Below are 56263 nucleotides of genomic sequence, written 5' to 3'. Positions count from 1 at the left end.
AGCGCTCGGGCGGCGGGGTCTGGCGCAGCATCGGGACCTTCTCGCTCAAGGCGGGGGCGTACGACGTCGTGGGCGTCAGCCGGCAGACCTCCGGCACCGGCTACGTCATCGCCGACGCCGTCCGCATCAGCCGCGGCTGACACCCGTACGGCCCGCGCCCGCCCTGAAGGAGGGGCGCGGGCCTCGACGGAGACCCGATGGCGGTCACGGCCCGGTCTTCGCACGGTGGACGACGACGTCGTCCCCGCGCCCCGGATAGACCATGATCAGCAGCCGTTGCGTGCCGTACTTCTCCCCTTTCCAGGGGAACCAGGCGTGGTGGACCCGGATCCGGTAGTCGCCCGCGCCCCGAAAGGCGAGGTCGGGCAGCACCGTGCCGCTCATCGGGTCGCGGATCACGATCTCGCCGGTCGGGCTGCGGTAGCCGACCTCGACCACGTGGTGCCACCCCTCCGTCTCCACGGGCGGGCGGCGCGCGTAGGTCTCCAGCGTGACGCAGATCCTGAACTCGGAGTCGGTGGAGATCACCATGTGTCCGGGGAGCGCGGCCACCAGGCCGTTCTCGGCCACCAGGTCGTACAGGCCGTTGTCGAAGGCGTCGGAGCCGGTCGGGGTGTCCTCGTACGCCTCCAGACCTGTCTCCGGCCAGATGGGCTTACGGATCACCGACACCGACTCCGGCGTGATCAGGGGGCGATGCCGGGGCACCGCGTTGCACTTGCGCTGCTCCTCCACCTGCATCGCCAGGACCTGGCCCTCCTCCTCCGCGATCCCCACCATGGCGTCCGCGGCGGCACGCAGGCAGATCTCGTCGAGGGTGGAGGCCGGGATGTACTCCCCGGTCGCCGACTGGGCGCGCGGGCAGTCGTCCCGGGAGGTGAACGGGCCGCGTGCGTGGTCGGCCGCCGGGAGCGCCAGAAGCGGCACGACCGTCGCGGTGACCGTCAGCAGCCACCGCCCGGACGGGAGCCTGAATCGGACCGGCCTCGGCTCGCGCCGCGGTACGGCCCGAGCGGGCGAGCTCGCGAGATCGTGGGCCGAGCGGGCCAGCCACACCAGTTGTAGGGCCTCCGATATCGCGGTGAGCGGCATGAGAACGTAGCCGTGGAAATAGGCAATGTCGGAGACGGAGACGGAGACGACGCCGGACCGCAGCAGAACGACGACGAACGGCGCCGCCACTGAAGCCGCTCCCGACCACACGGCGATCCTGCCCCACCGGCCGTCCCGAGCCTGGGCGAAGAGGATCAGCGTCAGCCAGAGCAGCCAGGGCCACCCCTGGAGTTCGACGGCATCGAAGAACCGCGCAGCGAACCGGGCGTCGAGCGCCTCGGACACCTCCTCGCCGAGCGAGCCCGCCGCGCCGACCGTCCCGGACACGAGCAGGACGATCCGCAACGTACGGGAGGCGCCGCCCAGTACCCCGTGGAACAGCACCACGAGAGCGAGCCACCCGAGAGCCCAGGCGACGTCCACCCACCAGGGCGACGGGAGACGGAGCAGGCCGATCGTCTGGAGGAGCCCGTTGGCGTAGAGCGCCGTCCGCAGCCGACGCACCCGCCCGTCCGGTTCCCCGGACCGTCCGGAACGGTGTCGGCGGATGAAGCGCAGGAGACGCACGTGGACTTTCCCGGGGGCGTGAGGGGCTTGCCGAACGAATCGCCCAACCCTAGCGAGGCGCTCCCCCGAGATCGATCATCTCCCCTGCCGTCTGCACCCGGCGGTTCTCCTCTGCGACAATTCGCCCGTGGAGATCAAGGAGCACCTGTCCGCGCTTCAGGACGCGGGAGTACGGCTGGCCGCGGCGGCGGAGCGGGCCGGGGTGGACGCCCCGGTGCCGACCTGCCCCGGCTGGCGGGTACGGGACCTGCTGGAGCACCTCGGCGGCGTGCACCGCTGGGCCGCGGCGTACGTCGCCACCGGCAGGACGGAGCCGTTCACCGACGAGGAGGCGGCGGTGTTCTTCACCGCCCCGGACGACGCCGGGCTGGTCGGCTGGTACCGCGAGGGCCACACCGCACTGGTGCGGACCCTGCGGGAGGCCGACCCCGGGACGACGTGCTGGGCCTTCCTGCGCGCGCCCTCCCCGCTGGCGTTCTGGGCGCGCCGCCAGGCCCACGAGACCGCGATCCACATGATCGACGCCGAGGCAGCCGCGGCAGCCGCGTCGCCCGGGGACGCCGGCGGGATCGCACCGTCCACAGCCGCGTCGCCCGGAGACGCGGACGGGATCGCGTCGCCCCGGGACGCCGCCCCGGGCACCGGCGGCTCCGCCTCCACGGCGCGGGCGATCGCCTCGTTCACCCCCGCCTTCGCCGCCGACGGCGTCGACGAGCTCTTCGACGGCTTCCTGCCCCGGCGGCGCGGGCGGCTGGTCGCCGACCCGCCGGTCAGCCTGGCCGTACGCGCCACCGACCACCCGACCGCCTGGACCGTCCGGGTGGAGCCGGGCGGCCGGGCCGTCACCCCGGGGGCGGACGCCGCCGACTGCGTCGTCTCCGGGCCCGCCCGCGAGCTGTACCTCATGCTGTGGAACCGCGGGGGCGCCGAGGCCCTCGACGTGCGGGGCGACCGGAGCGTGCTGGAGCTGTGGCGGGAGAAGTCCGTGATCGTCTGGAGCTGACGCCCCGTCCGCGGGTCCGCGCCCCGGTCAGCGGTGGCGGCGGAAGAACGCCCGGATGTCCCCGGTGAGCAGGCCGGGGGTCTCCATGGCGGGGAAGTGGCCGCCGCGGTCGTACTCCGACCAGTGCTCGATCCGGCCCTGCGGGTCCATCAGGCTCCGGATGCCGGTGTCCCCGGCGAAGACCGCCACGCCCGTCGGCGGCCCCTGCCGCTCGCCGCCGGGCGGCTCCTCCCCGTGCCGGGCGGCCATCTCCCGCCAGGCCTGCATGCCCTCGTAGGTCGCGTGGGCCGAGGAGGCGCCCGAGCCGGTGAACCAGAAGACGCTGACGGCGGTGAGCAGGTGGTCGAGGTCGACCGCCTCCTCCGGCAGCTTCGCCGCCGGGTCGGTCCACTCCTGGAACTTCTCGACGATCCAGGCCAGCTGGCCGACCGGCGAGTCGTTCAGCGCGTAGGCCAGCGTCTGCGGGCGGGTGGCCTGCACGTGCAGGTAGCCCGCGCCCTCGGCCCGGAACGCGTTGAAGCGCTCGCCCCGCTCCCGGTCGGTCCCGGACAGCGCGTCCAGCTCCACCGGGGGTCCGAACGGCATCGCCGCCGTCGTGCCGGTCACGTGCACGCCGGCCACGCGTTCCGCGTCGATCATGGAGAGCATCATCGCCACGCCGGAGCCGACGTCGGTGCCCTGGACGGCGTACCGGCCGTAGTCCAGCCTGCGCATCAGCTCCGCCCAGGCGCCGGCGACGCGGAACAGGTTGCCCCATCCCGCCTGCCGTACCGGCGTGGAGAACCCGTAGCCCGGCAGGGACGGGACGACCAGGTGGAAGGCGTCCGCCGGGTCGCCGCCGTGCGCGCGGGGGTCGGACAGCGGGCCGAGCACCTTCAGGAACTCCACCGGCGAACTCGGCCACCCGTGGGTGAGCAGCAGCGGCAGCGCGTCCGGTTCGGGCGAGCGCACGTGCAGGAAGTGGATGTCCTGGCCGTCGACGGCGGTGACGAACTGGGGGATCGCGTTCAGCTCGGCCTCCCGCTCCCGCCAGTCGAACCCGTGGGCCCAGCGCTCGGCCAGGCCCTTGAGGTAGTCCGGCGGTACGCCCCGGCTCCAGCCGGTCCCGGCCGGCCCCTGCGGCCAGCGGGTGCGGGCGAGCCGGTCCTTCAGGTCGTCGAGGTCGGCCTGGGGGATCGCGACGCGGAACGGGCGGATCTCGGTGTCATCGCTCATACCGGGAACGCTAGAAGCCAACGAGGAAAGGATGCTTCCTAGTTGGCCTGCGATCACCGGCGACCGCCGTGGAGCCCGTACGGCCCGCCGGGGCGGCCGGTCTCACCGTAGCTGCGGCAGGACCTTCGCGCCGAAGGCGTCGAGGAACGCGCCCTGCTCCTGGCCGACGTGGTGCAGGTAGATCTCCTCGAAGCCCAGCTCCGCGTACTCGTTCAGCCGGGCGGCGTGCCACCCCAGGTCCGAGGAGATGTTGACCGCCTCGGCGACCGCGGAGGGCCGCACGTCCTCGGAGACCACGTCGAACAGCTCGGCCGTGTCCAGGTCCCAGCAGACCGGCGGGCGGAAGACGTTGCTGCGCCACTGGTCGTGGGCGATCGCCGTCGCCGTGTCGTCGTCCTCGGCCCAGCTCAGGTGGACCTGCAGCGCCAGCCGTCCCCGGCCGCCCGCGTCCCGGTAGGCGGAGACCATCTCGCGCAGCGTCCCGATCGGCGCGTTCACCGTGATCAGGCCGTCGGCCCACTCCGCGCACCACCGCGCCGTCTCGACGCTGACCGCCGCCCCGATCAGCTTGGGCGGGGTCTGCGGCCGGGTCCACAGCCGGGCCCGGTCCACGGTCACCAGGCCGTCGTGGCTGACCTCCTCCCCGGCCAGCAGCGCCCGGATGACGTCGACGCACTCGCGCAGCCGCGCCGTACGCACGGCCTTGCGCGGCCAGCGGTCCCCGGTGATGTGCTCGTTGCTCGCCTCCCCGGTGCCCAGGGCGGCCCAGAACCGGTCGGGGAACATCGCGCCGAGGGTGCCGATCGCCTGGGCGATGATCGCCGGGTGATAGCGCTGGCCCGGGGCGTTGACCACGCCGAACGGCAGGTTCGTGGCCTGCATCGCCGCCCCCAGCCAGGACCAGGCGAAGGCCGACTGGCCCTGCCGCGCGCTCCACGGGGAGAAGTGGTCCGATGACATCGCCGCCGTGAAGCCCGCCTGCTCGGCCTGGACAACCGCCTTCAGCAGCTCGGCCGGGTGGATCTGCTCGTGTGAGGAATGGAAGCCGTAGGTCGCCATGCCTTCCGGCTACCCGTCAGACGGCCTCCCAGACGCGGAGGCCGTACCGGACCGTCCTCGGGGACGCGGCCGCCGAGGGACCATCCGTGGTCGACCGCGACCGTGCCGCCTCGCACCGGCAGCATCCGGCCGGTGAGCGCGCTCGGCCCGGGCGGGCCGCGAGAGCCGGAGGCGCGGTCAGGCGGCCCGTTCGTCCTCGATCCGGGCGGCGTCGACATGCGATCCGACCACGGCCACCGGGCAGTGGGCGTGGTGCAGGACCCCGTGGCTCACCGAGCCCAGGACGAACCCGGCGAGCGCGCCCCTGCCCCGTGACCCGACGACGACCAGGTCGGCCGCCTCCGAGGCGTCGATGAGCGCCTGCACCGGATGGCCGGCCACCACCTGGTGGACGACCTCCAGCTCCGGGCGGCTCAGCGCGACGGTGCCCACCGCCTCGTCGAGGACGCGGGTCCAGGCCTCCTCGATCGCACCCATCTCGGTGAACAGCGCGGGCATCGTCTCGGCGGCCGGGGTGGCCAGGTTCCACGCCAGGATCACCCGCAGCCGCGCCTCGCGCAGCGACGCCTCCGCGGCGGCGAACCTGAGCGCCCCGGTGCTCTCCGGCGAGCCGTCCACGCCGACGACCACCTCGTCGAACGTCTTGTGCGGCTCCACCGGACCGCGTACCACCACCACCGGGCAGGAGGAGCGCGAGACGACCTTCAGGGCCACCGACCCCAGCAGCAGGCCGGAGATCCGGCCGGTGCCCCGCGAGGCGACCACGAGCAGCTCCGCCGCCTCCGCCTCGGCGATCAGCACCGCGGCGGGATCGCCGGTCATGACGGCGTCCACGACCTCCACGTACGGCGCGCACTCCCGCGCGTGCGCCACGGAGCGGGCGGTGAGCTCGCGCCCGCCCTCCAGCAGCCACTGCCGCACCTCCTCGACCCCCGCCTCCGCCGGGGAGTGCAGCCATGCGTACACGGCGTGCACCACACGCAGGGGAAGGCCCCGGCGCGAGGCCTCGCGCGCCGCCCACTCCACGGCCCGCAGCCCGTCCGCGGACCCGTCCACTCCCACCACCACATGCGTCATGTGATGGCCCATACCCAGCCGGATACCGGCCATCCCAGGTCGTCCCCGGCCGCGGGCGCGCGCCGTCCCGCCCCCGGAGCACCCGCAATCGGGATGCAACCGGTGTGAAAGCGATCTCCGGTTCTCTTACGCCGTCACGATGACACGACGTACACATGGGACTGGAGAACCTCGATGAGGCCGATGAAGAGGATTGGTCTGGGCATCTCGGCGGGCGGTGCCGCCCTGCTCGTCGCGGGGATCACCGGGATGACCATGTGGCCCATGCCCGGCTGGGCGGTGCCGGCCTTCGTCTCGGGGATGATCCTGCTGATGTCGGGGTCCTTCGCGGCGGCGTGGTCCTTCCACACCGCGGCCTTCGGCCAGGCGATGTCCATGTTCGAGGCGCAGGCGGGCCCCGGGCTCAAGGGGATCTTCACCATGGCGCAGGACATGGCGCGGGGGAACGACGACCTGCTCGCCTCCGGCACGTCCGCGACCGCCGTGGTGATCTCGATGACGGACACCGGGGTGACCGTGAACGACCTGCCCCTGGTCGCCTTCGAGCTGGAGGTGCACCGCGACGGCGCGGCGCCCTACCGGCTCCCGCACCGCGAGACCCTCCCCCGGCTGCTGGTGGGGGCCGTGCTGCCCGGCGCCCTGCTGTCGGTGCGGGTCGACCCGGCCGCCCCGCACCGGCTGGCGATCGACTGGAGCCGCGCGCCGGGTCACGGCGTCCCGGAGACCGGTGAGCACCTGTCCGCGGCCGAGCTGATCGCCCGGGGCCTGCCGGGCGCCGCCACGGTGCTGGGCACCTTCTCCATGGACGGCATGACCGCCGACAACGGCGACCCGATCGTGGGGTTCGTGCTGCGGGTGACCCCGGACGGGGGGCGCGCGCCGTACGAGGTGCGGATCGGCCACCGCGTGCCCGCGGCCCACCTGCACCGGACCCTGCCGGGCACCCGCCTGCCCGTGCGGATCGCCGCGGAGGACCCGCAGAAGCTGGCCGTCGACTGGGACGCGTGAGACCGCGACGGGTGACCCGGCCACCGATCCGGCCCGGCCACCCGCCCGGCGGGATCACTCGTCGGGCAGACGCCACACCCCCGCGCGGATCAGGTGGTGCAGCAGGATCAGCTGGGTGATCCGCAGGGGCTCGTTGCGCGAGCCGTCCTCCATGAGACCGAGGCAGACCGGCAGCGGCTCGGGCACGCCCAGGTCGTGCCAGATCGCCTTGGCCACGACGTCGGCCTCCAGCGGGTCGGCGTACCCGTGGATGTGCAGGGCGTCCACCGGCCCGCCGTCGGAGTCGCGGGTGAGCTTGAGATGGACCGCCGAGGTGGTCGCCCTGGACAGGATCTGGGCGAAATTCGGGTGCCGGATCGTGGGCCGGAGCAGCAGCGTCGCCGACAGCGACCGGTCCTCGCGGCCCTCGATCGGCTCGAAGCGGACCACGATGTCCGCCTCCCGCCGCTGGGGGCGGACGAAGGCCGCCGAGTCCGCCTCGCGCCCGGCCAGCTCGGCCAGCACCTGCTCCCGCGTGTAGCCGCGCCGGTGGACATCCCTGGTGATCTTCCACTCGCGCCTGATCGGCTCCGGCGGATCGAGATAGACCGTCACGTCGAAACAGGCCCTGGCCAGCTTGGTGTGGAGCGGGAGCAGCCCCTCCACGATCACCAGGTCGCGCGGTTCGACCAGGCGGGGCCGTACCAGGGAGCCGTCGCGGTGGTCGTAGACGGGTTTGAGGATCGGCTGGCCCATCGCCAGCAGTTGCAGGTGCTGCTCCATGATCTGCACGTGGTTGCAGGCGGGGTGGAGCGGGGTGAGCGGCAGCCCGTTGCGCTCCGCCCGGTCGTAGCGGTGATAGTCGTCCACGCAGACCGCGGTGCTGCGGTCCGCTCCCAGCGCCTCGGTCAGGCCGCGGGTGATGGTCGTCTTCCCCGCCGCGCTGTCACCGGCGATCGCGAGCATGGCGGGCCGCAACGACTCTGCCCGGCGCATCCGCATCAGCTTGTGAGGCATCGGCTGTCTCACTTCCGCAAGGTGGGGGGCGTCACCCGGACGGTATGTCGCGATCCGGTAACCGCCCTCCCCCAACCGGGTGAGGTACCGGGGGATCCTTAAACGCCATCATTTTTCGTACCTTTGGCGCATGAGGAGTCCGCCCCTCCGGCTGGTGACCGTCGACGACCACGAGATGGTCCACGACGGCCTGCGGGCCATGCTGGGGTCCTACCGGGACCAGGTGCAGATCGTCGCGGAGGCCCGCGACTCCGACGGGGCCGTCAAGGCGGTCCTGTCCCACGAGCCCGATCTGGTCCTGCTCGACGTACGGCTGCGCGGCGAGAGCGGCCTGGACGCGTGCGCGCGGATCCTGCGCGCCCGCCCCGGCTGCCTGGTCGTCTTCATGACCGTCTACGACGACGAGCAGTACGTCTACCAGGCCCTGCGGCTCGGCGCCTCCGGGTTCCTGCTCAAGGACGTGACCGGCGCGGAGCTGGTCGGCGCCCTGACCAGGATCGCCGCCGGCGAGGTGCTGATCGCGCCGATGCTGGCCGGCCGCATCGCCCTGTCGGCGGCCCGGCTGCACGCCGGGGAGTTCTGGCCGGGCGCCCACCTGGGCCTCACCCAGCGCGAGAGCGAGGTGCTGGCCCTGATGGTGTCCGGGCTGACCAACAAGGGGATCGCGGCCCGCCTGACGGTCAGCGAGGAGACCGTCAAGAGCCACACCCGCGGCATCTACCGCAAGCTCGGCGTCAACGACCGGGTCACGGCGGTGGCCACCGCCCTGCGCGAGGGGGTGTTCCGGTGAGCCGCCTCGGGCTGACCGATCCCGAGCGGGAGGCCAGGCTGCTCTCCCGGATCATCGAGACGATCTCCACGGGGCTCGACCTCGGGGAGATCGTCCAGGGCGTGGCCGCGCTGGTCACCGAGACGACGGAGACCGACATCTGCTTCGTCCACCTCCTCGACGACACCGGCCGGCGGCTCGTCCTGCGCGGCGCCACCCCGCCCTTCGACGAGCTGGCCGGGCGGATCGAGCTGGACCTCGGCGAGGGCGTGGCCGGATGGGTGGCGGCCTACGGCAGGCCGGTGGTCATCGACGACGACAAGCTCTCCGACCCCCGCTACAAGTACATCCCCGAGCTGCGGGGCGAGGACTTCACCTCGATGTGCTCGGTCCCGATCGCCACCCGGCCCGGCCACCTGGTCGGCGTGCTCAACGTCCACACCCGGGCCCGCCGGGTGTTCAGCTACGCCGACGTCGAGCTCCTGCACTCCGTGGGCGGCCTGATCGCCGGGACCATCGAGAACGCCCGCCTGCACCGGCGCCTGGCCGAGCGCGAGGAGGCCATGGAGCGCTTCGCCGAGCGCGTCGTCCTCGCCCAGGAGGCCGAACGGCGCCGCCTCGCCGGGGAGATCCACGACGGGATCAGCCAGCGCATCGTCAGTCTCTCCTATCACCTGTCCGCCGCCCTCGACGCGCTCACACCGCGGCCCGCGCGGGAGGCGGACCCGCCCGCGGGCGACCCCGGCGCGGCGGCGGAGCAGATCAGGCGGGCGCGGGCGCTGGCCGAGGACGCGCTGGCCGAGACCAGGTCCGCCATCGAGGGCCTGCGCCCCCCGGTGCTCGACGACCTCGGCCTGCCCGCCAGCCTGGCCAGCCTCGCCCGCTCCTTCCCGCAGCTGACGGTCGAGGTGGACCTGACCCCCGTCCGCCTGCCCGAGCATGTCGAGACCGCGATCTACCGGGTCGCCCAGGAGGCCCTGTCCAACGTGGCCAGGCATTCCGGCGCCCGGTCCGCCGTGATCAGCCTGGCCGTGCGGAACGGCGAGGTCGAGCTGGAGATCGAGGACGACGGCGTCGGCTTCGACCCCTCCCGCCTGGCCGGGCCTCCCGCCTCCACCGGCTACGGCCTGGGCGGCATGCGCGAGCGCGCCGAACTGCTCGGCGGGCACCTGGAGGTGCACAGCCGCCGGGGCGCGGGCACCCTGCTCCGGGTCGTCATCCCGGGGAAGGTCGCTCTCTGAGCGTCACTCCGGGAGCATCACTCCTGCGGGCGCGCCCGCCGTCCGGGCCGGGGCCGCAGGCCGTACGGCCCGGGACCGTCGAGGCTCCCAGGACCGGCGAGGCGCCCGGGTCAGTCGACGACCGCGGTGGCCTCGACCTCGACCAGCAGATCGGGCTCGCCCAGTGCCGCGACGCCCAGCAGGGTGATCGGCTTGACCGGGTCGACGCCCAGCTTCGCGGCCGCCCGTGCGACGCCCTCCCCCAGCAGCGGCATCTTGTCGGGCGTCCAGTCGACGACGTAGACGGTCAGCTTGGCCACGTCGTCGAAGGACGCGCCGATCCCGGCCAGGGCGGTGCCGATGTTGAGGTAGGCCTGCTCGACCTGGGCGGCCAGGTCTCCCTCGCCGACCGGCCGTCCCTCGGCGTCGCGGGCCACCTGGCCCGCCAGGAACACCAGCTTGGACCCGGTGGCGATGGACAGCTGTCGGTAGACCTCGGGCTTCGGCAGTCCGTCGGGGTTGACCAGCGTCACGGTCATGTCCGCTCCTCGGTTCGGCGCAGGCGGTTCGGCACTCCTCAGAACATAGCAACGTTATGTATTGTGGCGCCATGGTGAGGGTTAAGGATCCGGCGGTCCGCTCCCTGCTGATCGACCGGGCCGCGCAGATGCTCGCCGCCCGGGAGCCGGTCACGCTCCGCTCGCTGGTGGCCGGGACCGGCGTCTCGACCATGGCCGTCTACACCTACTTCGACGGCATGGACGGTCTGTGGAGGGCCGTGCGCCAGGAGGGGTTCACCCGCCTGGCGGCCCGGCTCGCCGCGGTCCCGCCGTCGGCGGACCCGGTGCGCGACCTGGCCGCCCTCGGCGCCGCGTACCTGGCCAACGCCCTGGACGGCCCCGATCTCTACCGGGTCATGTTCGACGCCGCGTTCGGGCTCGAGGACGCCGCGGCCGCGGACGACACGTTGCACCGCCTGGTCCGCGGCGTCGAACGGGCCACGGCCGCCGGTCGCCTCCGCGACGACGTCGACCCGCTGGAGCTGGCCGCGCAGAGCTGGACCATCGGCCACGGACTGGCCTCACTGGTCGCGACCGGCCCGCTGCCCCGCCGGGCGCTCGCCCACGGCGTGCCGCTGCTGACCGCCCTGTTCGCCGGCGCGGGCGACGACCCCGTACGGTGCCGCCGGTCGGTCGAACGCGGCTGGCGCCCCCTGCTGCCCGGTTCCCGCTCCGGGTCCGCCGACTCCGGGTTCTCCGACGCCGGGCCCGCCGGCACGGCGCCGGAGGACGTCACCTGATCCTGACGCGGCCTCGGCTACCAGCGGTTGCGGGCCTCCTCGGCCCAGCCGGTCAGGCCGTCGAGGTCGATCCACTCGCCGTCGTCGGTCCGCGCCCGGCCGGTGAAGCAGCCGAAGCACTGGTGCGTCTCGTTGGCCACCACGCCCAGGTCGGTACGGGCCCTCTTCTCGTGGAACGGGTGGAACTCGGCCTCGACCCGCGAGCCGGTGATCCGCCACGGGCGCAGCCAGTCCGCCCGGTCGTAGCTCCACTCCAGCTCGTCACCGATCTTGTGCAGCCGCCCGGCCGCGAACAGCGCGTTCTCCGTCATGCCGGTGCCGGCGGTCCACTTCCCGCCGAGCTGGATCGCCCGGCCGGGGCCGCTGCCCGCGGCCCAGTTCCAGGTGATCGCGTACGGCCACTTGCCGCGGCCGTGGTCGAGCACCGCGAAGGAGTCCTCCTCGCTCACCTCGTGCTCCCCGGACTCCAGTTTCAGCCGCCCGCGCACCGGGCGCCCGACATCCTTGACCGTGTACTGGAAGCGGTTGTCCCCCCAGGGGATCACCACGCCCAGCGACTCGTGCCCCTCGGGCAGCGGCATCTCCAGCTCCAGCTCGACGCCGGGCGCGACCGCGCGCAGCGCGGTGCCCTCCGGGCGCTGGCCGATCTCGATCGTCACGCCGCCGCCCCGGACGGAGGCCGTGCCCTCGCCGCTGCGCTCCGGCAGTACGGCCCCGCGCGCCAGCGGCACCACGACGTCCTCGGAGATCTCCGTCCCGGTGGCGCGGTCGAGCACGTAGACGCCGTGCAGGCCCGCGTAGTCCAGCGACGAGGCCACGATCCCGACGATGTGCGAGGGGGTGACGATCCCCCAGTACTCCCAGCGCTTGGCCCGGCCCCAGCCGCGCAGGTTCGCGCGGTGCAGCGGGCGCCGGGTCCACCCGACCGCCTCGGGGTTGAGACGCCCGTCCGGCAGGCACAGGTCGACGGGGACGGTGATCTCGCGCTCGTGGGTCCGCATGACCGGATCGTAGTGCCGCGGACATCGCCGGAAGTTATGAGGATCTATCACATTTCATAGCGATTCATCGCGTCATGGTGTGACCGGGGCGGCCCGCCAGCCGCTGTTCCGGACGTGCTCCACCAGGAGCCGGGTGGTGGCCGGGAGCGGCCCCCGGTGGGCGATCAGGTGCCAGTCGCGCCGGATGGGCGTCAGCGGGGTGGGGACCTCCACGATGCCTCCGGTCGCGGCGTCCCCGGTCCCGGCCTCCCCGGTCACGGCGTCGCGGGACAGGAGGCTGACGCCGAGACCGGCCCGGACGGACGCGCGGACGGCGGCGTTGGAGCCGATGGTCAGGGTCCTGGGGGTGATGCCGAGCCCTTCCAGGAGCGCCTCGGCGGTGGCCCGGGTGCCGGAGCCGGGCTCGCGGAGCAGCCAGGTCCGGCGGCCCAGCCACCGCACGGGGTCCGCGCCCCCGGGACCGCCCGCCGTGCTCCCGGATTCCGGGCCCTCCGCCGCACCGCTCCCCGCCGCCGCGTTCTCCGGCACCGCGTTCTCCGGCACCGTGCTCTGCGACGTGACCACCGTCAGCTCGTTGCGCCGTACGGCGAGCACGGTGAGCCCCTCGGACCCGCCGGACGCCCCCGGCGCCGGGGGACGGCCGCCGAAGACCAGGTCCACCTCGTGCGCGGCCAGCAGGGCGTGCACCCGCTCCCGGTTGCCCACCTCCAGGGTGATCCCCACCCCCGGATGGCGGGCCCGGAACCCCGCCAGCAGCGACGGCAGCAGTTCCTCCCCCGCCGTGGTCACCGCCGCCACCCTGACCCGGCCCCGCTCGGGGTCGGCCTCGCCCGCGGCGGCCGTACGGGCCTCCTCCAGCAGACCGAGCACGCGCCGCACGTATCCGGCGTACACCTCGCCCGCCTCGGTGAGCCGCAGCCCGCGCCCCGCCGGCCGTACCAGCCGCAGCCCCAGGGATTTCTGCAGGGCGACGAGCGCGGCCGAGACCGCCGACTGGGTGACGTACAGCCGTTCGGCGGCGGCGCGCACGGAGCCGGTCTCGGCCACCGCGAGGAAGGTGCGCAGCTGGGTGAGCGTCAAGGTTTTCCTTGATGGTCCTCGGCGGATTCTCCATAGACGGTTTCACGGAACGCGCCGACCGTGAAGGCATGGCACACAACCGTTTGAGCACCGGAGTCGTCCCCTACGCCGAGCTGGGCTACTACGACCCGGACTACGTCCCGAAGGACACCGACGTCCTGGCCGCCTTCCGCATCACCCCGCAGCCGGGCGTGACGCCCGAGGAGGCCGCCGCCGCGGTCGCGGGCGAGTCGTCCACCGCCACGTGGACGGTGGTGTGGACCGACCGGCTGACCGACTACCGGCACTACCAGGCCAAGGCCTACCGGGTCGACCGGGTGCGCGACGACGGAGCCGGGGAGCCCGGCGGGTACATGGCCTACGTCGCCTACGACATCGACCTGTTCGAGGAGGGCTCGATCCCCAACCTCACCTCCTCGATCATCGGCAACGTCTTCGGGTTCAAGGCGGTCAGGGCGCTGCGCCTGGAGGACATGCGGATCCCGGCGGCCTACGTCAGGACCTTCCAGGGCCCGCCGCACGGGATCGTGATGGAGCGGGAACTGCTCGGCAAGTACGGCAGGCCGCTGCTCGGCGCGACCGTCAAGCCGAAGCTGGGGTTGTCGGCGCGCAACTACGGCAGGGTCGTCTACGAGGCGCTGCGCGGCGGGCTCGACTTCACCAAGGACGACGAGAACATCAACTCCCAGCCGTTCATGCGCTGGCGTGACCGCTTCCTGTTCGTCGGCGAGGCCGTACGCAAGGCCGAGGAGCGCACCGGAGAGATCAAGGGCCACTACCTGAACTGCACCGCGGCCACGATGGAGCAGATGTACGAGCGGGCCGAGACGGCCAAGGAGCTCGGCAGCCCGATCATCATGATCGACCTGACCGTGGGGTTCACCGCGATGGGCTCCATGGCGAAGTGGGCCCGCGACAACGGCGTGCTGCTGCACCTGCACCGGGCCGGGCACTCGACCTACACCCGGCAGAAGAACCACGGCGTGAGCTTCCGGGTGGTCGCCAAGTGGTGCCGCCTGCTCGGCGTCGACCACATCCACGCCGGGACCGTGGTGGGCAAGCTCGAAGGCGACGTCTCGGCCACCCGCGGCTACTACACCACCTGCCGGGCCGCCGCCCACGGCATCGGCGACGGCCTGCTGTTCGACCAGGACTACGGCTCGATGCCCGGGGTGATGCCGGTCGCCTCCGGCGGCATCCACGCCGGCCAGATGCACCGGCTCGTCCACCACCTGGGCGAGGACGTGGTCCTGCAGTTCGGCGGCGGCACCATCGGCCACCCCATGGGGATCGCCGCCGGGGCGACCGGCAACCGCGTCGCGCTGGAGGCGGTGATCAAGGCCCGCAACGAGGGCCGCGACCTCGCCGCCGAGGGACCGGACATCCTGCGGTCCGCCGCCAAGCACTCCCCCGAACTGGCCGCCGCCCTCGACACCTGGGGAGCGGTCGAGTTCGACTACGCCTCCACCGACGTCCCCGATTCCGCCACCCCCGGTGAGGAGCCCGCCCGATGACCGCCCCCACGCCTCCCTCCCCGGCGGCACTCCCACCGCGGATCACCCAGGGAGCCTTCTCCTACCTCCCCGACCTCACCGACGAGGAGATCACCGCCCAGCTGGCCTACGCGACGGACCGGGGCTACGCGGTCGCGGTCGAGCACACCGGCGACCCGCGCCCGCGCAACACCTTCTGGGAGATGTACGGCATGCCGATGTTCGACCTCGACGACCCGGCCCCGGCCCTGAAGGCGGTCCTGGCCTGCCGCGCGGAGCACCCCGCCGACCACGTCCGGGTCACGGCCTACGACTCCCGCCTGGGCCGCCAGAGCACCGCCCTGAGCTTCATCGTCCACCGCGGCACGTACCCGGCCGGGTGAGCGGGGTTCCACGGCCCGTGCGGGTCCTTCCCCGAAGGATCGGGCTCGGCGGAATCCGCCGTGGAAGCCCGAGGCCGATGCCCCTCGGTTGTGCGTCTTTTTGCGGTGACCCGGGAACGAGTCCTCGTCACTGTGGTGCCGGAACCCAAACCGACACCACAGGGGGACACCAACAATGTTCAGCACGAACCCGGGTCGCCGCATGCTCAGCCGCATGCTCAAGAGAACCGGCGTGGCCCTCGGACTCGCCACCGTCCTGTTCACCGGCGTCACGACGCTGGCCGGACCGGCATCGGCGGCCGCCACTGTCACCGCGCAGCTCGACAGCGGCAGAATCCTCGTCAACGGCAGCACGGTGGCCGACGGTATCGACATCAACATCAACGCGGCGGGCACCGTCGTGACCATCAGCAACACGCTGGGCTCGGTCGCGGCCGGCCCGGGATGCACGCAGGTGGGAACCGCGACCAGGTGCCCGGCCGGCGGGATCGACCGTGTCGACGTGTTCGCGAACTCCGGGAACGACGCGATCCGCAACAACACGAAGCTGCCCAGCACCCTTGCCGGGAACAACGGCATCGACACCCTCAACGGCGGTAGCAACAACGACTTCCTGGCCGGTGGCTTCGGTGACGACACGCTCAACGGCAACGGCGGCAACGACACGCTCAGCGGCAACCTCGACTTCGACCGGCTCAACGGCGGTATCGGCACCGACCGCTGCACCGGCGAAGTCGAGACCAACTGCGAGCTGGATTGACGGCGGCCGGATCAACGGCGAGCTGTAGGCGTCCACGCGACCATCCACGCCGAGCGGATCGGCACGGCGCTCCGCCGTCCATCCGTCCGGCTGAACACGGGGGGGTGGGAGACGCCACGGGGGTGCGCCTCGCTTGACGAGGCGCACCCCCGCAATCACTTCCCGATCGGCTCCACAGGGATCCAGATCTCGGCCTCCGCCTCCTTGCCGTCCGGCGAGAGCCGCGTGCGCGAGATCTCGGGGCCGGGCCTGCTCCGGTACGGGTTGGAGGGGAACCACTGCGTGAACACGTCCCGCCAGAGGTACTGGAGCGCCTGCGGGAACGGCCCCGAACTCTCGAAGACCGCCCACGTCCCCGCCGGGACGGTGAGGCTCTCCATGTCCTCGGGCGCGTCGGCGCCGGTCACCACGGCGTGGTAGTAGTCCAGCTCCGTACCCTCCGCACGGCTGTCGGCGAGGTTGTCGCTCGCGTTGACGATCCCGCGGGGCTCCTGGTCGGAGAGGCTCTCCAATCGTCGCAGGGTCTCCTGATCGATACTCCGGACGAAAGCGACGATCGCCGGGTTCATCCCCTCGTGGACGAGGGGGACGCGGGCCTTCCTGCCCACCAGGTGGAACCGTTCCTTCTCCACGATCCGATATCGCATACCGCTGCTCCCTTCGACGATGAGGCGGAAGGACATCCGTGGCTGGGAGTACAGCGCCGCGCCGGACCGCCGGGCCTCGCCGGGGCCGACTCCGTGCACGGCGCGGAAGGCGCGGGCGAACGCCTCACCTGAGCCGTAGCCGTACCGCGTCGCGATGTCGAGCAGCGTCTCCTCGCCCGCGAGAACCTGCGCCCCGGCCACGGTGAGCCGCCTGCGGCGGATGTACTCCGAGAGCGGGATCCCGGCCAGCGCGGAGAACAGCCGCCGGAAGTGGTACTCCGAGGTGACGGCGATCCGCGCGAGCTCGGCCGTCTCGATCTGCCGATCGAGATGCTGCTCGATGTACTCCATGGCCCCGTTCAGCCGTTCCAGCACTCAGTCCTCCCGTGCGCCCACGCTAGGCGAGCCGCATCCCGCCGGACCCGACATTCTGTGCCCGGAACGGTCGGGTACGGCGATCCGCCGGCGGAAGAGGATGGCTGTCGTGATCGACATGGCAGAAACACCAGCAGATACGCGTGTTGGAGGTCTCCGTACCCGGCAGCACCGCAGGCGGGACGAATCGCTTCCCCGCCTCCTGAATGGAGACATGCCGGGCGGAGACCTTCTTGCTAGCCTTCCTCCCCATCGGCCGCGAGAAGCGCTTCGAAGAACTCAGCGATCTCGTTGTCGTCCAGTTGCTCATTGGTACGGTCGAGCGGTCCCACACCGGCACGCTCGCGGGCGGCCGTCCACGGCCGTTCCCGATGAGTCATCTGAGAGAGGGTATGAGCGGTATGACCGCCGAGCCCTTCAAGGACGAGATCGACCGATTCACGCTCGCCCGGATCCAACGCTTGAGGGTTGCCCACGATGTCGCCCTTGCCGAGCTGGAACCGGCCGCGATGCCTGGCATACAGCGCGGGGACCACGGGACCGTTGGCCCATGCCTCGAAGCGCTCGGGGAACAGTTGGCGGCCTTCCCAGGCGAGGTGGTAGCCGTAGGCGTAATAGCAGAGTTTCTGGAGCTTCATGGCCGTCATCGGGCCGACCCTGCCAAGGATGTAGGCCGCGACGTCCTGCACATGCGCCATGGCGCCGCCTCCTTCTCCGCTTACGCCTACCGTAACCGTTCCCGCTCTCCATCTCGTGAGCATGGGGGTCTGCTCCATTATCGCTGGTCGACGACTACCCGAGGAGAGTCGGATCGATAATATTTTCGAACATCAGGCCAAGGATCCTTCGCCCTGTCGCGTCACGATCTGTCATCGATCAACAACTCTAGGCAAGTGGAGATTCCTGTCGATTCCTAATTGCAAGGACGGTAGGTAGTTCTTCCCCGGATGCCCGATTTGCATGACAACGTCAGGTATCGCCCAAGGCGACAAGGATGGCGGCGGCGATCATCTCCAGCCAGGTGATGGTGTCGGTAACCTCGGCCGCCGTGATGGCCCGTCGGCCGGTGGGGGTGGACGGGTCACGGTCCGACTCGTGGGCGATCTTGTTCCGGCGGGCAGCGATGGCCTTCAGCTTCTGGACCACCGTCTCACCGGTGATCTGCTGGCCGTCGGCCCGCTGCTCGGTAAGGATCTTCGCCACCTTCTGCCAGAGCTTGACATTGCCGACATGCGAAAATCCCTGCTGGATCTTGTCTGGGTTCTGGTAGGAGACGTAGCCGAGCGTCGCTTCCAGATGCTCCCGGAACGCCTCTCCCAGTGACGCCTGGTGATGATGGATCCGCTCGAACAGCTCCATCGGGATCTGGAGCCTGTTGAACCGGTCCGGCCGCTCGACCCCCGGCTGCTGTGCCAGCTGTACGGCACGACTGTAGATCTCCTGATGCACCCAATGGTCGAGCGCCGCCACCGCCTGCACCCAGGCGGCTCGATAGATGTCACCGACATCGAAGGCTCCCACCTTGAGCTGCTCCAGCCGGCGACCGCCGGGCGATGTGCTGGACGAAGTTGAGCTGCTTGTCGGTGGTGGTCTCCCAGAAGTCCTGCCGGTCATAGGCGATGTCGTCGCGGGTCGCCTTGCCGTGCCGTCCACCAGCTCGACGCCGCGGAACGCCTCCCCGTGCGTCAGGCGCCGCCGCTGACCCGGCGTCAGGCTCTTGTGGTGCTCGCGGACGTAGTCGTTGGCGGCGAGGAGGAAGCCGCCGGTCCCGCAGGCCGGGTCGATGACCGTGTCCTCGGGGGTCGGCCGCATGCAGTCGACCATGGCGGTGATGAGCGCCCGGGGCGTGAAGTACTGTCCCGCGCCGGACTTGATGTCGGTCGTACTCCGGGCGAGGAGCTGCTCGTAGGCGTCGCCCTTGATGTCGGTGCCCTGCCGTCCCCAGGTCCCGTTGTCCATGAGGTCGACGATCAGCTTCTTGAGCAGCGACGGATCCTGCACCTTGTTCTGCGCCTTGCGGAAGACCACCCCGAGGGTGCCCTCCTCCTCGGCCGGCTCGGCGAGGAAGTGCCGGTAGGTGTTCTCCAGCCTGTCTCCGCTCAGCCGCTTCAGGGCGTCCCAGCTGATTCCCTCCGGGAGGATCCGCTCCCCGCCGAGGGCTGCGGGGAGTTTGGCCCGCTCGTCGGCCATCTTGAGGAAGAGCAGGTAGGTGAGTTGCTCGACGTAGTCGATCGCGGAGACACCGGCATCGCGGAGCACGTCGCAGTAGCTCCACATCTTGTCCGCGAGCCGCCGCGCCTCCGCCTGCCGCCCCGCCTCGGCCGCCCGCGCCGCCTCGTCGCTTCCGGGAGCCCTTTTCAACCTGACGGCGCCGGTCAGTGTGGGCGCAGGGCAGCTGGGTCGAGGTGAGATGAGGCTCCCGGTAAGACAGCAGTCGACCAAGATCCGATGCCCCAACCGCAAGCCTCGTTGCTGTCTTACCGTGCCGCGATTCCGCTGCCGGCCGCACCCTTGTCCGCCTGGTCGAGCTGATCCGCGCCCACCGCCCGCATCCGGGCGATCGGCGAACGCGCCGCCGCGACCCTGAAGGCGTGGAAGGTGCTGGTCCGCTCCGCTGCTGCCCACGCCGCGCCACCGCGATCGTCCAGGCCATCCTCATCCTGCGACTCATCGAAGAGGGCCGCTGCTCAGGATGAAAACGCTCCGGGACGGGGGACGGGGGGCGGTGCCGGCGGGGGCGGCGGCTGCGGGAGGGTGGTCGGGGCATCGTGAAAGCGATCCGGCGGATCGGGTGATAAGAGACGACCGCCGTTGGCTTTCGAGAGGGTGTCCATGACGGGGAGACCATCGTGACCGCGCTGCCCCGGGCCGGGCAGGGCGTGCAGGACCGGCAGGACACGGGGGCCGGGGAGTTCGGGGAGTTCGGGGAGGATGTCATGGCCGGGTTCGGCTCGCTCGACGATCCCGAGCGGTTCGGCGCGGTCTTCGACGGTCACTTCGGGGAGATCCACCGCTATGTCGCCCAGCGGCTCGGGCCCGACCACGCGGAGGACATCGTCGCCGAGACCTTCCTGACCGCCTTCCGCAAGCGGGCGTCCTACGATCCGGCCCGCGCGAGCGTGCGGGCGTGGCTGTACGGCATCGCCACCAACCTCGTCGGCAGGCACCGCCGCGTCGAGGTGCGCACCCTCCGGGCGCTCGGGCGCCACGGCCCGGACGCCGACGCCCCCGGGCACGAGGAGCGCGTCGCCGCGCGGGTCAGCGCGGAGAGCCTGCGGCCGAGCCTGGCGGCGGCCGTGGCGGGGCTCGACCGGCGAGAGCGCGACGTGGTGCTGCTGGTCGCCCTGGCGGGGCTGAGCCACGAGGAGATCGCCACGGCCCTGGACATCCCGTACGGCACCGTCGGCTCCCGGCTGAGCCGGGCCAGGAAGAAGCTGCGTGCCGCGCTGGGCGGCAGCAACCCGATGCTCGACCCGCAGGAGGCCGCCCGTGGATGAGGTCGAAGCCCTCCGTGAGCTGTACGGCGAGCCGCAGGCCGACCCGTTCCTCAAGGCCAGGGTGCGCGCCCGGGTGGAGGCCGAGGCCCGGCGGCGGCGCCGTCCGTGGTTGCCGTGGGCACCGGCCGTGGCCGGGCTCGCCGCGGCGGTGACGGTGGCGGTCGTGGTCGTGATCCCGGGAACGGCCGGTACGCCGGGGACCGGGCCCGCGGAATCGCACGCCTCGGGATCACAGAGGCCGGGGTCCCAGAGGCCGGGGTCCCAGGAAGCAGGGTCCCAGGCGCCGGGGTCCCGGGCGCCGGTCACGACGGTCTCCGGGCGGTCGGTCCTGCTCGCGGCGGCGACCACGGCCGCGTCCGAACCGGCGGTGGGCGGAGCGTACTGGCGGGTCAGGAAGCTGTACCGGGAGACGCACCCGGAGCGGCTCGGGCGGGGCGCCAACCGCTACTGGCTGGTGGAGTCGCGCCTCACCGAGCAGTGGGTGGCCGGGGACGGCCGGGTCTGGTCGGGCTCCCGGGCGCTGGGGGCGCAGCCGCGGAGCGCGGCCGACGAGGCGGCCTGGCGGCGCGACGGTTCCCCCGCCGCCTGGTCGAGCCGGGGATCCGTGCTGTCGGCGGCCCCGCAGAAGGGACGGCTCCAGGCGGCGACCGGCAAGGTTCCGTTCAGCATGGCCGGCCGCGAGCTGACCTTCGAGCAGATCCAGCGGCTCCCGTCCGACGCCGCGGCGCTGAAGGACTGGGTGAGCGCGGTGGTACGGCAGGAGGCCACGACGGCCGGGACCGCGGACGACGGTCCTGGAAAGCCGGAGGACACGGCCGGTCCGGGGAAGCCGGAGGACACGGCCGGTCCGGGGAAGCCGGAGGACACGGCCGGTCCGGGGAACCCGGAGGCCGGGGCGCTCGACGGGATGGTCGCCGACGCGCTCAGCGGCCTGCTGTGGAGCAAGCCGTCGCCGCCGGCCGTGCGGGCGGCGGCCTATCGGGCCCTGGCCGACCTGCCGAACGTCCGCTATCTGGGCGAGGCCTCCGACGAGCGGGGCCGCCGGGGTGCGGCGTTCTCCTTCGGCCTGCGCGCCGACGGGGCCGTACGCAGGACGCTGATCATCGATCCCCGCGACTCCCAGGTGCTGTCCTCCACCCTCACCGGCCTGCCGGGAAGCACGGGCGAGCGGGTCGAGGTGGTCCTGTCGGCGGGCTGGACGGACGACGAACCGGCCCCTCCCGCTCTCCCGTAACCCCTCTCCGCGCGGACCCCCACGGGCCCTCCACCGCCCCGCGCACGCCGTTGCCGCGGTGACCCATGCCCGCGTCCGGTGGGCGCCCGAGCCTTCCACGCCGTTGATTGGAGCAAGTGCTTGTTCAGGCGCATCGCCACACTGCTCGCCTCCGCCGCCGGGCGGCCCGCCCTACCCCCGCCCCCGGCCCTCCCGTCCCCGGCCTTCCCGTCCCCGACCGGCGACGGGCCCGCGATCTGCGTGGCCGGGGGCTTCCCCGCGGTCGAGGCGGCCGAGATCATGCGGGGCCGGGTCGCGTTCGCCGGCCTCCCGCCCGTGGAGCTGGGCACCGGGGACGTCGACTGGCGGGCCGATCCGCACCTGAGCCGCTCCTGGGCGCTCAACCTGCACGCGTTGCGCTGGATGGCGGGCCTGGTGGCGGAGTACGAGCGCTCGGGGAGACGGGAGTTCCTCGACCGGGCCACCGCGGTCGCCGCGGACTGGGTGCGGAGCAACCCCCTCGGCGGGAAGGGCGTGAGTCCCTGGGCCTGGGCCGAGCACCCCGTCGCGCTGCGGGCCCCGGCGCTGGTGTGCCTCAGCGCGCACGTCCGGGCCGCCTGGCTGCGCGACAGCCTCCTGCGGCACGGCGGGATCCTGGCCGATCCCGCACGGTACAGGGAGGGGCACAACCACGGCCTCGACCAGGACATCGCGCTGCTGACCGTCGGCTGCCGCCTCGGTCACGAACCCTGGCGGGACCTGGCGATCCGGCGGATGACCAGGTCGGCGGAGATCTCCATCGACGCGCAGGGCGTGCTGCACGAGCAGGCGCCGCGCTACGGCCTCTACGTCCACCGGCGGCTCGGCGTGGCGCTGGAGACGATCGAGCGGTGCGGGGCCGCGGTCCCGCCCGGTCTCGCCGCCCGGCGCCGGTCGCTGGAGACCTACATCGGTCACGCCACCCAGCCCGACGGCCGCATGGTCCCGATCGGCGACAGCCCGGCCGGCACCCGCCCGCCGGGCCTCCCGCGCCCGGAGGACACGGTGAAGGTCTTCGACGCCGGCTACGTCTTCGGCAGGACCGCCTGGGACGACCCGGGCTCGGCGTACTACTCGATCAGGTTCGGGCCGGGGCGGAGGCTCCACGGCCACGAGGACCACCTGGGCGTCACCTACCGGGCCCAGGGCCGGGACGTCCTGGTGGAGGCGGGCTTCCACTCCTACGAGCGCACGCCGTACCGGAAGTGGACGATCTCCCCGCAGGCGCACAACGTCCCCGTCGTGGTGGGCGCGGACTTCCGGGAGGGTACGGCGACGCGCCTGGTGAGCTCGTCCGTCGCTGCGGACCGGCAGTGCTACCGGCTCACCGACGAGGCCTACGGCGTCGGCCGCACCCGCACCGTCCTGGTCGGCCACGGCGCCGACCTGATGGCCGTGCTGGACGCGGTCCCGGCCGGATCGGCGCTGCGCAGCCTGTGGCACTTCGCCCCGTCGCTCACCGTGGTCGCCGAGGGCGGCGGCCGGGTGGTGCTGGCCGACGGGGACTGGCGGGTGACCCTGGCCCAGCTCGCGTTCCCCTCGGGCCTGCCGGTCGGCGGCCAGACGGTGGAGCATCGGGAGATCGCGACCGGGCACCTCAGGACGGCGCGGGTGGCGACGGTGCTGTCCCCTCCGGCGCGGGCCGTGCTGACCCTGATCGTCCCCGGCGCGGGCGAGCCGGAGATCACCTGCTCCGGCGGTACGGTGACCGTCCGAACCTCCGGCGGCCCGGTCTCCTTCCCCATCTCGCTCGACGGGGCGTGACGGCGCTGATCGTGATGGCCATATCGCCACGTTTCACCACTCACAGGGGCCCGATCGGTAACATTTTCGAATGTCCGGCCGGCGGGCGGAGAAGGGGTGTGGCGTGGACGCGACCGTGCACAGGACCGACCCGCTCGCGCCCCGCCAGGTCAGAGCCCTGCTGTCGAAGGCCGACGCGCTGCTCGCCGCGGCCCGCGGGTTGCTGGACGACGACGAGCGGGCCCGCGCCGCGGTGCGCGAGGTGGTGGCCCGGCTGCGGACCGGCCGGGCCCGGGAGGAGCTCGGCTCGATCCCCGTCGCGCGGCTGAAGGACGTCACCGGGGGGCGGCTCCGGCTGGGGGCCCTGGAGCAGGCCGGTTACGGGACGGTCCTGCGCGTGCTGGACGCCACGCCGTACGAGCTCCAGCTCCTTCCGGGGATCGGGGCGCGCACCGCGAGCCAGGTGCACGCCGCCGCCGGGCAGATCGCGCGGGCGGCGGAGGAGGCCGTCTCCGTCCGGATCGACGTCGACCGGCGCGACCCCGAGACCTCCGCGCTGGTGGTCGCCCTGCACCGCCTGGTGACGGCGGGCCCCGACCTGGCCCGGGCGCGGGAGGCCGCCGGGACGCTCGGCAGGACGCTGGCCCCGCTCCTCCCCCTCGCGCGACCGGCGGGCGGGCGGCTGCGGATGCTGCTGGCCGGCGGCAGGGGCAGGCAGCGGGCCCGCGAGGCCGTGCCCCGGATCGGCGCCGTACTCGACGAGGCGCGGGAGAACGGTCTCGAACTGCTCCTCGCCCAGGCCGCCACGGACCTGCTGCGCCCCCTGCCCTCCGAGGACGAGGCGTGGATCGACTTCGAGCTGCGCGCCCCCGAGTACTACGGCCTCCTCGGCGAGATCGCCGCCTCCGAGCCCGACCGGGCCGCCGCCGAGGGCTTCCTGCCCGGCGACATCGCCTCGCGGGTCAAGGCGCAGGAGCTCGACGACACCCATCTGCGGGTCTCCCTGCGCGGATACCAGTCCTTCGGCGCCCGCTTCGCGCTCGCCCAGGGCCGGGTGATCCTGGGCGACGAGATGGGGCTCGGCAAGACCGTGCAGGCCGTCGCGGCCCTGGCGCACCTGCGGGCCCGCGGCGCGACGCACTTCCTGGTGGCCTGCCCGGCCAGCGTCCTGATCAACTGGATGCGGGAGATCGAGAACCGCAGCGGGCTGCGGGCCTATCCCGTGCACGGCTCCGACCGGACCGCGGCCCTGGCCGAGTGGATCCGCACCGGCGGCGTCGCCGTGACGACGATCGACACCCTGCACCGCCTGGAGGTGCCGGCGGGCGTCGCGGTCGGGATGCTCGTGGTCGACGAGGCGCACTACGTCAAGAACCCGCAGACCCGCAGGTCCCGCGCCGTCGCCGCCTGGTGCGAGCGCGTCGGCCGGGTGCTCTTCCTGACCGGCACCCCGATGGAGAACCGCGTCGAGGAGTTCCGCAACCTGGTCGACCACCTGCGGCCCGGCCTGCTGTCCGACGTCCAGCGCAACAACACCCTGACGGGCCCCCAGACGTTCCGGCGCACCGTCGCCCCGGTCTACCTGCGCCGCAACCAGCAGGACGTCCTCACCGAGCTGCCCGACCTGGTCGAGGTGGAGGAGTGGGAGGAGTTCAGCGCGGCGGACCTGACCGCCTACCGCGAGGCCGTGGCCGCGGGGAACTTCATGGCGATGCGCCGCGCCGCCTACGCCGTGCCCGAGAAGTCGGCCAAGCTGCAGCGGCTGCGCGAGCTCGTGTCCGAGGCGGCGGCCAACGGCCTGAAGGTCGTGGTCTTCTCCCACTTCCGCGACGTCCTGGCCGTCGTCGGCCAGGCGCTCGGCGGGCGGGCGCACGGGCCGATCGCCGGGGACGTCACCCCCGCCCGGCGGCAGCAGATCATCGACGACTTCACCTCCGTGTCCGGGCACGCGGTGCTGCTCGGCCAGATCCAGGCGGGCGGGATCGGCCTCAACCTCCAGGCCGCCTCCGTCGTGATCCTCTGCGAGCCCCAGGTCAAGCCGACCATCGAGAGCCAGGCGGTGGCCCGGGCCCACCGCATGGGCCAGGTCCGCAAGGTCCAGGTGCACCGCCTGCTGGTGGCCGACAGCGTCGACCAGCGCATGCTGGAGATCCTCGGCACCAAGACCCGCCTGTTCGACGACTACGCCCGTCACAGCGACGTCGCCGCCTCCACCCCCGACGCCGTGGACATCTCCGAGCAGTCCCTGGCCCGCCGGATCGTCCAGGAGGAGCAGGAACGCCTCTCCCTGCCGTCCTCCCCGGCCGCTCCCGCGCGCGACTCGGCGGCGCGGACGGAACGCACGGACAGCAGGCGCCCGTAACCCGCTTTACGGGCGGCCGCTTCACCCCTCACGAGCAGCTCCGACACCTCTCCCCGTGCCGTTCTCCGCGCGCCGGATCGCTTACCCACGCCCTCACCAGCACCGGAGCCCACCTGTCAGAGATCCGGCTTGACAGATCATCGTGAACGTATCAAATTAGGCAAGGCTAACCTAATTTAGGTTTACCTAATTTGAGCGGAAGGCGAGGAGTGGACGGGATCGTAGGCCGGGTCGCCCTGGTGACCGGCGCGGCGCGAGGCATCGGGGCGGCGGTGTGCGAGGCCCTGACCGAGGCGGGGGCGCGGGTCGCCGCCGCCGACCTGTGGACGACCGGACGGGAGGCGGCCCCGGCACCGCGACCGGCGGACGGGGACGCGACATCCGAGAACGCGGCACCCGGGGACGCGGCGTCCGGGGGTGCGGTGCCGTACGCCCTCGACGTCCGGGACCCCGCCGCGGTCGAGGAGACGGTCACGGCCGTGGAACGGGACCTGGGACCGGTCGACATCCTCGTCAACGTCGCCGGCGTGCTGCTGCCCGGCCAGGTCGAGGAGACCGCCGACGACCGGTGGCGGCAGACCTTCGCGGTCAACGCCGACGGTGTCTTCCACGTGTCCAGGGCGGTGGCCCGGCGGATGACCCCCCGGCGGCGCGGCGCGATCGTCACCGTGGGGTCCAACGCCGCCTCGGTGCCGAGGATCGGCATGGCCGCCTACGCCGCCTCCAAGGCGGCCGCGTCCATGTTCACCCGGTGCCTGGGGCTGGAGCTGTCCCGCCACGGGATCCGCTGCAACGTGGTCTCGCCGGGCTCGACCGACACCTCCATGCTGCGCGCCCTGTGGGAGGGCACCGACCCCGCCGGCGCGCGCGAGGCCACCCTCGGCGGCGACCCCGCCGCCTTCCGGGTCGGCATCCCCCTCGGCCGCGTCGCCGACCCCCGGGACATCGCCGACGCCGTGCTCTTCCTGGCCTCCGACCGGGCCAGGCACATCACCATGCACGACCTCTTGGTGGACGGTGGCGCGACTCTCCGCGCCTGACCAGATTGGATTTCGATGCCACTGCTGACAACCGCTGTGGACCCCCTCGCGGGGTACGAACACGGCGAGTCGGTGTTCTTCTCCTCATCCGGCGGCACGCTGCTGACCCGCGGCACGCGCGCCGTCGTCGGCGGCGACCTCGCCACCCTGGCCGAGCGGGTGGCCACGGCGCTCGGCCCGGACGAGGTGGCGGCCGGGGCGATCGGGTTCGGCGGCGCGGCCGGCCTGATCGTCCCGGAGGCCGCCTCCTGGTCGGGGCCGGTGGGACCCTGCGCCCCGGCCGCGGCCTCCGGGCCCGGCGGCTGGCGGATGCGGCCCGTCCCGCATCCCGACGACTACCTCAAGGCGGTACGGCGCGCGCTGGAGGACATGGAGGCCGGTCGCCTCGACAAGGTGGTACTCGCCAGGACGCTCGAACTCGTCTCCGACGGCCCCCTCGACCCGCACGCCCTGCTGCGCCCCCTCCTCGGTCACGGCCACTGCTTCGCCGCCCCGCTGCCCGGCGGGCGCGCGCTCGTCGGCGCCAGCCCCGAGCTGCTCGTCTCCCGCCGGGGACGGAGTGTGATCTCCAACCCGCTGGCCGGTTCGGCCGCCCGCAGCGCCGACCCCGCCGAGGACCGCCGCAGGGCCGAGGCGCTGTCCGCCTCGGCCAAGGACCTGCACGAGCACCGCCTGGTGGTGGACGCGGTGGCCGGGGCGCTGGAGCCGTACTGCGCCGAGCTGCACGTGCCCGCCGCGCCGGAGCTGACCTCCACCGAGACGATGTGGCACCTGTCCACGCGCGTCACCGGCGTGCTGCGCGACCCCGACGTCCCCGCCCTCGCCCTCGCCCGCGCGCTGCACCCCACCCCCGCCGTGTGCGGGACGCCCCGGGAAGCGGCCCGGCAGGCGATCGAGGAGCTGGAGCCGTTCGACCGGGGCTTCTACAGCGGCGTGGTCGGCTGGACCGACGCGACCGGCGACGGCGAGTGGGCGGTGGCCATCCGCTGCGCCGAGGTGGCGGAGCGCACGCTGCGGCTGTACGCGGGCGCCGGCATCGTGATCGGCTCCGATCCCGGCCGCGAGCTCGCCGAGACCTCCGCCAAGTTCCGCACCATGCTGCACGCGCTGGGGGTGAGCGGCGATGCACTGGCCTGAGGACGTCGCCGCCCGCTACCGGGCCGCCGGCTACTGGCGGGCAGAGACCTTCGGGCGCATGCTGGGCGACCTGGCCGCCCGGTACGGCTCCCGCCCCGCGCTGGTCGACGGGGCCTCCGGCGCCCGCTGGAGCTTCCGCGACCTGGACGAGCGGGCCGACCGGCTCGCCGCGGGACTGCACGCCTTCGGCGTCCGGCGCGGCGACCGCGTCGTCGTGCAGCTGCCGAACGTGCCCGAGTTCTACCAGGTCTGCTTCGCGCTGTTCCGCATCGGCGCCTGGCCGGTGTTCGCGCTGCCGGCGCACCGCTCCGCGGAGATCTCCTACTTCTGCGAGTTCACCGAGGCCGTCGCCTACATCTGCCCCGACGAGGAGCACCGGGGGCTGGCCCCGGACACCCCCGCCCTCGTCCTGGGGCAACTGCCCGAGGCCGACCCGGTCGAGCTGCCCGAGCCCTCCCCGGGGGACGTGGCGTTCCTGCAGCTGTCCGGCGGCAGCACCGGCCTGCCCAAGCTGATCCCCCGGACCCACGACGACTACATCTACAGCTTCCGGGCCAGCGCGGAGATCTGCGAGCTGACCCCGGACAGCGTCTACCTGTGCGCGCTGCCGGCCGCGCACAACTTCCCGATGAGCTCGCCCGGAGTGTTCGGCGCGCTCAGCGCGGGGGCCGCCAGCGTCATGGCGCCCGACCCCAGCCCCGGCACCTGCTTCCCGCTGGTCGAACGGGAGCGGGTCACCATCACCGCCCTGGTCCCGCCGCTCGCGCTGGTCTGGCTGGACGCCGCCGCGAACGGCGGGCACGACCTGTCCAGTCTGGAGGTGCTCCAGGTGGGCGGGGCGAAGTTCAGCGCGGAGGCGGCCAAACGGGTCGGGCCCGAGCTGGGCTGCACGCTGCAGCAGGTCTTCGGCATGGCCGAGGGACTGGTCAACTACACCCGGCTGGACGACCCCGAGGAGGTCGTCGTCTCCACCCAGGGCCGCCCCATCTCGCCCGACGACGAGATCCTCATCGTGGACGACGACGACCGCGAGACCGACCACGGCCACCTGCTGACCCGCGGGCCGTACACCATCCGCGGTTACTGGCGGGCCGAGGAGCACAACAAGATCGCCTTCACCCCCGACGGCTTCTACCGGACCGGCGACATCGTCCGGCGCAGGCCCGACGGGTACCTCGTCGTCGAGGGCCGGGCCAAGGACCAGATCAACCGGGGCGGCGACAAGATCGCCGCGGAGGAGATCGAGAACCACCTGCTGGCCCACCCGGCGATCCACGACGCGAGCGTGGTCGCCGTCCCCGACCCCTATCTCGGCGAGCGCTCCTGCGCCTACCTCATCTGCAAGGGCGAGGCTCCGGCCAAGGGCGAGCTGCGGGCCTTCCTGCGCGACCGCGGCATCGCCGCATTCAAGATCCCCGACCGGTTCGAGTTCGTCGACGCCTTCCCGCAGACCGCGGTCGGCAAGGTCAGCAAGCGCCACCTCCGCGAAAGGACATGACGATCATGGCGATCCCCCCGATCCAGCCGTACCCGATGCCGAGCGACCTGCCCGCCAACCGGGTCGGGTGGCGCCCGGACCCGCGCCGTACCGTCCTGCTCGTCCACGACATGCAGAACTACTTCCTGCGCGCCTTCACCCCCGGGCAGTCGCCGCTGGTCGAGCTGATGTCCAACGTCCTGGCGCTGCGCGAGCGCTGCGCCGACCTCGGCGTGCCCGTCGTCTACTCGGCGCAGCCCGGCGGGCAGAGCACCGAGGAGCGCGGCCTGCTGCTGGACTTCTGGGGCGGCGGCATCGGCCACGACCCGCAGGAGGCCCAGATCGTCGACGAGCTCGCCCCGCGCCCGGGCGACGTGCTGCTCACCAAGTGGCGCTACAGCGCCTACCAGCGGACCGGCCTGGCCGAGCTGATGGCCGCCCAGGGCCGCGACCAGCTCGTCATCTGCGGGATCTACGCGCACATCGGCGTGCTGATGACCGCCTGCGAGGCGTTCATGCGCGACGTGCAGACCTTCGTGGTCGCCGACGCCGTGGCCGACTTCTCCGCCGACCACCACCGCATGGCGCTCACCTACGCCGCCGAGCGCTGCGCGGTCACCGTCACCACCCGGCAGGTCAGCCGGGCGCTCGCCCAGGAGGTGGCCGGTGTCTGAGACGGCCGTACGGCTGCGCGCCGAGATCGCCGAGCTGCTCTACGTCGACCCCGAGGAGCTGGGCTTCGAGGAGAACCTCATCGACGCCGGGCTGGACTCGATCAGGGTGATGACGCTCATCGAGCGCTGGCGCCGCGATGGCCGCGAGATCGGCTTCCCCGACCTGGTGGAGAAGCCCACCGTCGCGGCCTGGGCGGAGCTGCTGGGATGAGATCCGAGACCCCCGCGCCCGCCGGGACGGGGAGCGCCCCCGGCGGGCAGGGCGTCGCCCCCCTGCCCGCCGGGTTCGCGGGCCCGCCCTCCGAGACGTTCCCGCTCACCGGAGCGCAGGCGGGGATCTGGTTCGCCCAGCGGCTGGACCCGGACAACCCCGTCTACAACACCGCCGACCGCGTCGACATCCGCGGTCCCGTCGACCCGGCCGTGCTCGAACGCGCGCTGCGGCGCGGCCTGGCCGAGGCCGAGCCGCTGCGCCTGCGCTTCACCGAGGAGCCCGCCCAGTACCTGCCGGAGTGCGACTCGCTGCGCGACTCCGTCACCGTCCTCGACCTGCGCGGCGAGGCCGACCCCGAGGCCGCGGCCGGGCAGTGGATCCGCGCCGACGTGCGGACGCCGGTGGACGTGGTGACCGGCCCGCTGTCCGGTCACGCCCTGATCCGCCTGGCCGAGGACCACTTCGTCTGGTACCTGCGCGCGCACCACATCCTGATCGACGCCTACGCGCTGACGATGCTGGTCGACCGGGTGGCGGAGATCTACAGCGCGCTGGTGGAGGGCCTGCCGCCCGGGCCGAGCCCGTTCGGCGGCCTGCTGCCCGTGCTGGAGGAGGAGGCTGCCTACCGCGACTCCGAACGCCACGCGCGCGACCGCGCCTACTGGCTCGACCGCATGGCCGGCGCCCCCGAGCCGGCGGGCCTGGCCGGGGTGCCGGCGATGTCCGCGCGGGAGGTCGTACGGCACCGCGAGGCGCTGCCCGCCACCGGGCACTGGGAGCCGCTCGCCCGCGAGGCCCGCGCGACCTGGGCCGACGTGGCCGCCGCCGGGCTGGCCGTCTATCTCGGACGGCTCACCGGGACCACCGACGTCCTGATCGGCCTGCCGCTGATGAACCGCTCCGGCGCCGCCCTGCGGGTGCCCTGCCTGACGGTCAACGTGCTGCCCCTGCGGCTCGGCGTGCGCCCGGACGTCCGGCTCGGCGACCTGGTCGGCCAGGCGGCCCGGCGGGTCGCCGAGGCCCGCCGCCACTCCCGCTACCGGATCGAGGACCTGCGCCGCGACCTCGGCCTGTCCGGGAGCTCGCGGGCCCTGTTCGGCCCGCTGCTCAACATCAAGCCCTTCGGCGCCGACGTGAAGTTCGCCGGGGCCTCGGCCGCGGTCCGCAACCTCGCCGCCGGCCCCGTCGACGACCTGGCCGTCGCCCTCCTGCTCGACGGCGACCGGCTCACCCTCGAACTGGACGGCAACGCCGCCCTGTACTCGCGCGAGGACCTCGCCGTCCACGCCCGCCGGCTGGCCCGGTTCCTGACCTCCCTGGCCCTCACCCCGCCGGACACCCCGATCGGCCGGCTGTCCCTGCTCACCGAGGACGACGAGGCGGCCCTGCCCCCGGGATCCCGGTTCACGGACTCGCCGCTCGCGGAGTCACGGCCTACGGGATCACGGCCCGTGGAGCTCACCGGCGCCCGGGCCGCCGCGGTCCCGCCCGTCCCGCCGACCGTGGTCGAGGTCCTCGGCGAGCGGATCCGGCTGACGCCCGGTGAGACCGCGCTGACCTGCGGGACGGAGTCGCTGACCTTCGGGGAGCTGGGCGGGCGGGCCGACCGGCTGGCCCGGCGGCTGCTCGCGCGGGGCGCGGGCCCCGGCCGGATCGTGGCGCTGGAGCTGCCCCGCTCGGCCGACCTGGTCGTGGCACTGCTCGCCGTACTGAAGAGCGGTGCGGCGTTCCTGCCGATCGACCCCGCCTATCCCGCCGACCGGCGGGAGTTCATGCTGGCCGACGCCCGGCCGGCGATCGTGGTCACCCCCGAGTGGATCGCCGCCGAGAGCACCCCCGACACCGGTGAGGCCCTCGCACCCGGCACCCGGAACGCGGCCGGAACCGGCGGCGCCCTCGTGTCCGGCGCCTGGAACGCGGCCGGAACCGGCGGCGCCCGGGACACGGGCGTGCTCGCGCTCCCCCGCCCGGACGACCCCGCCTACGTCATCTACACCTCCGGCTCGACCGGGCGGCCCAAGGGCGTGGTGGCCACCCACCGGGGTCTGGCCGCCCTTCTGGCCGGCCACCGCGAGCGGCTGTTCCCGGCGGGCGAGCGGCTGCGGGTCGCGCACACCGCGTCGTTCTCCTTCGACGCCTCCCTCGACCCGGTGCTCTGGATGATCGGCGGGCACGAGCTGCACCTGCTCGACGACGACACCTACCGCGACCCCGACGCGCTGACCGCCTACGTCCGCGAGCGCGGGATCGACTATCTCGACCTGACCCCGTCCCACCTGAAGGAGATGCCCGCCCTGCTGGCGGCGCCGCCCAGGATCGTGGTCGTCGGCGGCGAGGCCGTACCGGAGTCCCTGTGGCGCAGGCTCCGCGAGAGCACCCTCGCGGTCAACCACTACGGTCCCACCGAGGCCGCCGTCGACGCCTACACCTGGCTCGGCGACGGCACCGAGGGGCCCACCTCCGGCACCCGCGCCCACGTGCTCGACCACGCCCTGCAGCCGGCCCCGCCCGGCGTCGCGGGCGAGCTGTACCTGTCCGGGGACGGGCTGGCCCTGGGCTATCTGGGCCGCCCGGAACTGACCGCCGAGCGGTTCGTGGCCGGCCCGGGGGGCTCCCGCCTGTACCGGACCGGCGACCGGGCCCGCTGGACCGCCGCCGGGCGGCTGGAGCTGCTCGGCCGGGCCGACGACCAGGTCAAGGTGCGCGGCGTCCGGATCGAGCCCGGCGAGATCGAGGCCGTGCTGGAGGAGCACCCCGGCGTCGCCGCCGCGGCCGTGGCCGTACGCGGGGAGCGGCTGGCCGCCTACGCGGTCCCGGCCGCGGAGACGCCGGACGGGGCCGCCGAGGTGCTGGAGTTCGCCGCCGTACGGCTGCCCGCCGGGATGGTGCCCTCGTCGATCACCTGGCTGGAGGCGCTGCCGCGCACGCCGAACGGGAAGCTGGACCGGGCCGCGCTGCCCGACCCGCAGGTGACCGCGCGACCGGGACGGGAGGCCGAGGGTCCCGTGGAGCGCGCGCTGTGCACGCTCTTCGCCGAGGTGCTCGGGCTGCCCCGGGTCGGCGCCGACGACGGCTTCTTCGAGCTGGGCGGCCACTCGCTGCTCGCGGCGCGGCTGGCGGTGCGCGTCCGGGAGTCGCTCGGTGTCCGCGTGCCGATCGCCTCGATCTTCGAGACGCCCACGCCGGCCGGGCTGGCCGCCCGGCTGCCCGAGGGCCACGCCGTGCGGCCCGCGCTGCGGCGCCGTACCCGGCCCGAGGAGATCCCGCTGTCGTCCGCGCAGGCCCGGCTGTGGTTCCTGTACCGGATCGAGGGCCCGAACCCGACCTACAACATCCCGCTCGCCGTCCGGCTGGACGGGCCGATGGACCGCGACGCGCTGCGCGCCGCCCTCGGTGACGTCGTGGCCAGGCACGAGATCCTGCGCACCGTCTTCCCCGAGCGGGACGGCGTGCCCCGCCAGCACATCCTGGACCCGGGACCGGTGCCCCTGCCGGTCTGGCAGCCCGACGACCCGGCCGAGGCCATGCGGACGATCGTGCGGCGCGGGTTCGAACTGGCGCAGGAGCCCCCGTTCCGCGCCCACCTGCTGCGGCTGGGCGCGCAGGAGCACGTGCTCATGATGGTCCTGCACCACATCGCCGGCGACGGCTGGTCCACCGGTCCGCTCGTGCGCGACCTGCTGGCCGCCTACGAGGCCCGCCGGGCGGGCACGGCCCCCGCCTTCGAGCCGCTGCCGGTGCAGTACGCCGACTACGCGCTCTGGCAGCGCGAGCTGCCCGACGCCGACCTCGGCCACTGGACCGCGGCGCTGGCCGACCTGCCCGACCGGCTGGAGCTGCCGGCCGACCGCCCGCGGCCCGCGGTGTCGAGCGGCGCGGGCGGCACGATCCCCCTCACGCTGGACCCCGATCTCATGGCCGCGGTCGAGGGGCTGGCCCGCACGAGCCGCACGAGCGTCTTCATGGTGCTGCACGCCGCGCTCGCGGCGCTGCTCACCCGGCTCGGCGCGGGTACGGACATCCCGGTCGGCACGCCGGTCGCGGGCCGCGAGGACAGCGCACTGGACGACGCCGTCGGGTTCTTCGTCAACACGCTCGTGCTGCGCGCCGACACCTCGGGCGACCCGTCCTTCGCCGAGCTGCTGGAGCGGGTCAAGGCCGCCGACCTGGCCGCCTTCGACCACGCGGGCCTGCCGTTCGACCGGTTGGTGGAGGTCCTCAACCCGCCGCGGGCCCGCAACCGGCACCCGCTGTTCCAGGTGATGCTGGTGCACACCGACGCCCCCGCCCCGGGGGTGGAGGTCGTGCACACCGGCACCGCCAAGTTCGACCTGACCCTCAACCTCGACACGACCGGCACGGGCTTCCTGGAGTACAGCACCGACCTGTTCGACCGGGCCACGGCCCGCGGCGTCGCCGGGCGGCTGGTGCGCCTGCTGTCGCAGGCCGTCGCCGACCCCTCCACGCCGATCGGCAGGATCGACATCTTGGAGGAGGCCGAGCGCCGGACGCTGATCGAGGAGTGGAACGGCGACCTGGTCAGCGAGCCCGGCGCGACCCTGCCGGACCTGTTCGAGGCCCAGGCGCGGCGCACGCCGTACGCGATCGCCGTGGAGAACCTCACCTACGCCGAGCTGAACGCGCGGGCCAACCGGCTGGCGCACAAGCTCATCGCGCACGGGGCGCGGCCGGAGGCCGTCGTGGCGCTGTCGCTGCCCCGCTCGGCGGACCTGGTCGTCGCGCTGCTGGCGGTGGTCAAGGCGGGGGCGGCCTATCTGCCGCTGGACCCCACCTACCCGGCCGACCGGCTCGCCTACATGGTCGCCGACGCCGGACCGGTCTGCGTGGTGGACGAGGGCTGGCTGGCCGACCTCGGCGACTGGCTCGACCACGACCCCGAGCGGTCGCTGGATCCCGGCAACGCCGCCTACGTCATCTACACCTCCGGCTCGACCGGGCGCCCCAAGGGCGTGATGGTCTCGCACCACAACGTGGTCCGGCTGCTGTCGGCCACCGACCACTGGTTCGGCTTCGGCCCGGACGAGGTGTGGACGCTGTTCCACTCCTACGCCTTCGACTTCTCGGTGTGGGAGCTGTGGGGGGCGCTGCTGTACGGCGGGCGCCTGGTCGTGGTTCCCCACGAGGTGAGCAGGTCCCCCGAGGACTTCCTGGCCCTGCTGGAGCGCGAGCGCGTCACCGTGCTCAACCAGACGCCCTCGGCCTTCTACCAGCTGGCCGCGGCCGACGACGGGCGCGAGCTGGCGCTGCGGTACGTGGTGTTCGGCGGGGAGGCGCTGGAGCTGTCCCGGCTGGCCGGGTGGTACGCCCGCCGACCGTACTCCTCGCGCCCGGGTCCGGCGCCGAACGCCCCGCTGCTGGTCAACATGTACGGCATCACCGAGACGACCGTGCACGTCACCCACATGCCGCTCTCCCCGGACCACCGGGAGGGCAGCCTGATCGGCCGGGGCATCCCCGACCTGCGGGTCTATCTGCTGGACGACGCCCTGCAGCCGGTCCCGCCGGGAGTGGTGGGCGAGATGTACGTGGCCGGGGACGGCCTGGCCCGCGGTTACCTCGGGCGTCCCGGGCTGACCGCCGAGCGTTTCGTCGCCGACCCCTACGGCCCGCCCGGCTCCCGCATGTACCGCTCGGGCGACCTGGCCCGCCGGCGGCCGGACGGCGTCCTGGACTACGTCGGCCGCGCCGACCAGCAGGTCAAGGTCCGCGGGTTCCGGATCGAGCCGGGCGAGATCGAGGCCGCGCTGCTGGTCCACCCCTCGGTGGCCCAGGCCGCGGTGATCGTCCGCGAGGACCGGCCCGGTGACAAGCGCCTGGTCGGCTACGTCGTGCCCGCCGCCCCGGAGGCTCCGCGGACGCGGGAGGCCGCGGCCGGGCAGGGCGTCACGGACCCGGCGGAGCTGCGCAGGTTCGCGGCCCGGTCGCTGCCCGACCACATGGTGCCCTCGGCGATCGTCGAGGTGGCGGAGCTGCCGCTGACCGTCAACGGCAAGCTCGACCGCAAGGCGCTGCCCGCGCCCGCGGCGGCCGCCGGGGAGGGACGGCCTCCGGCCGGTCCGCGCGAGGAGACGCTCTGCGAGTTGTTCGCCGAGGTCCTCGACCTGCCCAGGGTCGGTCCCGACGACGGCTTCTTCGACCTGGGCGGGCACTCGCTGCTGGCCGTACGGCTGGTCTCGCGGATCAAGGAGGTGCTCGGCGCCGAGGCGACCATCGGCGCGCTCTTCGAGGCGCCCACCCCCGCCGGGCTCGCCGCGCTCACCGAGAGCGGCTCCCGGACCGACCCGCTGGCGGTGCTGCTGCCGCTGCGCGAGTCCGGTTCCCGGCCCCCGCTGTTCTGCGTGCATCCGGCGGGCGGGCTGAGCTGGTGCTACAGCGGCCTGATCCGGCACGTCCCCGACCGGCCGATCTACGGCCTGCAGGCCCGCCACGACCCGCTGCCCGCCTCGCTGCGGGAGCTGGCGGCCGACTACGTCGAGCAGCTGCGGACGGTCCAGCCGGCCGGGCCGTACCACCTGCTGGGCTGGTCCACCGGCGGCGTCATCGCGCAGGAGATGGCCGTGCAGCTGCGCCTGGCCGGGCATGAGGTCGCGCTGCTGGCGGTCCTGGACGCCTATCCGGCCGAGGGACTGCGGGACCTGCCGGTCTCCGACGAGGCCGAGGCGCTGGAGGCGCTGCTCACCATGGGCGGCTTCGCCCCGGACGCCGCCTCCACCCTGGAGGACGCGATCGGGGTGCTGCGCCGCGAGGGCAGCCCGCTGGCGGGCCTGCCGGTGGAGACCCTCCGCTCCCTGCGGGACCTCTACCTGAACACCAACCACCTGGTGCGCGGCCTCGACACCCGGGTGTTCGACGGCGACGTGCTGTTCTTCCGCGCCACCGTCGACACGATCGACGACGCCCTCACCGCCGAGACCTGGCGGCCCCACGTCGGCGGCGTGATCGACAACCACGACGTGGCGTGCAGCCACAAGGACATGACCCGGCCGGGACCGATCGCCGAGATCGGCGCGATCGTCACGGCCAGACTCGAGGAGACCACCCCGTGAACCCCTTCGACGATCCCGACGGCGAGTTCCTCGTCCTGGTCAACGACGAGGAGCAGCACTCCATCTGGCCGTCCTTCGCCGAGGTCCCCTCCGGCTGGACGGCCCGCTTCGGCCCCGACCTCCGGGCCGCCTGCCTGGCCTACGTCGCGGCCCACTGGACCGACCTGCGGCCCCGGAGCCTGACCCGGTGAGCGAAGCCGCCCCCGTCCGTGAACCCTTCCGGACCGGCGATTCCGGCCCCGCGGAGACGTCCGGTCCCACAGTCTCATGGGGCCGGACGGTCCCCGGCCCGGCAGGATCGGACCCGTCGGGGACCCGGTCGCCCGCGCGCTGGGCCGTACTGACCGTCTACGTCGTCGCCATGTGCATGAACGGGCTGGACGCGACGATCGTCAACCCGGCCCTGTTCGCCATCGCCGCCGACCTCGACGTGACCCCGGCCGCCTCCAACCTGGTGGAGGGGGCGTTCCTGGCCACCCTCGCGGCGGTCATGCCGGTCTCCGGGTGGTTGTGCGACCGGTACGGCGCGGCGCGGGTGTTCCTCGGCGCGGTGGCGTTGTTCACGGCGGCCTCGGCCCTGTGCGGGATCGCCTGGAACCTGGAGTCCCTGGTGGCGTTCCGGGTGGTGCAGGGGGTCGGCGGCGGGGTGCTGACCCCCGCCGGGATGACGGTGCTCTTCACCGCGTACCCGCCGGGGGAGCGCATGCGCCTGTCGCGCTACATCGTGGTGCCGACGGCTCTCGCGCCCGTGCTCGGCCCGGTCCTGGGCGGGCTGCTGACCGAGCACCTCTCCTGGCGGTGGGCGTTCTTCATCAACCTCCCCTTCGGGGTGGCGGCGGTGCTGCTGGGCCTCGTGGCCGCGGGCGGCCTGCGGGCCGTACCCGCCACGGCGGAGGACTCGGAGCCCGTACCGGCCGGCACGGCCCCGGGACCGGACACGGCCGACGCCCCGGCCCCGGAGCCTGGCACGACGTCGGGATCCCCCGGAGCCGGCCGGTCCGGACTCATCGGGCTGCTGGCCCCGTGGGTGCTGGCCGACCGCGGTTTCCTGCGCGGCACCGTCACGGCGTCCCTGGCCGCGGCGGGACTGATGGGCATGTTGTTCGCCTTCCCGCTGATGTACCAGGACGCGCTGGGCGCCTCGGCCGCGGACGCCGGGCTGGTGGTCTTCCCGGAGGCGCTGGGGCTGATGGCGGCCGGGTTCGCAGTCGACCGCGCCTGCGCCCGATGGAGCGAACAGTGGGTGACCGCGCTCGGCCTGCTCGGCGGCGTGGTCCTGTTCGCCGTACTCGCCCTGACCGCCCCCGGCCCGTGGACACTGAGAGCGATCATGTTCGCGGTGGGCCTGGTCCTCGGCCTGGCGGTCACGGCGGTCCAGGTGGCGGCGTTCACGAGCATCGGCCCGCAGGTGATGGGCCGGGCCATGACCCTGTTCCAGTCGCTGCGCATGCTCGCCGGAGCCCTGGGCGTGGGAGCCTGCGGTCTGATCCTCCCCCTCGGCTACTCTGCCGCCCTCCTGCTCTCCGCCGCCTTCCTCCTGGCCGCCTTCCTGACCGCCGTGTCCCTGACGGGGGCCGGACGGCGGCCGGACTGATCGGCCGGGACGGCGGCGGCCTCAGCCGGCGGCTCGCCGGGGCTGTGCCGGGCAGGGACGCCCGTCAGCGGTCAGTCATCTTCCGCATCCGTTTCGCCGAACAGGTCGTGGACGGTCCGGACGGTCACCGCACGGGCCACCCAGGACTCCAGCCGGGACGGGTCGGTGCAGGCGGCGATCCGGTCCCTGACCTCATCCGGCACCTCCAGGCCGCGAGTGGCCAGCACCAGCAGCACCATCCGGGCCGCTTCCTCGACCTTGCCCTCCGTCTTGCCCTCTGCCTTGCCCTCTGCCTTGCCCTCTGCCTTGCCCTCTTCCAGGCCGCGACCGTAGTGCTCGCGGGCGAAGGGACTGTAGACCGGCCAGTCGGTGGACCTCATGATCTCCTCCAGAAGGCGCCGCACCTCGGGCGCGGACATGCTGAATGCGTATTCATAGTACTTCGGAGCGTGGCCGCGGGGCAGGTCCGCCAGCGCCGCGCCGAATGCCTCGACGACCTTGCGCTCGCGGCCGTGCACCATCACCGACAGGGTCGCCAGCTCGGGCTGGGCCGCGGCCTGCTGCGCATCGGTGATGGCCGGGATGGCGTCGGGCCCCAGCACACAGGCCTGCAACCGGTAACCGGGCAGACCGGAGTCGATCGGCCGGGCGTAGTAGGCAGCGGTGCGGACATCCGGGCAGACAACCAGGACGGTGACCTCGCAGCGCAGCAGCAGCCAGAGCGCGGCGGCGTAACGGGCCAGCTGGCGGGGGTCTTTGGACGTGTCCTTCTGGATCTCGACGACGATCCCGTGCACGGGAGCGGCGGGCGGGCCCAGGACGAGCACCAGGTCGGCCTCGAGGTCGTCGGAGGGCCGGGTGTTGAAAGTCGAGTTCTCCTCCCGGACCAGAGTTGTGACGGGCAGGTCGTGCCCCAGCAGATCACGGAGGATCTCCACGGCCAGTTGCGGGCGGTCGCGGAACAGGTCGATGAGTGAGTCATGCTGGGGAGAAGGCATGGAACTCACTGTAATCTATCGAACACGTTTAGCAATCGGATTCACGAACGAGGGGACACCCGAGCCCGCCCGTCACCCTCGTGAGGATGACGGGCGGGCGGTCCCGCTAGATCTCGCAGTTCTCCTCGGTCTCACCGCTGCAGGTGTCGACGTCGGCACCGCCGTCGGTGGTGTCGTTGCCGGCGTTGCCGGTCAGGATGTCGTTCCCGCTGCCGCCGACGAGGACGTCACGGCCGGAACCGCCGGTGAGACGGTCGGCGCCGGCCGAGCCGAAGATCTCGGCGAACAGCGACGTGTTGTTGCGGACGGTGTCGGCACCGCCCCTGACGTTGACGGTGATGTTCTTGACCCCGGCGCAGGAGACCGTGCTCGGCCCCTGCTGGACGCAACCGGCGCCGGCGGTCACCGAGTGCAGCACGGAGCTGACGGTGACCTTCCCGTTGAGCAGGTTGATGTCGACGCTGTCGTTCCCGGTCGTGCCCACCACGGACATGTTCTGGAACGACCCCACCGTGACGGTGGCCCCCGCCGCGTGGGCGGGGCTGGTCATAAGGGCGGCACCGGCAGTGGCGGCGGAGGCGGCCATCGTCAGGATCATGATGTTGCGACGCATACGCGACATGAGAGAAGTCCTTGTCTGGACGTGGGTTTCTCGGACGGACTTCATGTAACCCGCCACCCCCGATCTCCGTCCGCGTCGAAATACCCAGAAGTTGAATCTTCAACGGACTTCCTTCATCGGTGCAGATGAAAGGCGCTCTTCTCCTTTTCCACAGCCCGGGAAAACGAAATGACAGACCTTCCCCGGCCCTTCACAATGACGGCCTCTCCCACTCGCCGTCCCCGCCTCCCGCCAGGTCGGCGGCGGTCCAGGCCAGGATCACCGCGGCTTCCAGGAGAGCGCGGTCCGCGGCCGGGGTGACCGCCGCCGCGGCGAAGGCGGGATCGTGCGGTACGGCCTCGCCTGCGCCGATGTCGAGCATCGGATGAATGGCGCGGACCGCATGGGAGACATTGGCCATGTCGGTCATCGCGAACGGCTCGCGCTCGACGGGGGCGGGGCGGCCGAGGGCGGCGGCGTTGGCCGCGTACAGCCCGGCCAGTTCCTCGTCGTCGCGGAAGTCGAGATAGTCGGGCTCCGGGCGGGTCAGCCTCAACTCGCAGCCGGTCGCCACGGCGGCGCCCCGGAAACACGCCTCCACCCTGGCGCGCAGCGCCGCGAGGTCCTCCGCCCTGGCCGCGCGGATCTCGTAGCTCGCCGCGGCGCGGGCCGGGATGACGTTGGGCGCCTCGCCCGCCGCCGTGACCACGCCGTGGACGTGCCAGTCGCGCGGGAGCTGCTGGCGCAGCAGCCCGATCGCGACCTGGGCCAGCGTCATCGCGTCGGCGGCGTTGCGGCCCTCGTGCGGGGCGAGGGTGGCGTGGGCCGGACGGCCGAGATACTCCACGTCCAGGGTGCCCAGGGCGAACGAGCGGAACCTGACGGTCTCGAACGGCCCCGGGTGCACCATCATCGCCGCGTCCACGCCGTCGAAGACGCCCGCCTCCAGCAGCAGGGCCTTGCCTCCTCCCCGCTCCTCGGCCGGGGTGCCGACCACCTTCACGGTCAGGCCCAGCCCGTCGGCGAACGGCGCCAGCGCCAGGCCCGCCCCGGTGGAGGCGGCGGCGATGACGTTGTGCCCGCAGGCGTGGCCCAGCCCGGGCAGCGCGTCGTACTCGGCGCAGAACGCCACGGTGACCGGGCCGGAGCCGCAGGAGGCCGAGAACGCGGTCGGCAGTCCGCCGACGCCGGCGGTCACCTCGAACCCGGCCGAGTCCAGAACCCGCGCCGTCCACTCCGCGGCCCGGCGCTCCTCGAAGGCGATCTCCGGATGGGCGTGGATGCGGTGGCTCAGTCCGACGAGCACCTCGGCGTGCGCCGTGACCCGCCCGCGGATCGCGGCCTTCACCCCGGTGTCCCCCGCCACGGCCGTCTCCGTCGTCCTCTTCATCCCGGCGTCCCCCATCACAGCCACCCCGCGGCCAGGCTCGCGAGGCCGCCGGCCAGACCGCCGAGCCAGCAGGCCGGATCGTGACCGCCGTTGTACTCGGTGAGGGTCACCTCGTAGCCCTTGGCCGCGAGGGTCTCGGCGAACCGGCGGTTCTCCTCCAGCAGCATCCACTCCTGCCGGCCGACCTCGATGTGGAAGCGGACCGGCAGCCGGGGGGACCGCTCGTAGCGCCGGGTCAGCCACTGCGGGTCCTCCTCGCTCCACCAGTAGGAGCCCGACTGCGACAGCACGTTGCCGAAGCGCCCGGGGGCGGTGAACGCCGCGTAGGAGGCGGTGAGCCCGCCGAAGCTCTGCCCGGCGACGACGGTCAGCGCGGGGTCGTCCGTCACCCGCCACTCCCGCGCCGCCCAGGGCATCAGCTCCCCGGCCAGGTGCCGGACGAACGGTTCGTGGCAGGCCATCTCCCGCAGCCGGGTCGGCCGGTCGACCGCGTCGGGCAGCAGCACGACCGTCGGCGGTATCCGTCCCTCGGCGATCAGGTTGTCCATCGTCGGCGCGATCCGCCCGGCCCACACCTCCCCGTCCAGCAGGACCATCACCGGATACGCCCCGGGCGAGGCGACCGGCCGCGTCCCGGACGGCCCGCCCGGATCTTCCCCCGAACCGTGCCCGGCCGGATCTCCCACCGCACCGTGCCCGGCCGGGTCCGCCCCGGCGCCGTGCCCGGGGGGCGTGTAGACCCAGACCCGCCGCCCGGCCGCCGCCGTCTCGTGGACCCGCCCCCCGGGGACGCCGGGCCGCCGGTCGCGGTACGGCTGCGCGGGGGCGCCGGGCAGCTCCAGCAGGGAGGAGGGGTTGCGGCCGTGGCTGCCCGGGACCCGGACGGGGTTGCCGGGGTCGGGCAGAGCCGTCAGCATGACGCGCAGCCAGGAGTCGCGGTCGGTGCCGGGGATCTCCGTGCACGGCAGGATCTGATAGCTGGCCCGCAGGTCGGCGTCGAGCTCGTAGGTCAGCTGGAGCAGGTCGGTGCCCGGGACCCGGGTCATGACATGACCGCCGATGTCGCCCGCGTGGCGGTCCCGGTCGGTCAGCGTGTTGATCAGCACGACCGCCCGCTCGTCCGCCGACCCGGCCCGCCATCGGAAGGTCACCCGGTGTCTGCCCGGCGTCGGCGACGGCTCGATCAGCGGCCCGGCGTCGTGTGCGTGGGGAGTGAGGGGCATCTGAACTACCTCCGGTCTGACAGCAGGGTCCACAGCAGGAAGGGGCCGCCCAGGATGCTCGTCACGACACCGGCCGGGATCTCGGCGCCGTCGGCGACGACCCGGCCGACCGTGTCGGCGGTCACGACGAGCGCGGCGCCGGTGAGGGGGGCGCCGATCAGCGGGAGGCGGGCCGGTCCGGACAGGCGGGCGGCGATGACGGGGGCGGCCAGGGCGACGAACGCGATGGGCCCGCCGATGCCGATCCCCAGCCCGGCCAGGACGACGGCCAGCGCCAGGATGAGCAGCCTGGTCGTCCGGGGACTCACACCGAGCCCGGCGCTGACGTCCTCGTCGAAGCGCAGTACGGCCAGCCGCCGGGCGAGGGCCAGCGCGGCGGGCAGCAGGACGGCCAGGCCCGCGGCGACCGGCAGCGCCACCGGGTAGCCGCGGCCCGTGAGGCTGCCGACGGTCCAGGCGTGGACCGCCGTGGCCGCGCTGAGCCCGCGCCAGGCCAGGAGCGACTGGACCAGCGCCCCGGCCAGGGTGGTGACCGCCAGGCCGGTGATGATGAACCGGTAGCCCCGGGTGCCGATCCCGCCGGAGATGCCGAAGACCACCACGGCCGCGACCAGGGCGCCGAGCGGACCGGTCCACCAGTGCTCGAAGAGCGTCGCCGCGGACGAGGTCAGCCCGGCGAGCATGACGGCGATGACCGCGCCCTGGTTGATGCCGAGCATGTCGGGCGTGGCCAGGCGGTTGCGGGCCAGGGCCTGGGTCAGGCAGCCGGACAGGCCCAGCGCCGCGCCCGCCGTCAGCCCCGCGACGATCCTGGGCAGGCGGATCTGCTGGACGAGGAGGACCTGCCCGCCCTCCCCCGTCCCGAGCAGCGCGTTCAGGGCCTGGCCCGCGGTCATGGCGGACTGCCCGGCGGTGATCGCGACCACTCCCGCCGCCGCGGCGAGCCCGGCGAGGAGGACGGCCGCCGTGGAGGAGCGCAGGGGGAGCAGGACCGAGAAGGCGCCGAGCCGTACCGGCAGCGCGTCGGAGGGCCGCGGCGCGGACCCGCCGGTCCCGCGCGTCCGGGACCGCAGGATCCCCCTGCCGCGCGAGGACTTCTCCGCGATCAGGTCCCCCGCCCCGGCGGCGACCGCCCTGGAGCGCGCGACCACGATCAGCACGGGCGCGCCGAGCACGGCGATCAGCAGCGAGACGGGAGCCTCGTACGGGCGGATGACCACCCGGGCGAGCACGTCGGAGCCGAGCAGGACCACGGCCCCGGCCAGCCCGGACAGCGCGATCTGCGGGCCGATCCTGCCACGGAGCACGGTCCTGGCCACGTAACCGGCCAGCAGGCCGAGGAAGCCGACCGGCCCGGCCACGGCGACCGCGGCGGCGCTGAGCAACGTGACGGCCACGGTCACCGTGATCCGGACGCGGCCGGGCCGGTGGCCGAGGGTCACGGCCACGTCGTCGCCGAGCGAGAGCGCGGCCAGCGGCCGTGCCGCCAGGGCGGCCATGCCCAGACCGGCCAGGATCGCCGGGAGGACGGTCAGGACGCGTTCCAGCGGGACCCCGGCGAGCGAGCCGAGCACCCAGAACCGGTACTGGTCGAAGGTGACCGGGTCGGCGACCAGCAGGGCCGAGGTGATCCCGGTGAGGGTGGCCGACAGCGCCGCGCCCGCCAGCAGCAGCTTGAGCGGGGAGAAACGCGAGCCGAGCAGCAGCACGACCCCGGTGGCCGCGAACGCGCCGCCGAGCGCCCAGACCAGGTAGGCCCCGCCCGTCTGCGCCCCGGCGTAGACGATTCCCACCACCACGCCCAGCGCGGCGCCCGAGTTCACCCCGAGCAGGCCCGTCTCGGCCAGCGGGTTGCGCGTGACGGACTGCAGCAGCATCCCCGAGACCCCGAGTGCGGCGCCCACCACGACCGCGGCCAGGGTGCGGGGCAGGCGCAGCGTGGCGACCACCATCTCCAGGTGCTCGTCCCCCCGGGCACCGAGCAGATAGTCGACGACCTGTCCCGGCGCGATCCGGCCCGCTCCGGTCAGCACCGAGAGCGCGGCCAGCCCGAGCAGTGCCGCCGCGCACAGGCCGAAGACCAGGGGGGAGGTCCGGGGTTGCGTAAACATAAGGTAAGGCTAACCTAAAGTAGGTAAGCCTTGCCTAATGCGTTCAGGAGTTCACATGTCCCCCCTCCGCAGGGTCGGCGGTCTGTTCGCCGCCGCTCTCGCCGCCATGACCGTCGCGGCGTGCGGCACCTCCTCCACAGACTCGTCCGCGGCACCGGCCGCCGCCTCGCAGCCCGCGTCCGCGGCCCCCGCCACCCGCGAAGTGAAGGACGCCACCGGCACCCTGATCAAGATCCCGGCCGAGCCGAAGCGCGTGGTCACCCTCACCCAGGAGGACCTGGACGCCGCCCTCGCCCTCGGTGTCACCCCCGTGGGCATCACCAACGGCCAGGGCCTGGACAAGCCGCCGGCCTATCTGGCCGACAAGGTGCAGGGCATCCCGGTGGTCGGCGACCTCCTGCAGCCCGTGATCGACAAGGTCGTCGAGGTCAAGCCCGACCTGATCCTCGCCGGTGACATGCAGGACAAGCAGATCCTCGACCAGCTCCGCACCATCACCCCGGCGACCCTGGTCACGATGGCCCCCACCGACGACTGGAAGCTGTCGTTCATGGGCGTCGGCAACGCGCTGAACAAGCTGGACCGGGCCAAGAAGGTCCTGGCCGACTACGACGCCGAGGTCACCGAGGCCAAGGCCAGGATCAAGCCCGCCGAGGTCAGCATCGTGCGCTGGAACCCGCAGGGCCCGAGCTGGATGGAGAAGCGGCAGTTCGCCAGCTTCGTCGCCACCGACCTCGGCCTCACCCGCCCCAAGGCGCAGGACAAGGACGGCACCGCCCACTCCATGCCGCTCAGCCTGGAGGCCCTGTCCGACATCGACGGCGAGTGGCTGTTCCTGTCCACCCTCACCGCCGACGGAGAGAAGGCCCTCACCGAGGTGAAGCAGACCCCGGCCTTCAAGGAACTGAAGGCGGTCAAGGACGACCACGTGGTGTCGGTCGACGGCTCCGTCTGGAGCACCCGCGGCGCCCCGCTCGCCGCCCAGGTCGTGCTCGACGACCTGGTCAAGGCCCTGGCCGGCTGATCCCGGCGACCGGGCGCCGGACGGCGGAGGTCAGGAGAACACGTAGCACTCGACCTCGGCGCGGCGTGCCGTCTGGCCGCCCGCCACGGCCTCCGTGACGCACCGCCGCTCCCGCTCGCTGAGCGGGAGCGGCCCGCAGACGCCGACCCCGGAGTACGTCCGGCAGTCCAGCGCGTCGTTCCGCTCGCCCACCCGGTAGTCACGCCCGACCGCGTGCGTGCACCGCTCGCGCAGCCCCGCCGTGTCGGCGTAACGGCACTGTCCGGTCAGGATCCGGTACTGCTCGCCGCTCACCTCGACCAGGGCCCGGCTCTCCCCCGTCGCGACCGCCGCGGCCGGAGCCCGGCTCTCCCCCGTCGTGATCGCCGCGGCCGTGAAGGCCGTCCCGCCCGTGGCCCCGCAGCCGCCCGTCATGAGCCCTGTCGTGAACAGTGCGACCGCGCAGATGAATGCCCTCAATGTGTGCCCCCCGTCTCACCGTAGCCAGCGGGCGGTTTTGTCCAGGGAAAAGCCGCGTATCGGATGAGTAGGGCATTTCAGCGCCGCACCGCGCGCCGTACCCGCCCTTCGAGGGCTTTCCCGGACGGGGCCCGTGCGGAGTACCGGCCCTCAGCGAGCCGGAGGCCTCGCCTCAAGAGCCCTCTCTGATCATCGCGGCGTGCCGGGTCGCCCGCCGCGGATCAGGCGAGCCTGTTGCGGAGCGGGACGTCGCGGATGATCGACCAGGTCATCGCCAGGCCGAGCAGGGAGCAGCCGACCCCGCCCGCCAGAACGGTCAGGACGGTCGGCGTGGAGACGACGCCCAGCGGGAACCGGATGAAGGGCAGCCGCAGCTCGGTGCCGATGGCCGCCTCGCCCAGCACGACCAGCCCGATGCCCAGCGGGATCGACAGCAGCCCGCCGCCCTGCCAGCGGTAGAACGCCGCCGCCATGAAGGTCCCCGCGACGATCCAGGCGAGGAACTCGACGAGGTACTCGAGGAAGACGAGCGGCACGTCGGTCGGCGAGGCGAACAGGTGCGGCCGGGCCAGCTCCTGCGGCCAGCCGGCCACGTTGTACAGCAGCGTCTCCAGCAGATAGCCCAGGACGAGCAGGGCGGACAGGGCCGGCGCGTACAGCGCGACGGTCACCGCCGCCTGCGCGCCGAACTGCCTGCGGGTCTGCCCGTGCGCGATGTAGAGCGGGAGGAACTCCCGGATCATGGCGACGCCGGCGAACAGCGCGAACCAGCGGGGCACCTGCGTCGCGCTCTCCCACACGCTGTTCGTGAGCGTCCCGAAGACCGCGATGCCGACCGTGATCAGCGTGACGACCGCGTAGAAGGCCGCCCACACCAGTCCCGCGAAGAAGAGCTGGGAGGCGAGCAGACGGCTGGGGAATCTCATCGGGCGTCTCCAGACTGGTCGGCTCCGTGCGGAGCGGCGGCGTCTCCGGCCGGTACGGCCCGCGCGGCGTCCCCGGAGGGCTCGGTGAGGTGGACGAACAGGTCCTGCATGGCGATCGGGCCGAGTTCGAGGCCGGCCTCGCGGGCCTTCCTGCGCCGGGCCTCGTCGAGGTCGCCGTAGACCGTCGCCGAGGCGGTCGGGCCCAGCCGCCTGGTGTTCAGCACGGTGAGCCCGGCGGTGAACTCCGCCACCCGGTCGGCGGGCCCGGTGACGGCGGTGCCGCGTGCCAGCAGGGTCTGGCTCTCCTCCCGCACGACCAGCCTGCCCCGATCGATGATCATGACCTCCTCGAACAGCGGGCTGTACTCCTCGATCAGGTGGGTGGAGAGGATGATCGTGCGCGGGTGCGCCATGAAGTCGGCGAGCAGCGCGTCGTAGAAGGCGTAGCGGGAGGGTGCGTCCATGCCCAGATAGGACTCGTCGAACATGGTCAGCGGCGACCTGCTCGCCAGTCCGACCACCACGCCCAGCGCCGAGCGCTGCCCCTTGGACATGGCCTTGACGCTCATCTTGCGCCGCAGGCCGAAGCGCTCCAGCAGCTCGTTCGCGTAGGCGGCGTCCCAGCGCGGGCGCAGCCATTCGGCGAAGTAGAGCGCGTCGTCGACCTTGTCGATGTCGATCGTCTCGCCCGCGTCCCTGATCAGGCAGATCTCGCCGGTGACCTTCCCGTTCTCGAACACCGGCCGGCCGCCGACCCGGACCGTGCCGCCGGACTGCCTTCGGAAGCCCGCCAGCACCGACATCAGGGTCGTCTTGCCCGACCCGTTGCGGCCGAGGAGGCCGTAGATCTTCCCCTCGCCGAGCGAGAACGTCATGCCGTCGACGGCCCTGACCTCGCCGTAGTCCACCCGCAGATCGCGAACCTCGACGTTCATCCGCGTCCCTCCAGCTCGCCGATCCGCTTGACGACGTCGCCGAGGGGGATGCCGACGGCCTTGGCCTCGGCCACCATCGGGTCGACCACGTCGGCGAAGAACCTCTCTCTCCGTTCCGCCCTCAGCGCGTCGGGGGCGGCCGGACTGACGAACATGCCGATACCTCGCTTCTTGTAGAGGACGCCCTCGTCGACCAGCTGCTGGAACGCCTTGGCCGCGGTGGCCGGGTTGATCCGGTAGAAGGCGGCGTACTGGTTGGTCGACATGACCTGCTCGTCACCCTTGAGCACCCCGCTCAGCACGTCGGCCTTGATGCGATCGGCGATCTGCCGATAGATGGGGCTCCGGTCGTCGAACATGGCACCTGCTTCTTCGGTTCATCACTTGTGTAATGAACCGTAGAACGAGAGCGGGCGGGCGTCAACGGGTGGGGACGTCCGGCGGCGAGGAGATACCGAAGTCGCCTGGATCGGATACTTTCGTCGCTCTCCTGCCGGGATACCGGGGACTTCGGTCGGGCGCGCAGCGGCCCGAGGAGGGATCCGCGCGGCACCGGCCGATCACTAGCGTTGCGGCATGCGCGCAGTCCTTCGGATGGCGGGGATCGTCATGCTCGTGCAGGGCGTCAGCGGGACCATCGACCAGCTGGCCGTCCAGCCCTTCCTCGGCCCGATCCTCAACTTCTTCAACCGCTTCGTCGTCGAGCGGGTCGCCCTCCTGGAGGGCTACGAGATCTTCGCGAACCTGGTCATGGCGTTCCTGGGGGCCGCCGTGACCGTCGCCGCGGGACGGACCCGGCCGTCATGACAGCGGCGGGGCGGGGCGGGGAACGCGGACGCGGAGAACGCGGAAAGCCCGGGTCACCAGTGGTGACCCGGGCTTTCCGGTGCCGGTGCGCCGCCAGGGACTCGAACCCCGGACCCGCTGATTAAGAGTCAGCTGCTCTAACCAACTGAGCTAGCGGCGCTTGACCTGGACAAGACTACCGGACCCCGGACAGTGGTCCGTCCATGAGATGAAATTTCGTGATCGAAGAGCTCCCTGGCCTGGGGCGCCGCCCCTCCAGGAGATCATCCGCGGGTCCGGCCGCGAGATCGATGGGCAAAATTCCGTTTACCTCTTTTTGTGTGGGTACGGGAGTTGGGCCCCCGGAGACTCAACCCGAAGGGAGACAGCACCATGCAGCCCGAGCTGTGGACTTACCGTTCGGACGTCTACGACACCAACAAGAGCCTTGATGTCGCCGGCTACAACGTGGAAGCCACCGACGGCAAGATCGGCTCTGTCGACGAGGCGACCTACGATGTGGGCGAGAGCTACCTCGTGGTCGACACGGGTCCCTGGATCTTCGGCAAGAAGGTCCTCCTCCCGGCCAGCACGGTGACGCAGATCGACCCGCAGGAGCGGAAGATCTACGTGGCACGCACCAAGCAGGAGATCAAGGACGCGCCGGAATTCGACGAGTCCACCTTCAAGGAGACCTCCTACCGTGACCGTGTCGGGGAGTACTACGGCCGCTTCCCCTACGGCGGCGGCCCGGGTACCTACTGATCCGACGGGCATGAGGAAGGGCCCCGCCTCCCGGCGGGGCCCTTCCGCGTTCACGCCCTTCCGCGTTCACGCCCTTCCGCGTTCACGCCCTTCCGCGTTCACGGGGCCCGGCCCCTTCGGGGCCGGGCGCGAGTCCGGCCGCTCAGGGCCAGGACGGGTCCCCCGAAGGGTCGATGGGCCCGTTCACCACGCCCAGGCGCTCCAGCAGGGTCAGGAAGGTGAACGCGTACGGCGATGACTGGGTCACCGCCGCCACCCGGTTCCAGTCGACCTGCTCGCGCAGCGCACGGACCTGGGGAAGCAGGGAACCGTAGTCGCAGGCGTGCTCCGACAGCGGCAGCAACCAGGAAATGACCAGGTCGGTCGCCTCCAGGACGGGGACGATCACCGCGGACGCCTTCAGCGGCTCGGCCCGGTCCAGCAGGGACGGGGTGACCGCGTTGTCGGCGATCCTGAAGATCAGGTCGACCAGCCTGCCCTCGTCGTAGGCCTTGACCAGCCAGTCCTCCGGGGGCTTGACCGTCTCGAAGCCCAGATCTCGCAGCGCCTCCCAGGCCGTGGGAACCTCCTCCTGCGGCAGGACGAAGTCCACGTCGTGCAACGACGGAGCCGCGCCGCGGGCGTACGCGGCGCATCCTCCGGCTAGAGCAAACCGGACATCAGCGTCTTTCAGCGCGGTGCTCGCCCGCTTCAATGTCTCCAGAATCGCGTCTGTGACCTCGTGGCTGTGGCTTCCCATAGCGGAGGATTACCCCCTGAACCGGCCCCTAGTCACCAGGCATATCACCTTAAACCAGGGGTAAATGACCTGGATGATTCAGCCTTCGGATGCCCAAACGGAAGGGCCCCAGCCTGGCGAAAGCCACAAGGAACGGGTGGACCGAGAGCTGACCGAGCTCCTGCAGGGTTTGCGGGTCGCGGTCACCGGCGTACAGGTGCTGTTCGCCTTCCTCCTGACAGTCCCGTTCGCCGCGGGTTTCAACAAAGTCGACACCCTCGGCCGATGGTTGTTCTTCATCTCCTTGCTGAGCGCCGCCCTCGCCTCCATCTGTTTCATCACTCCTGCCGCCCAGCACCGGTTGTTGTTCCGGACCGGGCTGAAGGAGAGGATGCTGCACCGCGCCAACGAGCTCGGCATCGCCGGAGCCCTCGGACTGGCGGTCTCGATGACCAGCGCCGTGGCCCTCGTCACGGAGACGGTCATCGCCGGCTGGCCGGCGGCGGTTTTCGGCGGTGTCATCGGCCTGTTCAGCGCGTGGTTCTGGTTCCTCCAGCCGATCACCGATCTTTACCGGACGAAGGATGTTAATTAACCGTCCCTAGGGGCAGTTGCCGCTTATGGCTACTCTGCTTTGGATTATCGCAGTCGTACTCGTCATCTCGGGGATCTACGTGATCCTCGCCCGTCGCGACCTCCTGTGGGGGATCGTCCTCATCGTCCTCGGCTTCCTCGTCGGTCCCGGGGGTGTGAGCATCTTCAATGTCTGATGCGAGCCACGGCTCGCATGCGATCGGAAAAACCAGCATCACAAAGTCGCCCCGAATTCCCACGACAAGACCACGACAAGACTCAGCGGGCCGGGTTACCACCCGGCCCGCTTCGTGTGTTCCGGTATCCCTCGTGTCCCGCTGTGCCGCGGCGCCGTACACCTCGGCGACCGGGCTCAGCAGTGGTCGGGGTCCTCCCCGTGCTCGCCGAGGCAGTAGACCCCGTAGGCGCGGCCCAGCACCGGCAGGGCCACGTTGCGCACCCGGATGCCCCCGGGCGTCAGGCCCTTCTCCGTCCCCATGTGGGCGTGGCCGTGCAGGATCAGGTCGGCGCCCTCGGAGTCGACCGCCTCGGCCAGCAGGTAGCTGCCCAGGAACGGATAGATCTCCAGCGGCTCGCCGGCCAGGGTGTCGTTGACGGGCGAGTAGTGCGACAGGACGACGCGGCGGTCCGCCTGGAGTTCCTTGAGGGCCACCCTCCAGCGGTCGGCGATCCGCTTCGTGTGGTTGACGAAGGCCTTGATCTCCGGCTCGCCGAACTCGCTGGCGCACTTGCCCGCGAACCCGCCGCCGAACCCCTTGCCTCCGACCACTCCGAGCCGCACTCCCTTGACGTCGAGCACCACGGAGTCGTCGTGCAGCACCGAGATGCCCTCGTCCTTCAGCATCGCGGCGATCTCGGCGGGCTTGTCCGAGTGATGGTCGTGGTTGCCGAGCACGGCGACCACCGGGACGGGCAGGTCGCGGAACTCCTCGGCCACCACCTTGCCCTCCTCCAGGGTGCCGTGGCGGGTGAGGTCGCCGGCCAGCAGCAGAACGTCGGCCTTCTCCTCGATGCCCGAAAGGCGCGAACGGTAGCGTCCCCGGAGGTCCTCCCCCAGGTGCACGTCACCGACCGCCGCGATTCGCAGCTGACTCACAGCCTCTCCTCTCCTCCCGGTTCCCGGACGTCGACGACGCTGATCTCGTTGTGCACGACCAGGCCCGGAGCGGCCTCACCGGCCACGTCGGCGATCAGCTCGCGACGCTCCTCGCATCCCACCTGGCCTCGCAGGAACAGCTGGTCTCCGCGTACATCCACCCGTACGCCGAGTTCGTGGGTGCGGTCGTCCTCCGCCAGCGCGCTCTGCACCCGCGCGGCGACGTATTGCGGAGCCTCCATGTTGAACTCCTTTCGCCTCAAAACAGCTCGCCTTCCCGTGAAGCCCGAGGTCAAACAGGCGAAGAGCCCTGAGGGGAAGGGCGATGACGGGAAGGAGACGGCGAGAATCACCCGGCGACCAGGGCCGCTCCCGTCCTCACGGAAGTACCCGCCGCGCGTGGCTGTACGCCGAGAGTGACCATCGCTTCAACGGGTACGCCGTCCGCGTGAGCCGAGAAGACACGGTGATGCGCATGGGCGAGTACGCGAACCGGCCGGCGGCCGGGTCACGGGAGGACTGCCCTCCCGCCGGGCTGGCCCACCTGTGGCGGATGCCGGACGACGACGGCGGCGCTCGCAGGCGCCGGCCCGGTGACACACGGGCCCTGCTCCTGCGGCACCGCCGCATGGTGATGGTGCTGTTCCTGCTGGTGCTGGCCGGAGGGGCCGCCGCGTCCGCGGCGGTCCACCACCGCAGGCGCTGACCCGCCGGGGGTTGCCTGCCCGGCGGGTCACTTTCCGGTGGCCCGGTGGATGCTCCGTGCCGCGGACCTGTCGATCGCGGCCTTGACCACGCCGAAGATCGCACCTTGGATGGCCGCGGCGAAGAGCACCTCACCCCAGCCGTACTCGTCCGAGTTGGCCTGGGGCGCGTCGTCCTTGCCGGACGCGAGCTTCCAGACCTGCTTGAAGATGGCTCCGGCGATGGCGCCGCCGAGCATTCCGCTCGCGGCGCTCACACCACGGGATACGACCTTGCTCAATGTCCTTCCTCCGTTTCACCTCTCCGGGAACTCACACGACCGGGGGATCGTCGTAACGGCGCTCCTCGTAGACACGCTGGTGGGTCAGCGGGTCCTCGGTCACCACAGTGGTGCTGGAGGCCAGCGCACGACGGGCGGCGTTGAGCCGGTAGAGCGCGAACAGCAGCCACACCAGGCCGCCGAGCATCAGGATCACGCCGAGAACGTTGATGTCGAACCCGGCGAGGTCGAATTCGACCGCCCATGTGAAGATGGCGCCGAGCATGATGAGGACGATGCCGCCTGCGATGGTCATGGGTCTTCCCTCCTTCGAGCCAGTACCTCCTCCCTATCCCCCACACAGATCTCAAACGTCGCCGCCGGAGGCCGCCGTGGTACCTGACCGCCCGATCGTCGTCACCGGCCTCATGGGCGCGGGCAAGTCGTCGGTGGCGCGCCTGCTGGCCGCCGGGCTCGGGCGCGAGCTGCGCGACAGCGATCCCGACATCGCGGCGCTGTACGAGGGGGCCACGGCGGCGGAGATCGTCGCGACGGTGGGCAAGGCCGTGCTCCACCGCCGGGAGGCGGCGCACCTGAGCGAGGCCCTGGCGGAGCGGCCCGCCGTGGTGATCGCCGCGGCGGCGAGCACGGTGGACACCCCGGACTGCCGCCGGATGCTGAAGGAGGCGGTGGTGGTCTGGCTGGACGCCCCGCCGGAGGTCCTCGCCGAGCGCATGCGCTCCGGCGCGCACCGCCCGCACTTCGAGCGCGACCTCGAAGCGATGCTCGTCAAGCAGCGCGCCACCCGGGGACCGCTCTTCGCCGAGGTGGCCGACCTGGTCTTCGACGTCTCCGAGCTGACAGCCGAGGAGGTCGCCGCCCGGGTGCTCGCCGCTCTGGACGAACGGTAGCCGTACGGCGCGCATCGGACCGCACCGGCGAGCATCGGGCGGTACGGCGAAGCGGGCCTACTGGCCGAGGAAGGCCAGCATCTGCCGGATCTGCGCCGTGCGGGAGGCCTCGATCCGCCTGGCCAGGAGCACCACCCCGGGGTTGCGCCCGTCGGCCGCCTCCACCCTCGCCATCTGCACGGCGTCGTCCTGGTGGGCGATCAGCATGTCCAGGAACACCTTCTCGAAGTCGGCCGGAGCGGCCTTCTCGGCGGCCTGGATCTCCCGGCGGCTCGTGCCGGGCATGCCGCCGTGGGCGGCGTGCCCGTCGGCCGGCGCGGTCGCGGGCTGGTCCCAGTCCCGCAGCAGGCGGGCCATCTCGGCCGTCTCCCCCTCCTGCGTCGCGGCGATCGCCGCCGCGAGGGTGCCGACCTCGTCGCGGACGGCCCGCCCGCGCGCCAGGCGGGCGATCTCCACCCCCTGGCCGCTGTGGACGGCCATCATCTGCAGGAACATCACATCGGCCGGGTTGAAGTCCCGGCCGGTGGCGGCCTCGGTGGCGCGCTCGGCGACCACGCCCCTGGCCCACTCCCCGCCGGAGACGCCGCAGCCGGACAGCAGCAGGGCGGTCAGGACGACCGGGACGGCACGCTTCATCGGATCCTCCAGCGTGGGGATCCCGGGTCCCGCCGCGGACGGGCGGAACCCGGGAGGGGACGTCCTAGACGCGCTTCCAGAGAGCCGGCACGTTCGGCGGCTCCCAGCCCGGCAGGGAGGTGTGGGCCTGCAGGCACTGGTAGGTCGCGCCGCCGTAGGTCACCCGCGCGCCCGCCGCATAGGCGGTGTTCGACGCCCAGGTGCCGCCCGGCTGCGTGACGGTCGGGGTCGGCGTCGGCGTGACCGTCGGGGTGACGGTCGGCGTCGGCGTGACAGTCGGGGTGACGGTGGGGGTCGGGGTGGGCGTGCTGCCGCCGCCTCCGAAGTCGACGTCGCTGCAGGTGTAGAAGGCCTCGTCGCTGCCCACGACGCGCTGCCAGATCGAGTAGATCATCGCCCGGCCGGTGCGCTGCGGGAGGTTGATGGTCCAGTTGGTGAAGGTGGTGGGGTTCTGGTTGTTGAAGGTCTTTATGTGCTCCAGGTCCGACCAGCGCAGCGGCTGGGTCGGGCTCCATCCGGGCTTGGTGATGTAGAACTCGAAGTTGCTGTTGGCGTGCGGCGCGGTCGCGTGGTAGGTGATCGTCAGCGGCCCGGGGCTGACCCGGGTGGCCGGCCAGTCGGCGCGGGGGAGGTCGAGGCCGCGATACTTGTCACGCCCGGCGCTGCACAGCTTGCCGTCCGGGATGATCTCGCGGTGCCGTCCGGCCGCGGTCAGCAGCGACACCTCGTGCCAGTCGTAGAAGGCCTGGGTGCCGCCGGCCGCGACGGCGGCCTTGCACGCGGCGGACTTGGGATTGTCCGGGCCCTCGGTCTTGCAGACGTACGCGCGGCTGGGCGGGTTCGACATGGACCCGTGGGCGCCCGCGGGGGCCGACGGGAGCAGGGCCAACAGGGATCCGGCCGTGAGCGCGACGGCTCCGGTGATCAGTTTGTGTCGCAGGTGCACGTGGACTCCTCCAACGGGGGGACAGGGAGGTCGAACATGTCCAACGGCCGACGGATAGCACGTTATTAATAGGAAACCTTACTAAGAATTTCCGTCTCCGGCCAGACATCCGCCCGC

The 56263-nt window shown here is 72.6% G+C and carries 55 protein-coding genes, 1 tRNA gene and 1 pseudogene (1 of these 57 running past the window's edge); 29 read left to right on the top strand and 28 right to left on the bottom strand.

The annotated features are described in order from the left end of the window. A protein-coding gene (locus tag Pta02_RS14015) for a golvesin C-terminal-like domain-containing protein (RefSeq protein WP_203875225.1) crosses the window boundary here: on the top strand, positions 1 to 140 show its final stretch. It extends 1369 nt beyond the left edge of the window; 140 of the gene's 1509 nt are visible here — the last part of the coding sequence; its start codon lies off the left edge, out of view; the stop codon is at positions 138 to 140. Positions 141 to 204: 64 nt separating this feature from the next. Here Pta02_RS14015 and Pta02_RS14010 read toward each other — a convergent pair whose 3' ends face one another. Further along, entirely contained in the window at positions 205 to 1557 is a 1353-nt protein-coding gene (locus Pta02_RS14010; RefSeq protein ID WP_203875224.1) for a hypothetical protein, read from the bottom strand. A gap of 190 nt (positions 1558 to 1747) precedes the next feature. On the opposite strand from Pta02_RS14010, the gene Pta02_RS14005 reads away from it, so the two are divergent. Continuing rightward, complete coding sequence (locus Pta02_RS14005; RefSeq protein ID WP_203875223.1) at positions 1748 to 2623, top strand: maleylpyruvate isomerase N-terminal domain-containing protein; 876 nt, start codon at positions 1748 to 1750, stop codon at positions 2621 to 2623. A gap of 27 nt (positions 2624 to 2650) precedes the next feature. On the opposite strand, the gene Pta02_RS14000 is transcribed toward Pta02_RS14005, so the two are convergent. The 3 genes from Pta02_RS14000 to Pta02_RS13990 form a co-directional block, all read right to left on the bottom strand. Continuing rightward, entirely contained in the window at positions 2651 to 3838 is a 1188-nt protein-coding gene (locus Pta02_RS14000) for an epoxide hydrolase family protein (protein ID WP_203875222.1), read from the bottom strand. Positions 3839 to 3940: 102 nt separating this feature from the next. Next, on the bottom strand, positions 3941 to 4897 hold the full coding sequence (locus Pta02_RS13995; RefSeq protein ID WP_203875221.1) for a TIGR03885 family FMN-dependent LLM class oxidoreductase: 957 nt from the start codon (positions 4895 to 4897) through the stop codon (positions 3941 to 3943). Between the two features lie 177 nt (positions 4898 to 5074). After that, entirely contained in the window at positions 5075 to 5974 is a 900-nt protein-coding gene (locus tag Pta02_RS13990; protein ID WP_203875220.1) for a universal stress protein, read from the bottom strand. 183 nt (positions 5975 to 6157) lie between these two features. Between Pta02_RS13990 and Pta02_RS13985 the strand changes: the two genes are divergently transcribed. Continuing rightward, on the top strand, positions 6158 to 6982 hold the full coding sequence (locus Pta02_RS13985; RefSeq protein ID WP_203875219.1) for a hypothetical protein: 825 nt from the start codon (positions 6158 to 6160) through the stop codon (positions 6980 to 6982). A 54-nt stretch (positions 6983 to 7036) separates the two neighbouring features. On the opposite strand, the gene Pta02_RS13980 is transcribed toward Pta02_RS13985, so the two are convergent. Continuing rightward, positions 7037 to 7978 (bottom strand): phosphoribulokinase, encoded by a 942-nt coding sequence (locus Pta02_RS13980; protein WP_203875218.1) that lies wholly within the window; start codon positions 7976 to 7978, stop codon positions 7037 to 7039. 130 nt (positions 7979 to 8108) lie between these two features. On the opposite strand from Pta02_RS13980, the gene Pta02_RS13975 reads away from it, so the two are divergent. Together Pta02_RS13975 and Pta02_RS13970 are read left to right on the top strand one after the other, a co-directional pair. Next, entirely contained in the window at positions 8109 to 8768 is a 660-nt protein-coding gene (locus Pta02_RS13975) for a response regulator (RefSeq protein WP_203875217.1), read from the top strand. Next, on the top strand, positions 8765 to 9988 hold the full coding sequence (locus tag Pta02_RS13970; RefSeq protein ID WP_203875216.1) for a GAF domain-containing sensor histidine kinase: 1224 nt from the start codon (positions 8765 to 8767) through the stop codon (positions 9986 to 9988). The genes Pta02_RS13975 and Pta02_RS13970 overlap by 4 nt, the downstream gene beginning before the upstream one ends. Before the next feature lie 110 nt (positions 9989 to 10098). Here the strand turns inward: Pta02_RS13970 and Pta02_RS13965 are convergent, their stop codons facing one another. Then, positions 10099 to 10506 carry a RidA family protein gene (locus Pta02_RS13965; RefSeq protein ID WP_203875215.1) on the bottom strand — a complete coding sequence of 136 codons (408 nt, stop codon included), beginning with the start codon at positions 10504 to 10506 and terminating at the stop codon, positions 10099 to 10101. Between the two features lie 71 nt (positions 10507 to 10577). Here Pta02_RS13965 and Pta02_RS13960 point away from each other — a divergent pair, with 71 nt between their 5' ends. Beyond that, a complete protein-coding gene (locus Pta02_RS13960; RefSeq protein ID WP_203875214.1) occupies positions 10578 to 11267 on the top strand; it encodes a TetR/AcrR family transcriptional regulator in 690 nt (229 codons plus the stop codon). Between the two features lie 17 nt (positions 11268 to 11284). Here the strand turns inward: Pta02_RS13960 and Pta02_RS13955 are convergent, their stop codons facing one another. Both Pta02_RS13955 and Pta02_RS13950 read right to left on the bottom strand, forming a co-directional pair. Continuing rightward, positions 11285 to 12268, bottom strand: coding sequence for a DUF2804 domain-containing protein (locus tag Pta02_RS13955; protein WP_203875213.1), 984 nt, complete (start codon positions 12266 to 12268; stop codon positions 11285 to 11287). 72 nt (positions 12269 to 12340) lie between these two features. Beyond that, positions 12341 to 13348, bottom strand: a complete 1008-nt coding sequence (locus Pta02_RS13950) for a LysR family transcriptional regulator (protein WP_203875212.1) — start codon at positions 13346 to 13348, stop codon at positions 12341 to 12343. A 68-nt stretch (positions 13349 to 13416) separates the two neighbouring features. On the opposite strand from Pta02_RS13950, the gene Pta02_RS13945 reads away from it, so the two are divergent. The 3 genes from Pta02_RS13945 (at position 13417) to Pta02_RS13935 (ending at position 15984) form a co-directional block, all read left to right on the top strand. Continuing rightward, complete coding sequence (locus Pta02_RS13945; protein ID WP_203875211.1) at positions 13417 to 14862, top strand: ribulose-bisphosphate carboxylase large subunit; 1446 nt, start codon at positions 13417 to 13419, stop codon at positions 14860 to 14862. Continuing rightward, on the top strand, positions 14859 to 15224 hold the full coding sequence (locus tag Pta02_RS13940; RefSeq protein WP_203875210.1) for a ribulose bisphosphate carboxylase small subunit: 366 nt from the start codon (positions 14859 to 14861) through the stop codon (positions 15222 to 15224). The genes Pta02_RS13945 and Pta02_RS13940 overlap by 4 nt, the downstream gene beginning before the upstream one ends. 214 nt (positions 15225 to 15438) lie before the next feature. Next, on the top strand, positions 15439 to 15984 hold the full coding sequence (locus Pta02_RS13935; RefSeq protein ID WP_203875209.1) for a calcium-binding protein: 546 nt from the start codon (positions 15439 to 15441) through the stop codon (positions 15982 to 15984). A 155-nt stretch (positions 15985 to 16139) separates the two neighbouring features. Here Pta02_RS13935 and Pta02_RS13930 read toward each other — a convergent pair whose 3' ends face one another. The 3 genes from Pta02_RS13930 to Pta02_RS13920 form a co-directional block, all read right to left on the bottom strand. Next, complete coding sequence (locus Pta02_RS13930; protein ID WP_203875208.1) at positions 16140 to 17006, bottom strand: AraC family transcriptional regulator; 867 nt, start codon at positions 17004 to 17006, stop codon at positions 16140 to 16142. 236 nt (positions 17007 to 17242) lie between these two features. Beyond that, a complete protein-coding gene (locus Pta02_RS13925) occupies positions 17243 to 17704 on the bottom strand; it encodes a Panacea domain-containing protein (protein WP_203875207.1) in 462 nt (153 codons plus the stop codon). Positions 17705 to 17975: 271 nt separating this feature from the next. After that, entirely contained in the window at positions 17976 to 19283 is a 1308-nt protein-coding gene (locus tag Pta02_RS13920) for an N-6 DNA methylase (RefSeq protein WP_275423579.1), read from the bottom strand. Between the two features lie 267 nt (positions 19284 to 19550). Here Pta02_RS13920 and Pta02_RS13915 point away from each other — a divergent pair. The 13 genes and pseudogenes from Pta02_RS13915 to Pta02_RS13855 all read left to right on the top strand — a co-directional run. Beyond that, positions 19551 to 19702 (top strand): annotated as a pseudogene (locus Pta02_RS13915) (IS5/IS1182 family transposase); the annotation flags it as partial. Between the two features lie 153 nt (positions 19703 to 19855). Next, positions 19856 to 20503, top strand: a complete 648-nt coding sequence (locus tag Pta02_RS13910) for an RNA polymerase sigma factor (protein WP_307837466.1) — start codon at positions 19856 to 19858, stop codon at positions 20501 to 20503. Then, positions 20496 to 21737, top strand: a complete 1242-nt coding sequence (locus Pta02_RS13905; RefSeq protein ID WP_203875205.1) for a hypothetical protein — start codon at positions 20496 to 20498, stop codon at positions 21735 to 21737. Before Pta02_RS13910 ends, Pta02_RS13905 begins: the two co-directional genes overlap by 8 nt. A 120-nt stretch (positions 21738 to 21857) precedes the next feature. Further along, positions 21858 to 23519, top strand: a complete 1662-nt coding sequence (locus Pta02_RS13900; RefSeq protein ID WP_239130487.1) for a heparinase II/III domain-containing protein — start codon at positions 21858 to 21860, stop codon at positions 23517 to 23519. 103 nt (positions 23520 to 23622) lie between these two features. Continuing rightward, positions 23623 to 25860 carry a DEAD/DEAH box helicase gene (locus Pta02_RS13895; protein ID WP_239130480.1) on the top strand — a complete coding sequence of 746 codons (2238 nt, stop codon included), beginning with the start codon at positions 23623 to 23625 and terminating at the stop codon, positions 25858 to 25860. Between the two features lie 209 nt (positions 25861 to 26069). Beyond that, positions 26070 to 26900, top strand: a complete 831-nt coding sequence (locus tag Pta02_RS13890; protein ID WP_203875203.1) for a 2,3-dihydro-2,3-dihydroxybenzoate dehydrogenase — start codon at positions 26070 to 26072, stop codon at positions 26898 to 26900. 15 nt (positions 26901 to 26915) lie between these two features. Further along, complete coding sequence (locus tag Pta02_RS13885) at positions 26916 to 28037, top strand: isochorismate synthase (protein ID WP_203875202.1); 1122 nt, start codon at positions 26916 to 26918, stop codon at positions 28035 to 28037. Further along, the gene (locus Pta02_RS13880; protein WP_203875201.1) at positions 28024 to 29535 is read left to right on the top strand and encodes a (2,3-dihydroxybenzoyl)adenylate synthase; all 1512 of its coding nucleotides are present in this window, start codon (positions 28024 to 28026) and stop codon (positions 29533 to 29535) included. The genes Pta02_RS13885 and Pta02_RS13880 overlap by 14 nt, the downstream gene beginning before the upstream one ends. A 5-nt stretch (positions 29536 to 29540) precedes the next feature. Beyond that, the gene (locus tag Pta02_RS13875; protein WP_203875200.1) at positions 29541 to 30188 is read left to right on the top strand and encodes an isochorismatase family protein; all 648 of its coding nucleotides are present in this window, start codon (positions 29541 to 29543) and stop codon (positions 30186 to 30188) included. Further along, complete coding sequence (locus Pta02_RS13870; protein ID WP_203875199.1) at positions 30181 to 30399, top strand: phosphopantetheine-binding protein; 219 nt, start codon at positions 30181 to 30183, stop codon at positions 30397 to 30399. The genes Pta02_RS13875 and Pta02_RS13870 overlap by 8 nt, the downstream gene beginning before the upstream one ends. Beyond that, positions 30396 to 37469, top strand: coding sequence for a non-ribosomal peptide synthetase (locus Pta02_RS13865; RefSeq protein ID WP_203875198.1), 7074 nt, complete (start codon positions 30396 to 30398; stop codon positions 37467 to 37469). The genes Pta02_RS13870 and Pta02_RS13865 overlap by 4 nt, the downstream gene beginning before the upstream one ends. Next, the gene (locus tag Pta02_RS13860; protein ID WP_203875197.1) at positions 37466 to 37660 is read left to right on the top strand and encodes an MbtH family protein; all 195 of its coding nucleotides are present in this window, start codon (positions 37466 to 37468) and stop codon (positions 37658 to 37660) included. The genes Pta02_RS13865 and Pta02_RS13860 overlap by 4 nt, the downstream gene beginning before the upstream one ends. Beyond that, on the top strand, positions 37657 to 39063 hold the full coding sequence (locus Pta02_RS13855) for an MFS transporter (protein ID WP_203875196.1): 1407 nt from the start codon (positions 37657 to 37659) through the stop codon (positions 39061 to 39063). Before Pta02_RS13860 ends, Pta02_RS13855 begins: the two co-directional genes overlap by 4 nt. Positions 39064 to 39134: 71 nt before the next feature. On the opposite strand, the gene Pta02_RS13850 is transcribed toward Pta02_RS13855, so the two are convergent. From Pta02_RS13850 to Pta02_RS13830, 5 genes are all read right to left on the bottom strand, one after another. Then, entirely contained in the window at positions 39135 to 40061 is a 927-nt protein-coding gene (locus tag Pta02_RS13850; protein WP_239130478.1) for an RpnC/YadD family protein, read from the bottom strand. A 106-nt stretch (positions 40062 to 40167) separates the two neighbouring features. Beyond that, positions 40168 to 40683, bottom strand: a complete 516-nt coding sequence (locus Pta02_RS41895) for a calcium-binding protein (RefSeq protein ID WP_275423578.1) — start codon at positions 40681 to 40683, stop codon at positions 40168 to 40170. Positions 40684 to 40873: 190 nt separating this feature from the next. After that, on the bottom strand, positions 40874 to 42052 hold the full coding sequence (locus tag Pta02_RS13840) for an amidohydrolase (RefSeq protein ID WP_203875195.1): 1179 nt from the start codon (positions 42050 to 42052) through the stop codon (positions 40874 to 40876). Between the two features lie 14 nt (positions 42053 to 42066). Continuing rightward, positions 42067 to 43275: an enterochelin esterase domain-containing protein gene (locus Pta02_RS13835; protein ID WP_203875194.1), complete on the bottom strand. Its 1209-nt coding sequence runs from the start codon at positions 43273 to 43275 to the stop codon at positions 42067 to 42069. A gap of 5 nt (positions 43276 to 43280) precedes the next feature. Then, the gene (locus Pta02_RS13830) at positions 43281 to 45386 is read right to left on the bottom strand and encodes an iron chelate uptake ABC transporter family permease subunit (RefSeq protein WP_203875193.1); all 2106 of its coding nucleotides are present in this window, start codon (positions 45384 to 45386) and stop codon (positions 43281 to 43283) included. A 55-nt stretch (positions 45387 to 45441) separates the two neighbouring features. Between Pta02_RS13830 and Pta02_RS13825 the strand changes: the two genes are divergently transcribed. After that, positions 45442 to 46410, top strand: coding sequence for an ABC transporter substrate-binding protein (locus tag Pta02_RS13825; protein ID WP_203875192.1), 969 nt, complete (start codon positions 45442 to 45444; stop codon positions 46408 to 46410). A 30-nt stretch (positions 46411 to 46440) separates the two neighbouring features. Here Pta02_RS13825 and Pta02_RS41180 read toward each other — a convergent pair whose 3' ends face one another. The 4 genes from Pta02_RS41180 to Pta02_RS13805 all read right to left on the bottom strand — a co-directional run bounded on the left by Pta02_RS41180 (position 46441) and on the right by Pta02_RS13805 (position 49089). After that, positions 46441 to 46869 carry a hypothetical protein gene (locus tag Pta02_RS41180; RefSeq protein WP_239130476.1) on the bottom strand — a complete coding sequence of 143 codons (429 nt, stop codon included), beginning with the start codon at positions 46867 to 46869 and terminating at the stop codon, positions 46441 to 46443. A 221-nt stretch (positions 46870 to 47090) separates the two neighbouring features. After that, complete coding sequence (locus tag Pta02_RS13815; RefSeq protein ID WP_203875191.1) at positions 47091 to 47795, bottom strand: hypothetical protein; 705 nt, start codon at positions 47793 to 47795, stop codon at positions 47091 to 47093. Then, positions 47792 to 48730, bottom strand: a complete 939-nt coding sequence (locus Pta02_RS13810) for an ATP-binding cassette domain-containing protein (protein WP_203875190.1) — start codon at positions 48728 to 48730, stop codon at positions 47792 to 47794. The genes Pta02_RS13815 and Pta02_RS13810 overlap by 4 nt, the downstream gene beginning before the upstream one ends. After that, entirely contained in the window at positions 48727 to 49089 is a 363-nt protein-coding gene (locus Pta02_RS13805; protein WP_203875189.1) for a GntR family transcriptional regulator, read from the bottom strand. Before Pta02_RS13805 ends, Pta02_RS13810 begins: the two co-directional genes overlap by 4 nt. A gap of 217 nt (positions 49090 to 49306) precedes the next feature. Between Pta02_RS13805 and Pta02_RS13800 the strand changes: the two genes are divergently transcribed. Beyond that, on the top strand, positions 49307 to 49537 hold the full coding sequence (locus tag Pta02_RS13800) for a hypothetical protein (protein ID WP_203875188.1): 231 nt from the start codon (positions 49307 to 49309) through the stop codon (positions 49535 to 49537). 86 nt (positions 49538 to 49623) lie between these two features. On the opposite strand, the gene Pta02_RS13795 is transcribed toward Pta02_RS13800, so the two are convergent. Further along, positions 49624 to 49697, bottom strand: a tRNA-Lys gene (locus tag Pta02_RS13795). Positions 49698 to 49909: 212 nt separating this feature from the next. Here Pta02_RS13795 and Pta02_RS13790 point away from each other — a divergent pair. Continuing rightward, entirely contained in the window at positions 49910 to 50281 is a 372-nt protein-coding gene (locus Pta02_RS13790) for a PRC-barrel domain-containing protein (RefSeq protein ID WP_203875187.1), read from the top strand. A 142-nt stretch (positions 50282 to 50423) separates the two neighbouring features. Here Pta02_RS13790 and Pta02_RS13785 read toward each other — a convergent pair whose 3' ends face one another. Further along, complete coding sequence (locus Pta02_RS13785; RefSeq protein WP_203875186.1) at positions 50424 to 51020, bottom strand: nucleotidyltransferase family protein; 597 nt, start codon at positions 51018 to 51020, stop codon at positions 50424 to 50426. Positions 51021 to 51084: 64 nt separating this feature from the next. Between Pta02_RS13785 and Pta02_RS13780 the strand changes: the two genes are divergently transcribed. Both Pta02_RS13780 and Pta02_RS13775 read left to right on the top strand, forming a co-directional pair. Further along, positions 51085 to 51594 carry a DUF6328 family protein gene (locus Pta02_RS13780; RefSeq protein ID WP_203875185.1) on the top strand — a complete coding sequence of 170 codons (510 nt, stop codon included), beginning with the start codon at positions 51085 to 51087 and terminating at the stop codon, positions 51592 to 51594. A gap of 25 nt (positions 51595 to 51619) precedes the next feature. Continuing rightward, positions 51620 to 51769, top strand: a complete 150-nt coding sequence (locus tag Pta02_RS13775; protein WP_184719841.1) for a GPGG-motif small membrane protein — start codon at positions 51620 to 51622, stop codon at positions 51767 to 51769. Between the two features lie 176 nt (positions 51770 to 51945). On the opposite strand, the gene Pta02_RS13770 is transcribed toward Pta02_RS13775, so the two are convergent. Both Pta02_RS13770 and Pta02_RS13765 read right to left on the bottom strand, forming a co-directional pair. Continuing rightward, a complete protein-coding gene (locus tag Pta02_RS13770) occupies positions 51946 to 52689 on the bottom strand; it encodes a metallophosphoesterase family protein (RefSeq protein ID WP_203875184.1) in 744 nt (247 codons plus the stop codon). Next, a complete protein-coding gene (locus tag Pta02_RS13765; RefSeq protein ID WP_203875183.1) occupies positions 52686 to 52931 on the bottom strand; it encodes a BON domain-containing protein in 246 nt (81 codons plus the stop codon). The genes Pta02_RS13770 and Pta02_RS13765 overlap by 4 nt, the downstream gene beginning before the upstream one ends. A 206-nt stretch (positions 52932 to 53137) precedes the next feature. Between Pta02_RS13765 and Pta02_RS13760 the strand changes: the two genes are divergently transcribed. After that, entirely contained in the window at positions 53138 to 53395 is a 258-nt protein-coding gene (locus Pta02_RS13760; RefSeq protein WP_203875182.1) for a hypothetical protein, read from the top strand. 27 nt (positions 53396 to 53422) lie between these two features. On the opposite strand, the gene Pta02_RS13755 is transcribed toward Pta02_RS13760, so the two are convergent. Together Pta02_RS13755 and Pta02_RS13750 are read right to left on the bottom strand one after the other, a co-directional pair. Further along, positions 53423 to 53674, bottom strand: a complete 252-nt coding sequence (locus Pta02_RS13755) for a DUF4235 domain-containing protein (RefSeq protein ID WP_203875181.1) — start codon at positions 53672 to 53674, stop codon at positions 53423 to 53425. A 31-nt stretch (positions 53675 to 53705) separates the two neighbouring features. Next, positions 53706 to 53969: a DUF6458 family protein gene (locus tag Pta02_RS13750; RefSeq protein ID WP_203875180.1), complete on the bottom strand. Its 264-nt coding sequence runs from the start codon at positions 53967 to 53969 to the stop codon at positions 53706 to 53708. A gap of 76 nt (positions 53970 to 54045) precedes the next feature. On the opposite strand from Pta02_RS13750, the gene Pta02_RS13745 reads away from it, so the two are divergent. Next, a complete protein-coding gene (locus Pta02_RS13745; RefSeq protein WP_239130474.1) occupies positions 54046 to 54564 on the top strand; it encodes a shikimate kinase in 519 nt (172 codons plus the stop codon). A 57-nt stretch (positions 54565 to 54621) separates the two neighbouring features. Here Pta02_RS13745 and Pta02_RS13740 read toward each other — a convergent pair whose 3' ends face one another. Next, a complete protein-coding gene (locus tag Pta02_RS13740; RefSeq protein WP_203875179.1) occupies positions 54622 to 55200 on the bottom strand; it encodes a DUF305 domain-containing protein in 579 nt (192 codons plus the stop codon). 64 nt (positions 55201 to 55264) lie between these two features. Then, entirely contained in the window at positions 55265 to 56146 is an 882-nt protein-coding gene (locus tag Pta02_RS41175; protein WP_239130472.1) for a lytic polysaccharide monooxygenase auxiliary activity family 9 protein, read from the bottom strand. Positions 56147 to 56263 lie beyond the last annotated feature (117 nt).

The organism is Paraplanobispora takensis (assembly GCF_016863195.1).
Lineage (GTDB): Bacteria > Actinomycetota > Actinomycetes > Streptosporangiales > Streptosporangiaceae > Planobispora > Planobispora takensis.
Note: the sequence above shows the minus strand (reverse complement) of the source record. Positions and strands in the feature narration are given on the sequence as shown.

Coding starts and splice junctions, on each gene's coding strand:
- Pta02_RS14000 (WP_203875222.1), bottom strand. CDS start 3,838: ATGAGCGATGACACCGAGATCCGCCCGTTCCGCGTCGCGATCCCCCAG.
- Pta02_RS13995 (WP_203875221.1), bottom strand. CDS start 4,897: ATGGCGACCTACGGCTTCCATTCCTCACACGAGCAGATCCACCCGGCC.
- Pta02_RS13990 (WP_203875220.1), bottom strand. CDS start 5,974: ATGACGCATGTGGTGGTGGGAGTGGACGGGTCCGCGGACGGGCTGCGG.
- Pta02_RS13985 (WP_203875219.1), top strand. CDS start 6,158: ATGAAGAGGATTGGTCTGGGCATCTCGGCGGGCGGTGCCGCCCTGCTC.
- Pta02_RS13980 (WP_203875218.1), bottom strand. CDS start 7,978: ATGCCTCACAAGCTGATGCGGATGCGCCGGGCAGAGTCGTTGCGGCCC.
- Pta02_RS13975 (WP_203875217.1), top strand. CDS start 8,109: ATGAGGAGTCCGCCCCTCCGGCTGGTGACCGTCGACGACCACGAGATG.
- Pta02_RS13965 (WP_203875215.1), bottom strand. CDS start 10,506: ATGACCGTGACGCTGGTCAACCCCGACGGACTGCCGAAGCCCGAGGTC.
- Pta02_RS13960 (WP_203875214.1), top strand. CDS start 10,578: ATGGTGAGGGTTAAGGATCCGGCGGTCCGCTCCCTGCTGATCGACCGG.
- Pta02_RS13955 (WP_203875213.1), bottom strand. CDS start 12,268: ATGCGGACCCACGAGCGCGAGATCACCGTCCCCGTCGACCTGTGCCTG.
- Pta02_RS13945 (WP_203875211.1), top strand. CDS start 13,417: ATGGCACACAACCGTTTGAGCACCGGAGTCGTCCCCTACGCCGAGCTG.
- Pta02_RS13940 (WP_203875210.1), top strand. CDS start 14,859: ATGACCGCCCCCACGCCTCCCTCCCCGGCGGCACTCCCACCGCGGATC.
- Pta02_RS13935 (WP_203875209.1), top strand. CDS start 15,439: ATGCTCAAGAGAACCGGCGTGGCCCTCGGACTCGCCACCGTCCTGTTC.
- Pta02_RS13925 (WP_203875207.1), bottom strand. CDS start 17,704: ATGGCGCATGTGCAGGACGTCGCGGCCTACATCCTTGGCAGGGTCGGC.
- Pta02_RS13920 (WP_275423579.1), bottom strand. CDS start 19,283: ATGTGGAGCTACTGCGACGTGCTCCGCGATGCCGGTGTCTCCGCGATC.
- Pta02_RS13885 (WP_203875202.1), top strand. CDS start 26,916: ATGCCACTGCTGACAACCGCTGTGGACCCCCTCGCGGGGTACGAACAC.
- Pta02_RS13880 (WP_203875201.1), top strand. CDS start 28,024: ATGCACTGGCCTGAGGACGTCGCCGCCCGCTACCGGGCCGCCGGCTAC.
- Pta02_RS13875 (WP_203875200.1), top strand. CDS start 29,541: ATGGCGATCCCCCCGATCCAGCCGTACCCGATGCCGAGCGACCTGCCC.
- Pta02_RS13865 (WP_203875198.1), top strand. CDS start 30,396: ATGAGATCCGAGACCCCCGCGCCCGCCGGGACGGGGAGCGCCCCCGGC.
- Pta02_RS13850 (WP_239130478.1), bottom strand. CDS start 40,061: ATGCCTTCTCCCCAGCATGACTCACTCATCGACCTGTTCCGCGACCGC.
- Pta02_RS41895 (WP_275423578.1), bottom strand. CDS start 40,683: ATGTCGCGTATGCGTCGCAACATCATGATCCTGACGATGGCCGCCTCC.
- Pta02_RS13840 (WP_203875195.1), bottom strand. CDS start 42,052: ATGAAGAGGACGACGGAGACGGCCGTGGCGGGGGACACCGGGGTGAAG.
- Pta02_RS13835 (WP_203875194.1), bottom strand. CDS start 43,275: ATGCCCCTCACTCCCCACGCACACGACGCCGGGCCGCTGATCGAGCCG.
- Pta02_RS13830 (WP_203875193.1), bottom strand. CDS start 45,386: ATGTTTACGCAACCCCGGACCTCCCCCCTGGTCTTCGGCCTGTGCGCG.
- Pta02_RS13825 (WP_203875192.1), top strand. CDS start 45,442: ATGTCCCCCCTCCGCAGGGTCGGCGGTCTGTTCGCCGCCGCTCTCGCC.
- Pta02_RS13815 (WP_203875191.1), bottom strand. CDS start 47,795: ATGAGATTCCCCAGCCGTCTGCTCGCCTCCCAGCTCTTCTTCGCGGGA.
- Pta02_RS13810 (WP_203875190.1), bottom strand. CDS start 48,730: ATGAACGTCGAGGTTCGCGATCTGCGGGTGGACTACGGCGAGGTCAGG.
- Pta02_RS13805 (WP_203875189.1), bottom strand. CDS start 49,089: ATGTTCGACGACCGGAGCCCCATCTATCGGCAGATCGCCGATCGCATC.
- Pta02_RS13800 (WP_203875188.1), top strand. CDS start 49,307: ATGCGCGCAGTCCTTCGGATGGCGGGGATCGTCATGCTCGTGCAGGGC.
- Pta02_RS13790 (WP_203875187.1), top strand. CDS start 49,910: ATGCAGCCCGAGCTGTGGACTTACCGTTCGGACGTCTACGACACCAAC.
- Pta02_RS13785 (WP_203875186.1), bottom strand. CDS start 51,020: ATGGGAAGCCACAGCCACGAGGTCACAGACGCGATTCTGGAGACATTG.
- Pta02_RS13780 (WP_203875185.1), top strand. CDS start 51,085: ATGACCTGGATGATTCAGCCTTCGGATGCCCAAACGGAAGGGCCCCAG.
- Pta02_RS13775 (WP_184719841.1), top strand. CDS start 51,620: ATGGCTACTCTGCTTTGGATTATCGCAGTCGTACTCGTCATCTCGGGG.
- Pta02_RS13765 (WP_203875183.1), bottom strand. CDS start 52,931: ATGGAGGCTCCGCAATACGTCGCCGCGCGGGTGCAGAGCGCGCTGGCG.
- Pta02_RS13750 (WP_203875180.1), bottom strand. CDS start 53,969: ATGACCATCGCAGGCGGCATCGTCCTCATCATGCTCGGCGCCATCTTC.
- Pta02_RS13740 (WP_203875179.1), bottom strand. CDS start 55,200: ATGAAGCGTGCCGTCCCGGTCGTCCTGACCGCCCTGCTGCTGTCCGGC.